General features: G+C 66.7%; 50 protein-coding genes, 1 tRNA gene, 1 pseudogene and 1 riboswitch (2 of these 53 running past the window's edge). Of the genes and pseudogenes, 18 read left to right on the top strand and 34 right to left on the bottom strand.

Annotated features, from left to right (window positions below; genetic code table 11):
• On the top strand, window positions 1-507 hold the 3' portion of the coding sequence (locus ACFVTD_RS13075) for a LysR family transcriptional regulator (protein WP_387563430.1). 423 nt of this gene lie to the left of the window's left edge; 507 of the gene's 930 nt are visible here — the last part of the coding sequence; the start codon falls outside the window, past its left edge; it ends in the stop codon at window positions 505-507.
• Here ACFVTD_RS13075 and ACFVTD_RS13070 read toward each other — a convergent pair.
• The 3 genes from ACFVTD_RS13070 to ACFVTD_RS13060 form a co-directional block, all read right to left on the bottom strand.
• Entirely contained in the window at window positions 485-1,012 is a 528-nt protein-coding gene (locus ACFVTD_RS13070) for a SixA phosphatase family protein (RefSeq protein WP_387563427.1), read from the bottom strand. The two genes, ACFVTD_RS13075 and ACFVTD_RS13070, sit on opposite strands and share 23 nt — an antisense overlap.
• Before the next feature lie 274 nt (window positions 1,013-1,286).
• A complete protein-coding gene (locus tag ACFVTD_RS13065; RefSeq protein WP_141158132.1) occupies window positions 1,287-2,153 on the bottom strand; it encodes a winged helix-turn-helix domain-containing protein in 867 nt (288 codons plus the stop codon).
• Window positions 2,154-2,712: 559 nt separating this feature from the next.
• On the bottom strand, window positions 2,713-3,618 hold the full coding sequence (locus tag ACFVTD_RS13060; protein ID WP_387563425.1) for a hypothetical protein: 906 nt from the start codon (window positions 3,616-3,618) through the stop codon (window positions 2,713-2,715).
• Window positions 3,619-3,845: 227 nt separating this feature from the next.
• Here ACFVTD_RS13060 and ACFVTD_RS13055 point away from each other — a divergent pair, with 227 nt between their 5' ends.
• The 6 genes from ACFVTD_RS13055 (at window position 3,846) to ACFVTD_RS13030 (ending at window position 12,931) form a co-directional block, all read left to right on the top strand.
• Complete coding sequence (locus ACFVTD_RS13055) at window positions 3,846-4,586, top strand: response regulator transcription factor (RefSeq protein WP_387563422.1); 741 nt, start codon at window positions 3,846-3,848, stop codon at window positions 4,584-4,586.
• A gap of 13 nt (window positions 4,587-4,599) precedes the next feature.
• Entirely contained in the window at window positions 4,600-6,072 is a 1,473-nt protein-coding gene (locus ACFVTD_RS13050; RefSeq protein ID WP_387563419.1) for an ATP-binding protein, read from the top strand.
• Between the two features lie 100 nt (window positions 6,073-6,172).
• Entirely contained in the window at window positions 6,173-7,579 is a 1,407-nt protein-coding gene (locus tag ACFVTD_RS13045) for a glycosyltransferase (protein ID WP_387563416.1), read from the top strand.
• Window positions 7,576-9,693, top strand: a complete 2,118-nt coding sequence (locus ACFVTD_RS13040; protein WP_387563413.1) for a glycosyltransferase family 39 protein — start codon at window positions 7,576-7,578, stop codon at window positions 9,691-9,693. Before ACFVTD_RS13045 ends, ACFVTD_RS13040 begins: the two co-directional genes overlap by 4 nt.
• A gap of 6 nt (window positions 9,694-9,699) precedes the next feature.
• A complete protein-coding gene (locus ACFVTD_RS13035) occupies window positions 9,700-11,865 on the top strand; it encodes an ArnT family glycosyltransferase (RefSeq protein ID WP_387563410.1) in 2,166 nt (721 codons plus the stop codon).
• Window positions 11,866-12,052: 187 nt separating this feature from the next.
• Window positions 12,053-12,215, top strand: a riboswitch (cyclic di-AMP (ydaO/yuaA leader).
• A gap of 5 nt (window positions 12,216-12,220) precedes the next feature.
• On the top strand, window positions 12,221-12,931 hold the full coding sequence (locus ACFVTD_RS13030; protein WP_387563407.1) for a hypothetical protein: 711 nt from the start codon (window positions 12,221-12,223) through the stop codon (window positions 12,929-12,931).
• Window positions 12,932-13,229: 298 nt separating this feature from the next.
• Here ACFVTD_RS13030 and ACFVTD_RS13025 read toward each other — a convergent pair.
• The 3 genes and pseudogenes from ACFVTD_RS13025 to ACFVTD_RS13015 all read right to left on the bottom strand — a co-directional run.
• Window positions 13,230-13,604 (bottom strand): annotated as a pseudogene (locus tag ACFVTD_RS13025) (glyoxalase superfamily protein); the annotation flags it as partial.
• A gap of 42 nt (window positions 13,605-13,646) precedes the next feature.
• Window positions 13,647-14,282, bottom strand: coding sequence for a uracil phosphoribosyltransferase (upp, locus tag ACFVTD_RS13020; protein WP_141158139.1), 636 nt, complete (start codon window positions 14,280-14,282; stop codon window positions 13,647-13,649).
• A 12-nt stretch (window positions 14,283-14,294) separates the two neighbouring features.
• Window positions 14,295-15,119, bottom strand: a complete 825-nt coding sequence (locus ACFVTD_RS13015) for a phosphatase PAP2 family protein (RefSeq protein ID WP_387563404.1) — start codon at window positions 15,117-15,119, stop codon at window positions 14,295-14,297.
• A gap of 55 nt (window positions 15,120-15,174) precedes the next feature.
• Between ACFVTD_RS13015 and ACFVTD_RS13010 the strand changes: the two genes are divergently transcribed.
• A complete protein-coding gene (locus ACFVTD_RS13010) occupies window positions 15,175-15,690 on the top strand; it encodes a nucleoside deaminase (protein ID WP_387563401.1) in 516 nt (171 codons plus the stop codon).
• A gap of 30 nt (window positions 15,691-15,720) precedes the next feature.
• On the opposite strand, the gene ACFVTD_RS13005 is transcribed toward ACFVTD_RS13010, so the two are convergent.
• The 4 genes from ACFVTD_RS13005 to ACFVTD_RS12990 all read right to left on the bottom strand — a co-directional run bounded on the left by ACFVTD_RS13005 (window position 15,721) and on the right by ACFVTD_RS12990 (window position 19,797).
• The gene (locus ACFVTD_RS13005; RefSeq protein WP_387563602.1) at window positions 15,721-16,788 is read right to left on the bottom strand and encodes a glycosyltransferase family 4 protein; all 1,068 of its coding nucleotides are present in this window, start codon (window positions 16,786-16,788) and stop codon (window positions 15,721-15,723) included.
• 2 nt (window positions 16,789-16,790) lie between these two features.
• Window positions 16,791-17,186, bottom strand: a complete 396-nt coding sequence (locus ACFVTD_RS13000) for a 6-pyruvoyl tetrahydropterin synthase family protein (protein WP_387563398.1) — start codon at window positions 17,184-17,186, stop codon at window positions 16,791-16,793.
• A gap of 3 nt (window positions 17,187-17,189) precedes the next feature.
• Entirely contained in the window at window positions 17,190-18,230 is a 1,041-nt protein-coding gene (locus tag ACFVTD_RS12995; RefSeq protein WP_387563395.1) for a dehydrogenase, read from the bottom strand.
• Between the two features lie 70 nt (window positions 18,231-18,300).
• On the bottom strand, window positions 18,301-19,797 hold the full coding sequence (locus ACFVTD_RS12990) for a DUF222 domain-containing protein (protein WP_387563392.1): 1,497 nt from the start codon (window positions 19,795-19,797) through the stop codon (window positions 18,301-18,303).
• A 109-nt stretch (window positions 19,798-19,906) separates the two neighbouring features.
• Between ACFVTD_RS12990 and ACFVTD_RS12985 the strand changes: the two genes are divergently transcribed.
• Window positions 19,907-19,996, top strand: a tRNA-Ser gene (locus tag ACFVTD_RS12985).
• Window positions 19,997-20,105: 109 nt separating this feature from the next.
• On the opposite strand, the gene ACFVTD_RS12980 is transcribed toward ACFVTD_RS12985, so the two are convergent.
• Together ACFVTD_RS12980 and ACFVTD_RS12975 are read right to left on the bottom strand one after the other, a co-directional pair.
• On the bottom strand, window positions 20,106-21,140 hold the full coding sequence (locus tag ACFVTD_RS12980) for a zinc-dependent alcohol dehydrogenase family protein (protein ID WP_387563389.1): 1,035 nt from the start codon (window positions 21,138-21,140) through the stop codon (window positions 20,106-20,108).
• A gap of 222 nt (window positions 21,141-21,362) precedes the next feature.
• A complete protein-coding gene (locus ACFVTD_RS12975; protein ID WP_387563386.1) occupies window positions 21,363-21,605 on the bottom strand; it encodes a hypothetical protein in 243 nt (80 codons plus the stop codon).
• Window positions 21,606-21,752: 147 nt separating this feature from the next.
• Here ACFVTD_RS12975 and ACFVTD_RS12970 point away from each other — a divergent pair, with 147 nt between their 5' ends.
• A complete protein-coding gene (locus ACFVTD_RS12970) occupies window positions 21,753-22,139 on the top strand; it encodes a hypothetical protein (RefSeq protein ID WP_387563383.1) in 387 nt (128 codons plus the stop codon).
• A gap of 11 nt (window positions 22,140-22,150) precedes the next feature.
• Here the strand turns inward: ACFVTD_RS12970 and ACFVTD_RS12965 are convergent, their stop codons facing one another.
• The 12 genes from ACFVTD_RS12965 to ACFVTD_RS12910 form a co-directional block, all read right to left on the bottom strand.
• Window positions 22,151-22,900 (bottom strand): hypothetical protein, encoded by a 750-nt coding sequence (locus ACFVTD_RS12965; protein ID WP_387563380.1) that lies wholly within the window; start codon window positions 22,898-22,900, stop codon window positions 22,151-22,153.
• A gap of 158 nt (window positions 22,901-23,058) precedes the next feature.
• Window positions 23,059-25,338 carry a gluconokinase, GntK/IdnK-type gene (locus ACFVTD_RS12960; RefSeq protein ID WP_387563377.1) on the bottom strand — a complete coding sequence of 760 codons (2,280 nt, stop codon included), beginning with the start codon at window positions 25,336-25,338 and terminating at the stop codon, window positions 23,059-23,061.
• 37 nt (window positions 25,339-25,375) lie between these two features.
• On the bottom strand, window positions 25,376-26,605 hold the full coding sequence (manD, locus tag ACFVTD_RS12955; RefSeq protein WP_387563374.1) for a D-mannonate dehydratase ManD: 1,230 nt from the start codon (window positions 26,603-26,605) through the stop codon (window positions 25,376-25,378).
• Window positions 26,606-26,668: 63 nt separating this feature from the next.
• Window positions 26,669-28,054, bottom strand: a complete 1,386-nt coding sequence (gene uidB, locus ACFVTD_RS12950) for a glucuronide transporter (protein ID WP_387563371.1) — start codon at window positions 28,052-28,054, stop codon at window positions 26,669-26,671.
• A gap of 196 nt (window positions 28,055-28,250) precedes the next feature.
• Window positions 28,251-29,681, bottom strand: coding sequence for a mannitol dehydrogenase family protein (locus ACFVTD_RS12945; RefSeq protein ID WP_387563368.1), 1,431 nt, complete (start codon window positions 29,679-29,681; stop codon window positions 28,251-28,253).
• A complete protein-coding gene (gene uxaC / locus ACFVTD_RS12940; protein ID WP_387563365.1) occupies window positions 29,678-31,081 on the bottom strand; it encodes a glucuronate isomerase in 1,404 nt (467 codons plus the stop codon). Before uxaC ends, ACFVTD_RS12945 begins: the two co-directional genes overlap by 4 nt.
• A gap of 3 nt (window positions 31,082-31,084) precedes the next feature.
• On the bottom strand, window positions 31,085-31,990 hold the full coding sequence (locus ACFVTD_RS12935) for a sugar phosphate isomerase/epimerase family protein (protein ID WP_387563362.1): 906 nt from the start codon (window positions 31,988-31,990) through the stop codon (window positions 31,085-31,087).
• A 4-nt stretch (window positions 31,991-31,994) separates the two neighbouring features.
• Window positions 31,995-33,158 (bottom strand): Gfo/Idh/MocA family protein, encoded by a 1,164-nt coding sequence (locus ACFVTD_RS12930; protein ID WP_387563359.1) that lies wholly within the window; start codon window positions 33,156-33,158, stop codon window positions 31,995-31,997.
• A complete protein-coding gene (locus tag ACFVTD_RS12925; RefSeq protein WP_387563356.1) occupies window positions 33,155-34,003 on the bottom strand; it encodes a sugar phosphate isomerase/epimerase family protein in 849 nt (282 codons plus the stop codon). Before ACFVTD_RS12925 ends, ACFVTD_RS12930 begins: the two co-directional genes overlap by 4 nt.
• A 2-nt stretch (window positions 34,004-34,005) precedes the next feature.
• Entirely contained in the window at window positions 34,006-34,929 is a 924-nt protein-coding gene (locus tag ACFVTD_RS12920) for a carbohydrate ABC transporter permease (RefSeq protein ID WP_387563353.1), read from the bottom strand.
• Window positions 34,926-35,936 (bottom strand): carbohydrate ABC transporter permease, encoded by a 1,011-nt coding sequence (locus ACFVTD_RS12915; RefSeq protein WP_387563350.1) that lies wholly within the window; start codon window positions 35,934-35,936, stop codon window positions 34,926-34,928. Before ACFVTD_RS12915 ends, ACFVTD_RS12920 begins: the two co-directional genes overlap by 4 nt.
• A gap of 6 nt (window positions 35,937-35,942) precedes the next feature.
• Entirely contained in the window at window positions 35,943-37,301 is a 1,359-nt protein-coding gene (locus ACFVTD_RS12910; protein WP_387563347.1) for an ABC transporter substrate-binding protein, read from the bottom strand.
• Window positions 37,302-37,519: 218 nt separating this feature from the next.
• Here ACFVTD_RS12910 and ACFVTD_RS12905 point away from each other — a divergent pair, with 218 nt between their 5' ends.
• A complete protein-coding gene (locus ACFVTD_RS12905) occupies window positions 37,520-38,572 on the top strand; it encodes a LacI family DNA-binding transcriptional regulator (RefSeq protein WP_387563344.1) in 1,053 nt (350 codons plus the stop codon).
• Here the strand turns inward: ACFVTD_RS12905 and ACFVTD_RS12900 are convergent, their stop codons facing one another.
• The 6 genes from ACFVTD_RS12900 to ACFVTD_RS12875 all read right to left on the bottom strand — a co-directional run bounded on the left by ACFVTD_RS12900 (window position 38,573) and on the right by ACFVTD_RS12875 (window position 45,393).
• Window positions 38,573-40,288, bottom strand: coding sequence for a CocE/NonD family hydrolase (locus tag ACFVTD_RS12900; RefSeq protein ID WP_387563341.1), 1,716 nt, complete (start codon window positions 40,286-40,288; stop codon window positions 38,573-38,575). It lies immediately after the preceding gene.
• Window positions 40,281-41,243: an MBL fold metallo-hydrolase gene (locus tag ACFVTD_RS12895; RefSeq protein WP_387563339.1), complete on the bottom strand. Its 963-nt coding sequence runs from the start codon at window positions 41,241-41,243 to the stop codon at window positions 40,281-40,283. The genes ACFVTD_RS12900 and ACFVTD_RS12895 overlap by 8 nt, the downstream gene beginning before the upstream one ends.
• Window positions 41,240-42,178 carry an alpha/beta hydrolase gene (locus ACFVTD_RS12890; protein WP_387563336.1) on the bottom strand — a complete coding sequence of 313 codons (939 nt, stop codon included), beginning with the start codon at window positions 42,176-42,178 and terminating at the stop codon, window positions 41,240-41,242. The genes ACFVTD_RS12895 and ACFVTD_RS12890 overlap by 4 nt, the downstream gene beginning before the upstream one ends.
• Before the next feature lie 3 nt (window positions 42,179-42,181).
• Window positions 42,182-43,324: an FAD-dependent oxidoreductase gene (locus ACFVTD_RS12885; protein WP_387563333.1), complete on the bottom strand. Its 1,143-nt coding sequence runs from the start codon at window positions 43,322-43,324 to the stop codon at window positions 42,182-42,184.
• A 62-nt stretch (window positions 43,325-43,386) separates the two neighbouring features.
• Entirely contained in the window at window positions 43,387-44,340 is a 954-nt protein-coding gene (locus tag ACFVTD_RS12880) for a phosphotriesterase (protein ID WP_387563330.1), read from the bottom strand.
• A 39-nt stretch (window positions 44,341-44,379) separates the two neighbouring features.
• Window positions 44,380-45,393, bottom strand: a complete 1,014-nt coding sequence (locus ACFVTD_RS12875; RefSeq protein WP_387563327.1) for a phosphotriesterase — start codon at window positions 45,391-45,393, stop codon at window positions 44,380-44,382.
• Window positions 45,394-45,595: 202 nt separating this feature from the next.
• Here ACFVTD_RS12875 and ACFVTD_RS12870 point away from each other — a divergent pair, with 202 nt between their 5' ends.
• The 5 genes from ACFVTD_RS12870 to ACFVTD_RS12850 are packed head-to-tail and all read left to right on the top strand — an operon-like array spanning window position 45,596 to window position 50,591.
• Window positions 45,596-47,320 (top strand): MFS transporter, encoded by a 1,725-nt coding sequence (locus ACFVTD_RS12870; protein ID WP_387563324.1) that lies wholly within the window; start codon window positions 45,596-45,598, stop codon window positions 47,318-47,320.
• Between the two features lie 44 nt (window positions 47,321-47,364).
• Window positions 47,365-48,534 carry a cytochrome P450 gene (locus tag ACFVTD_RS12865; protein WP_387563321.1) on the top strand — a complete coding sequence of 390 codons (1,170 nt, stop codon included), beginning with the start codon at window positions 47,365-47,367 and terminating at the stop codon, window positions 48,532-48,534.
• Window positions 48,531-48,728 carry a ferredoxin gene (locus ACFVTD_RS12860; protein WP_387563318.1) on the top strand — a complete coding sequence of 66 codons (198 nt, stop codon included), beginning with the start codon at window positions 48,531-48,533 and terminating at the stop codon, window positions 48,726-48,728. The genes ACFVTD_RS12865 and ACFVTD_RS12860 overlap by 4 nt, the downstream gene beginning before the upstream one ends.
• Window positions 48,725-49,921 carry an NAD(P)/FAD-dependent oxidoreductase gene (locus ACFVTD_RS12855; protein WP_387563315.1) on the top strand — a complete coding sequence of 399 codons (1,197 nt, stop codon included), beginning with the start codon at window positions 48,725-48,727 and terminating at the stop codon, window positions 49,919-49,921. The genes ACFVTD_RS12860 and ACFVTD_RS12855 overlap by 4 nt, the downstream gene beginning before the upstream one ends.
• Before the next feature lie 55 nt (window positions 49,922-49,976).
• Complete coding sequence (locus ACFVTD_RS12850; protein WP_387563312.1) at window positions 49,977-50,591, top strand: TetR/AcrR family transcriptional regulator; 615 nt, start codon at window positions 49,977-49,979, stop codon at window positions 50,589-50,591.
• 15 nt (window positions 50,592-50,606) lie between these two features.
• Here the strand turns inward: ACFVTD_RS12850 and ACFVTD_RS12845 are convergent, their stop codons facing one another.
• From ACFVTD_RS12845 to ACFVTD_RS12830, 4 genes are all read right to left on the bottom strand, one after another.
• Window positions 50,607-51,233: an alpha/beta hydrolase gene (locus ACFVTD_RS12845; protein ID WP_387563309.1), complete on the bottom strand. Its 627-nt coding sequence runs from the start codon at window positions 51,231-51,233 to the stop codon at window positions 50,607-50,609.
• Window positions 51,234-51,270: 37 nt separating this feature from the next.
• Window positions 51,271-52,311 carry an LLM class flavin-dependent oxidoreductase gene (locus tag ACFVTD_RS12840; protein WP_387563306.1) on the bottom strand — a complete coding sequence of 347 codons (1,041 nt, stop codon included), beginning with the start codon at window positions 52,309-52,311 and terminating at the stop codon, window positions 51,271-51,273.
• A 118-nt stretch (window positions 52,312-52,429) separates the two neighbouring features.
• Window positions 52,430-53,677 carry an FAD-dependent oxidoreductase gene (locus ACFVTD_RS12835; protein ID WP_387563303.1) on the bottom strand — a complete coding sequence of 416 codons (1,248 nt, stop codon included), beginning with the start codon at window positions 53,675-53,677 and terminating at the stop codon, window positions 52,430-52,432.
• Window positions 53,670-54,965: an MFS transporter gene (locus tag ACFVTD_RS12830; RefSeq protein ID WP_387563300.1), complete on the bottom strand. Its 1,296-nt coding sequence runs from the start codon at window positions 54,963-54,965 to the stop codon at window positions 53,670-53,672. The genes ACFVTD_RS12835 and ACFVTD_RS12830 overlap by 8 nt, the downstream gene beginning before the upstream one ends.
• 48 nt (window positions 54,966-55,013) lie before the next feature.
• Between ACFVTD_RS12830 and ACFVTD_RS12825 the strand changes: the two genes are divergently transcribed.
• The gene (locus tag ACFVTD_RS12825) at window positions 55,014-55,820 is read left to right on the top strand and encodes an IclR family transcriptional regulator (protein WP_387563298.1); all 807 of its coding nucleotides are present in this window, start codon (window positions 55,014-55,016) and stop codon (window positions 55,818-55,820) included.
• Between the two features lie 119 nt (window positions 55,821-55,939).
• Window positions 55,940-56,156: the 5' end (the start) of a cupin domain-containing protein gene (locus tag ACFVTD_RS12820; RefSeq protein ID WP_387563295.1), read on the top strand. The gene runs 920 nt beyond the window's last position; only the first 217 of its 1,137 coding nucleotides appear in the window; the start codon lies at window positions 55,940-55,942; its stop codon lies beyond the right edge, outside the window.

Below are 56,156 nucleotides of genomic sequence, written 5' to 3'. Positions count from 1 at the left end.
GCCGACCTGGGCCTGGTGCACAACTGGAACTCCGTACCGCTGGTGATCCCGGAGCACCTGGCGCTTGAATGGCTCTGCGAGGACGTGGCGGATGTGCTGGTGCACGGCAGCCACCCACTCGCGGAACAATCTGCGGTGGAACCGGCCGAACTGGTGGACGAGCGCTGGATCAGCACGCCCGACGGGGCCATCTGCAACGAGGCCCTGCTGCGGATCTTTGCCGACCTGGGGCGTGTCCCTGACATCAGGATTTACGACCCCGATTTCGCCACGCATATCGCTTTGGTGGAGCAGGGCGTGGCTGTTGCCCTGGTGCCCCGCCTTGGCCGGCCGGCGCTGCCTCCGGACGTGGTTGCCGTCCAGGTGGTGAACCCGGTCCAAGCCCGGCAGGTGGGGCTTGTCCACCGCAGGACCATGACAGCCAGCCCTGGCATCAGGCACGTCGCGGCGCTGCTGCGCGAGATTGCCGGCAGCGGAGTTGCCGCTAGTGCGCCCGGGGAACCTTGAACCTGGTAATCCGGGCGTCCTGGCCGTCCAGTTCCGCCCAGGGCTTCTCTGTCTCCAGGACGGTGAGCGCGTTGGTGGGGAACCTGGTGGCGGCATCCATGTAGGCATCATGGTCGGAATCCCGTGAGGCGAGGTGCATGGCCAGGTCCTGCACGCCGGGCAGGTGCGCAATGAGCATCAGCGTGGTCACGGTGTCCGGCACGTGGTTGACCACCGCCAGCATCCGCAGGGCCGATGCCGCGTACAAACCGTCTTCGAGTTTGGGCGTGGGCGCCTTGTCCCCGAGTTCGGAGCAGACCCAGGTGCACGTTTGCCGGGTTCGCAGGGCGCTGGAGCACAAAATGAAGTCGGGCACGATGTTGTGCTTGAGCAGCCACTTGCCGGCCAGCGGGGCTTCCCGGTGCCCGCGCTCCTCGAGGGGCCGCTCATGGTCGGCTACCCCGCCGGGCCAGTCAGCCTTGGCGTGGCGCATGATCACAAGGCGTCGAACATGGTGCGAACTCATGGCCCAAGCCTATCCAAACCACTTAGCCGCGGAGGCACGGTGCGCGGAGAAGTCCCCATGCCGAGGGGACGTTTCGGTGACGAGGTCGCCGCAGCGCAGCGGGGCATCCTGAAAGCGCCGTTGTTGCGTTGGGCCCACGCCGCCAGGGTTCCCTGGCCGAGCTCGCGAGGCGAGGGTGGCGGTGGGGAGGAACGAGCGCAGGCGCCGAAGGATGTCCCGCGAAAGCGAAGGCGACCAGTTCCACTGGAACAGGTCGCCTTCGTGCACAAGAGACTTAGATCGAGTACTCCGGAGCGGCCCAGACAACAACCTCAGGGTGCTCGTAAAACCGGTAGCCCTGGCCGCGGACGGTGCGCACCGTGTTGGCGAGGCGGCCGAGCTTTGAGCGGAGGCGGCGGATGTGGACGTCGATGGTGCGCTCGTTGGGCACTTCTTCGGCGTTGCGCCACAGCCCTTCGAGGAGCTCGTCGCGGCCCACGGTGCGGGTTCCGTTTTCGACGAGGTAGTTCAGCAGCTCGAACTCCTTGAACGTCAGGTTCAGGGATTCGCCGTCGAGGTGGACTTCGCGGCGGGCGAGGTCGATGAGCACACCGGAGGGACGCGGTTCCTGCGCCTGGGCAGGACGGGGGGTTTCGGTGCGCTGGCGCGAGTTGACCGTGGGGTCGCCGAAGGTGGAACGGACGACGTCGAGCGCGGAACCGGGGGTGCCGGCGGGGGCTACCGCCACGGCTGCGTAGCTCTCCGCGCCGGAGACCAGGGACTGGGCGTAGGCGCGGATCTCCTGGGCGAGCTTCGCGATGGAGGTGCCGGCTGCTGCCGCGGTTTCCTCATCGATGCCCATGTACAGGACAAACCCGCGGGCCACGTTGTCGTTGGCTACCGGACGCACCTGGTTTGCGCCGGGCACCACAGGGGTAGGGGCGGTAATGGGAGCGGACTCGGCGGGGTGCACGGCGCGGAGCTGGCCGTAGGAGTTCGGGTTGTATCCCTGCGGGGCGAAGCCCTGGGCCGGGAAGCCGCTTCCGGAAGTGGAGGGAGCAAGCGAGGGGCGCGGGCCGAAGCCGGGGCGCAGGCCGGAGGGCTGGCCCGCCTTGGCGGCGTTACGGACAGAGATGTGGACGTATCCGGATGCAACTGACATGAAATGCTTACCTCAATGTGAAAGGGCCGTCTCCGCGGCTCGAATGCTGGCTTCCCCGTCACGCGGACCGGGGAGGGGCGCCCGACGCTGGGCTTGGGGGCGAATGCCTAAGAACTTCGGTGGGTGGGAAGGTCAGGCGTGCATTCGACAACAGCGCATGTCGGCAGCAGCGGATGTGCTGGGCCAATATTCTGCGGCTGCAGGTGCTGTTGAGTTCTTGTTCACATTGGAAGTGTGCCGCGTAACAATGCCAACTTGCAAGTAACAATGGACCGAATAGTCCGCATTGTGAGACGAAACGCTAAATTGTGCTGCATGTCACTATTTCGGAACCGGGGAAGAATTTGAATGCTTATCCCGGCATCTCCCTGATTTTCCAGCTTTTCCAGAAGAAAATTCGGCTAAGATCCCGTTTACCGAATCTGTCCGAAATTCAACCGTTTGACGTGGAATCGCCGTGACCGTGTCCAGCCGGCGTCCTGCCCTCGGCCTGTTTTTTGCCCGCGAGCGGGTGCGCGGCGCCGAAGGCAGGACGGTCCGGCGGTGTTTAATGCCGCCCTCAGTTGCTGCTGGTTCCGGAGTTGGGGGTCGTTGCGGTCGTGGACGCGGCCAGCTGGATGGTCTTCGCGGAGTACGTGTCCGACTCCTTGAGGGCCGTCACGCGCACGCTGGCGCCCGCGGCCACATTTGAGAGGCCCAGCGTGCTGCCGGTGGAATTGCCGCCGCGCTGCCGCATTCCCTGGGTCACCTGAACGTCGGAGCCCACGGTGTAGGTACGGGAGAACCCGTCCTCGCTCTTCACGGTCATGGATGTACCCGAAATCTCGGTCACGGTGCCGGCCTGGCCAGCCATGGTGACATAGCTGGAGCCTTCGAGGACGACATATTCGGAGTGGACGGCCGCGTTGAGCCCTGCGGATCCCATACCCAGCCCGCCAGGTCCACCGTCCATCCCCATACCACCGGCCATTCCGCCACCGTCAACGCCGCTTTGGCCATTCGGACCTGTCATTCCGCCCTGGCTGCCGGGACCGAACTGCCCGGCAGCACCAAGTCCCTGGGTATTGTTCGCTGCAGCCGTTCCGCTCCCGTTCCCGGCAGCATAGGCTCCGGCACCGGCTGCCGCGGCCACAACCACCGCAATGCCGCCCACCAGCGCACCCTTCTTCGCCGTCCAGTTCCCTCTGCCCGCCCGGGGCGCCGAGCCGGGCGCGTACTGCTGCGGCGCGCCCCACCCCGTGCCGGGGCCGGGAACCTGGCCAGGTGCCGCCGTCGTACCCCACCCCGGTGCTGGCGAACCCGGAGCAGGCGCACCCCACCCCTGCCCAGGCTCCCCGGACGAGGGGCCCTGGGCGGCCCGGCCCTGCGCGTTGTCGCCGTTCCGGTCCGGGGCGCCGCCCCAGACGGGCGCAGGCCCGCCGTCCTGCCCTGTTGCCCCCGGGTAGGCGTTGTCTTGCTGATCCATGGCTTCCTCCAGGAGGTCGTAGCTGTTGGTGGTGATGCTGTTGTCCCAACAGGCTCTGCCGCTTAGCTGTGCGGAGGCTGTGCTTCGAGCCAAGCCTGCCTGTGACCTGGCCGGGCCCCGCGGGAAGGAGCCAGCACGCCCGGGCCACAGGTGGCTAGGCTGGAGCTCACAGCCGGAACACAGCATTGGCAAAGCATCGGCAAACCGACAGATCGGAGAGTTGTCCCATGGCATCCCCGCACCCCATGACCAACAACCTTCCCCAGCTCACCCATCCGGACGGTTCCCCCATCCGCGCCCTGGTGGTCGATGACGAGCCCAGCCTGTCCGAACTGATGAGCATGGGCCTGCGCATGTCCGGCTGGTCGGTGGCCGTGGCCGCCGACGGACCCACGGCTGTCAAGCTCGCCAAGGACTTCCACCCGGACGTGCTCGTGCTCGATGTGATGCTGCCGGGGTTCGACGGCGTGGAGCTGCTGGGCAGGATCCGCGCCTTCGCGCCGGAGGTACCGGCGCTGTTCCTGACGGCCAAGGACGATGTCCAGGACCGGATCGTGGGGCTGGCCGCCGGCGGGGACGACTACGTCACCAAACCCTTCAGCATGGAGGAAGTCCTGCTCCGCCTGCACCGGCTGGTCCAGCGTTCCGGGGTGGCCGCCATGGACACCGCCGAGCTGGTGGTGGGGGATCTTGTCCTGAACGTGGACACCCGGGAAGTCACCCGCGCCGGGGACGACATCCAGTTGACGGCAACCCAGTTCGAGCTCCTCCGCTACCTGATGGAGAATCCGAAACGCGTGGTCAGCAAGGCCCAAATCCTGGACCATGTCTGGGATTACGATTTCGGCGGCCAGGCCAACATCGTGGAACTGTACATCTCCTACCTGCGCAAGAAGATCGAAGCGGGCCATCCGCCGATGATCCACACCGTGCGCGGCGCAGGCTACGTCATCAAGCCCGCAGACTAGCCAAAGGAAACGTGTGTCTCTTTCCGGTGTCCCCCGGCCTGCCGGCCGGTCCTGGTTCAACCCCTCCACCTGGCACCTCCGCACCCGTCTGATCCTGTTATCCATGGTGCTCCTGGTGGCAATCTCCAGCGCGATCGGCGTTGCCAGCTATGCCTCGATGGACGTAGTCCTCACCAACCAGCTGGACGCACAGCTGAAGCTGGCGTCCCGCGGCCGCCCGCCCGAAGGCAACCCCTCCGGCCGCCCCGATCCCCTCGACGCGCGCGGGCAAAGTGTGGGAACGCTGAATGCCCGGGTGGTAAACGGCCAGATCAGCAGGGAGGCCGGTTTCCTTTCCTCCGACTTCACCCGGACGCCCCTGACCTCCTCTGATGTTGCCGCCCTGCAGGCACTCCCCCACGATGGCCTGCCGGTGGACCGCGAGCTATCCAACGGCGGGTACCGGGTGCTCGCCACCGAAACCCCGTACGGCGATGTGATCACGGGGCTGCCGTTGTCCATGAAACAAAGCACCGAGGCCTCGCTGGTACTCACGATGGTGCTGGTTTCACTGGGCGGCCTAGTCCTGATCGGTTTGGCCGGCACTGCCCTGATCCGCCGGACCATGCGGCCGCTGGAGCAGTTGTCCGACGTCGCCACCAAGGTTTCCAAGCTGCCGCTCGACGCCGGTGAGGTGGCACTGGCGGTGCGCGTGCCGGCGTCTGCGGCGCATCCCACCACCGAGGTGGGCAGCGTGGGCCACGCCCTGAACCTGATGCTGGACAACGTCTCCAGCGCCCTGGAAGCCCGGCAGCGCAGCGAGATGAAGGTGCGCCAGTTCGTGGCCGACGCCTCCCACGAGCTTCGCACCCCGCTGACCGCCATCCGCGGCTACACCGAACTGATGCGCATGACCGAACCCCTCACCGAGGACGGCCAGAAGTCGCTGGGCCGGGTGCAAAGCCAGTCGGAGCGCATGACCGCGCTGGTGGAGGACCTGCTGCTGCTGGCACGGCTGGATGAGGGCAAGGCCACCGAAACCACGGACGTTGACCTGACCCAGCTGGTGGTGGAAACCGTCAGCGACGAGAAGGTCATGGCCCCGGACCACACCTGGCAGCTGCAGTTGCCGGACGAACCCGTCACGGTCCGCGGGGACACCACCCAGCTCCACCAGGTGCTGGCAAACCTGCTCTCCAACGCCCGGAAACACACGCCCGCGGGAACCACCGTGACCACCGGCGTGATGCGCTCGGCCGACGGAAGCGTGGTGGTCACCGTCACCGATGACGGACCCGGCATCCCGGCCGAATTCCAGGGCAGCATCTTCTCGCGCTTCACCCGTGCGGACGCCGCCCGGTCCGGCTCCGAGGGTTCCTCCGGCCTGGGGCTGTCCATTGTCGAATCCATCGTCATCGCCCACGGCGGCACCGTGGAACTGGTTTCGCGGCCGGGCAGGACCGAATTCGCGGTCCGCCTCCCGGCGGCCGGCTCCGCCGCATCCTGACCGGCGTTCCACCCGTGTCCTGACTGACACAGTTGACTTACACAGGCACGTCACAGGTTGCGCCTAAAGCCCACAAATACGGCGGCGCCACTGTTGATGCATGACGCTCACCGACTCCACTTCAGGAACCCTGCAGGACGCCGCGGTGGCGCCGCCGGGCCTTCCTTCCCGGGGACGTGCCGTACGGCGCGCCCCCGTGGACACGCGCACCGCCGTCCCCGTCCTTGATGTCACCATCCCCGTCTTCAACGAGGAGCGCGACCTCGAGGAATGCCTCCGCAGGCTCCACGGACACCTGCTGGACACCTTCCCGCATACTTTCCGGATCACCGTGGCCGACAACGCCAGCACGGACGGAACCCTTAAGATCGCCGAACGGCTGGCCCGCGAGTTCCCGGAGGTGACGGTGGTCCACCTGGATGAGAAGGGCCGCGGGAATGCGCTGCGGAAAGTGTGGCTGGCTTCCCCGTCCCCCGTCCTGGCCTACATGGACGTGGACCTTTCCACCGACCTGGCAGCCCTGCCACCGTTGCTGGCGCCCCTGATTTCCGGGCACTCCGACCTGGCAATCGGCACCCGCCTGACCCGAAACTCCCGGGTGGTCCGCGGGCCCAAGCGGGAGTTCATTTCGCGCAGCTACAACCTGATGCTCCACTCCCTGATGGCTGCCCGGTTCAGCGACGCCCAGTGCGGGTTCAAGGCCATCAGGGCCGACGTCGCACAGCAGATCCTCCCCTACACGGTGGATAACTCCTGGTTCTTCGATACGGAGTTGCTGGTCCTGGCCGAACGCTGCGGCCTGCGCGTCCATGAGGTCCCGGTTGACTGGATCGACGATCCCGATTCCAGCGTTGACGTGGTCCGCACGGCACTGGCCGACATCCGTGGGATGGCCCGGCTCACCCGCGACCTGGTCTATGGCCGGATCCCGGTCCCGGAACTGCGCGCCGCCCTGGCCAGGGGGCCGCTTCCCGCGGCGTCGCGGGCCGATGAACAGACCCGCCGCGGCAGCCTCTTCGGCCAGTTGGTCCGGTTTGCCGCCATCGGTGCCGCCTCGACGCTTGCCTACCTGCTGATCTTCCTGTTCTGCCGCGGCTTCATGGATCCGCAACTGGCAAACTTCCTGGCGCTGCTGATCACCGCCGTGGCCAACACCGGAGCCAACCGGCGCTTCACTTTCGGCATCCAGGGCGGCAACCCGGTCCGGCACCATTTCGAGGGGCTGATCGTGTTCGGCATCGGCCTGGTGCTCACCTCCGGGGCACTTGCCCTGGTGCACCGGACGACGACGCCTGACCGGTGGGCGGAAGTCCTCACCGTCGTCGCGGCGAACCTGGCGGCCACGGCTGTGCGGTTCCTGCTTTTCCGGCTCTGGGTGTTCCGGGAACGGACGCCGCGGGCGACAACCGGCGGCACGGGCGGCACCACCGCTCCGGCACCGGAGACCGGCGAAAACACCGAAGCCGGCACCCACGCCATCCCCTCCACAGAAACGGCAGCATCATGACCTCCACCATTTCACCCGCCGGCCACGCTGCCGGCACGCCAGCCCCTGCTGCGGGCCCGGACCTGCAGGGGGCTGCCGCCGGGACCACGTCCCGCTGGAAGCGCTACGCCTACGGAAACCAACCGCGCTGGGTCCGGCCTTCCGCTGCCGGGCTCCTCGTGGCCACCGCCGTCCTGTACCTGTGGAACCTTGCAGCAACCGGTTACGGCAACTCGTTCTACGCCGCAGCCATCCAGGCTGGCACCAAGGACTGGACCGCGTTCCTCTTCGGCTCGCTCGACGCCGGAAACGCCATCACCGTTGACAAACCACCCGCGGCGCTGTGGATCCCGGCCCTCGCCGGCCGGATTTTCGGCTTCTCGTCCCTGAGCATGCTGGTGCCCGAAGCGCTCATGGGCGTAGCCGCCGTCGGCGTCCTTTACCTGGCGGTCAAAAGGGTGTCCGGGCCGGCGGCAGGCCTGCTGGCAGGCGGCGCCCTGGCCCTCACGCCCGTTGCCGCGCTCATGTTCAAGTTCAACAACCCGGACGCCATGCTGACCCTGTGCCTGGTGCTGGCGGCGTACTTCACCACCCGGGCCATCGAGCGTGCGGGCTGGAAGTGGCTGGTGGCGGCTGGCGCCGTGATTGGCTTGGCGTTCCTCACCAAAATGCTGCAGGGATTCCTGGTGGTACCGGCCCTCGCACTGGCCTACCTGTGGGCCGCACCGGCCACGGTGGGGCGCCGGGTGGTCCACCTGCTGGGCGCGCTCGGCGGCATTGTGGTGGTGGCCGGCAGCTACGTGGCCTTGTTCCAGCTGACACCGTCCTCTGACCGGCCGTACATGGCCGGCTCCACTACCAACAGCTTCCTGGAACTGACCTTCGGCTACAACGGGCTGGCCCGAATCACCGGTTCGGGTGAGGGGATGCCCGGCGGCGGCGGAGGAGGGGCCGGCGGTCCCGGGGGTGGTGGCTTTGGCGGTGGAAACGGCGGATTCGGCGGTGCCGCCGGCCTGCTCCGGATGTTCGGGACCAGCTTCGGCGGCGAGGTGTCCTGGCTCTTGCCCGCGGCCCTGGTGCTGCTGGTGGCCGGCCTGTGGTTCACGCGGCGTGAAGCGCGCACCTCCCGGAGCCGGGCAGCACTGATCATGTGGGGCGGCTGGCTGCTGGTCACCGCCGGAGTCTTCAGCTTCATGAGCGGCATCGTCCACCCCTACTACTCCGTGGCGCTCGCCCCTGCGATCGCTGCCCTGATTGGCATCGGCGCCGTGGAACTCTGGCGGGGCCGTGCCTACTGGCCGGCCCGGATCGTGCTGGCCGTGACGGTCCTCGGTACCTCCCTCTGGTCCGGCGTGCTCCTGGGCCGGGATGCCGCGTGGCTCCCTTGGCTGCGCATCGCCGTGATCGTCCTCGGTGTCCTGGCCGCTGCAGGGATCCTGCTCCGCCTCGACGCACTGGGGGCGGGCGCACGGTTCCGGCGCCCAGGTGCGGCCGCCGTCGTCGTCGTATCCCTGCTGGCCGGCGGACTCGGCACGGGGGCCTGGACCCTGGCCACCGCGGCTGCCGCCCACTCGGGTTCCATACCGACGTCGGGGCCCGCGGGTTCGTCGGCAGGCGGCTTTGGGAACCGGGCCGCAGGCTTCCGCGGCGACCGCACCGACCGCACGGACGAAGCCGGCGGAAGTGACGCGGCCGCCGGAACCGACGGCGCCGCCGGCAGTAACGGCTTCGACCCGGCGAACGGTTTCGACCCCACCAATGGAATTGGTGGTCCAGCCGGTGGCCCCGGCGGTGAAGGGACGGCCGACGCCGCGCTGACCGCGCTGCTCTCCTCCACCACCACCAAATGGTCCGCCATCGTCTCCGGCGCCAGCCAGGCAGCCAGCCTGGAACTGGCAACGAACACCAACGTCATTGCGCTGGGCGGCTGGAACGGCGGGGACCCGTACCCCACGCTCGCCCAGTTCCAGGACATGGTGTCCAAGGGCGAGATCGGCTACTACATCCAGGGCGGCGGCATGGGTGGAGGCGGCATGGGCGGCCGCGGCGGCAACTCCGAGGTAGCCGCCTGGGTACAGGCAAACTTCCAGGCGCAGACTGTGGGCAGCTCCACCGTCTACCGCCTGGCGGAGTAGCACGCCATGGCCAGCCACTACCCGACCCAGCCATACCCAAGCACCGCAACCGGCGTTGAACGGCCCTCCGGGGCACGCCCGGCCGAACCCCGCCCGGCCGAACCCCGCGCGTTCGAAGCCCGGGCCGCCAAGACCCGGGCTGCGGGGGACGGCGGAACAAAGTCCGTCGGACGTCCGCGGGATCCCCTGGCACTCCGCCGGCATCTGGAACTGGCGGCGGTACTGGCAGGAACGGCCGTGTTGTACCTGTGGAACCTCGGCGCCTCCGGCTGGGCCAACGCGTTCTATTCGGCCGCGGCCCAGGCGGGATCGCAGGACTGGACCGCCTGGTTCTTCGGTTCCTCGGACGCCGCCAACTCCATCACGGTGGACAAGCCGCCGGCATCTTTGTGGATCATGGGATTGTCTGTCCGGATCTTCGGACTGAACCCGTGGAGCATCCTGGTTCCGCAGGCGCTGATGGGGGTCGGGGCCGCCTGGCTGCTCCACCTTGCGGTGCGCCGGTCCACGGTGCAGGCCACCGGTGACGCCACGCTCGCCCACCGGGCAGGGTTGCTGGCGGCGGCCGTCCTTGCCCTCACGCCGGTTGCCACGCTGATGTTCCGGTTCAACAACCCTGACGCCCTGCTGGTGCTGCTCATGACTGCGGCCGCGTACGGGGTCCTCCGGGCAATCCAGCAGGACCGGCTGCGCTGGCTCCTGCTGGCCGGCGTGTTCCTGGGCTTCGGCTTCCTGGCCAAGCAGTTGCAGGTCCTGCTGGTGGTTCCCGGGTTTGCCCTGGCCTACCTGGTTGCCGGACCGGGCAGGCTGGGCCGGCGGTTCCTGCGGCTGGCCGCCGCAGGGGCAGCGATGGTGGTGTCCGCCGGCTGGTGGCTCGCGGCGGTGGAACTGACGCCTGCCGGCATGCGGCCGTATATTGGCGGGTCGCAGGACAACTCCATCCTGGAGCTCACCCTTGGCTACAACGGATTGGGCCGACTGACGGGCGACGAAACAGGCAGCGTGGGCGGCGCCAACGGGTGGGGCGTGCCCGGCCTGTTCCGGATGTTCAACAGCGAGTTCGGTGGCCAGATAGCGTGGCTGCTTCCCTCCGCCCTGATCCTTGCGGCAGGCCTGCTGTGGGTGGGCCGGCGGGCGCCGCGGACTGATCAGGTGCGTGCGTCCGTCGTGGCCTGGGGCTCGTGGGTGCTGGTGACGGGCCTGGTATTCAGCTTCATGGCCGGCATCATCCACCCCTATTACGCGGTGGCGCTGGCGCCGGGAATTGCGGCACTTACCGGCCTGGGCGCAGTCCTCCTGTGGCAGCACCGGCAGCAGCCGGCCGCTGCAATCCTGCTCGCGGCGGCCGTCGCAGCGGCAGCCCTGACCGCGTTTTCCCTGCTGGGCACCACATCGGCCTACGGTCCGTGGCTGCGCTGGCTGGTGCTGGCGGCGGGCCTGGCGGCGGCAGCCGGAGTGGGCCTCACCAGGTTCATGGGCCGCCACTCCCTGCAGCGGACGACGGCGGCGCTCGCCATTGCAGCGTCGCTCGCCGGGCCGTTGGCCTATTCCGTCTCCACGGCAGCGACGGCGCACAGCGGGGCAATCGTCAGCGCAGGACCCACGTCAGGGTTCGGTGCGGGGCCCGGCGGCGCGCCCGGCGGCACCGGGGTTAACCGGAACGGATTCGGCCCCAATGGCACGGGCACGGGGAACACAGCCCAAGGCACTCCGGGACAGGCCACTCGGGGACAGGGCACTCCGGGACAAACCTTCCGACAGCCAGGTACCCAAGGCGGCACGGGGTTCGCCGGGAACCGAGGCGGAGTCATGGGTGGGCTCCTGGGTGCCCCCACGCCGTCGGCGGACCTGGTCACCGCGCTCCAGGCCGGGGCATCGGGCTACACCTGGGCCGCCGCCGTGGTTGGTTCCAACAACGCCGCCGGCTACCAACTGGCAACCGAACTTCCGGTCATGGCGGTGGGCGGCTTCAACGGCACCGATCCCTCCCCCACGCTCGCGCAGTTCCAGGAGCTGGTGTCCCAGGGCAAGATCCATTTCTTCATCGCGGGCGGGACCATGCGCTCCACCAGCGGCTCGGATGCAGCAACCCAGATTGCTGAGTGGGTGGCAGCCAATTTCCAGTCGCAGAGCATAGGTGGCACCACGGTGTACGCCCTGGCAGGCCAGTAGCGATGCGGTCCGGCCCGAACCGAAGGGCTTACGGGCCGGACCGCCTCAATCCTCTTTGCCACGGCGGCAAACCGACGCGCTGGATCCGTGACTTCCGTTACCTAAATGTGACTTCCTCTTAATCTTCGTGTACCGTCGATTGGGTGCGGTCCCCGTTCGGGCCGCATATCCCGGGTTGACGCCAAGCTCTGCCGCTTCCCCGGATTCCGATTGAGCAACGGCAGAGGCGGGGGACCCACCGTCCCGGGCAATGACTGCCCTTGGGGTTAAGCCAGCACGTGATTTCTTTCCGTGTGGCCGGATGCCCTCATCCGAACCCGACAGCTAACTCCGCAGGTGTGAGAGGCGATCAATCATGTCCAAAAACACGGCAGAAGCACGCCTGCATGCCAAGGCTAAACACAAAGCCAAGCAGCAGGCCAAGAAGACCACCTGGGGCCAGCGCGCCGCCGTCCTTGCGGCATCGTGCGCGGTGCTGGTGGGGGTAGGCGCGGCCGGACAGGCCACCAGCAACATGACCCCGGCGTCTTCCACCCAGTCAAACACGGCAGCAGCCGACGCCCAAATGAGCATCGAGAAGAGCGAAATCCGCTCCAACCCGGTGGAGAGCCCCGCTCCCGCAGCCATCAGCGTCGCCCCGCAGGCGGCTGAACCGGCTCCGGCAGCAGCTCCTGCGGCTCCCGCACCGGCAGCCCCGGCACCTGCCCCCGCACCCGCACCCGCACCCGCACCCGAGCCTGCACCCGCCGTCGCGGTGAACGATCCCGCCGGCGCCCAGGCCTACGCGGCCGGCCAGTTGGCCACCTTCGGCTGGGGACCGGACCAAATGCAGTGCCTGCAGACCCTGTGGACCAAGGAATCCGACTGGACCACCACGGCTACCAACCCCAGCAGCGGGGCGTACGGAATCGTCCAGTCCCTCCCGGCCGAGAAGATGGCCAGCTCGGGCGCGGACTACCTCACCAACTACCGCACCCAGATCAACTGGGGCCTGGACTACATCAAGAAGAGCTACCAGTCCCCCTGCGGCGCGCTGAACTTCCACCTGGCGCACAACTGGTACTAGGCACCACTCCCCTGCCGCAACGCGGCGAAGCGGCGCTTCCAGCTGAGGCTTTCCGGTATTAACGGACGCCCGACGACGCGTCCCGGCTCCCCGCCGTCGTACGCCTTGGGCGTGGGCCCGGCAGGGAACACCGCAAACCGCTGCGGGCCGCATCCACAGGGATGCGGCCCGCAGCGGTTTAAGGTGCAGGGCTTTGTGCAGAGCTGCCATGCGCAGAGTTGCCCAGTGCAGAGTTCCCTTGTGCCGCGTTGCCTTGGCCGGCGCCGCCTTGTGCAGCAGAGCTTTCGGCAGCGACTGCCCCGGCGTTCCGCCACGGGATGTACTGCACTGACCACTTGTTGCCGTCCGGATCGGCGAAGTACACGAAATGGCCCCAGTCCTGGACGTCCACGTCACTGACATCCACGCCGTTGGTTTTCAGGAAGTCATGCGCCGCGGTGATATCGCTGACCACCAGTTGCAGGTTTGACCCGCTGCCGGGAGGTGCGTCGGTCAGACCCTCGCCGATGCAGATGGAGCAGGCTGAACCGGGCGGCGTCAGCTGCACGAAACGGATGTCGTCCGAAGGCCGCTCGTCGTAGTCGGCGTTGAAGCCCACCTTGTTGACGTAGAAATCCTTGGCGCGGTCAACGTCGGAGACAGGGACAAAGGCAAGTTCGAGTTTCCAGTCCATCCGCACAGGCTAGCGGCGGGAACCGGTGCGGGAAAGGGGAGGCTACCCGGCGATGCCGTAGAGGCGGTCCCCGGCGTCGCCCAGCCCCGGAACGATGTAGGACTTCTCGTTGAGCTTCTCGTCGATGGAGGCCAGGACGATGTGCACGTTTGCATCGCCCAGTTCCTCCTCCAGCTTGGCCAGGCCCTCGGGAGCCGCCAGCAGGCAGATGCAGGTGACGTCGGACGCGCCCCGCTTGAACAGGAACTTGATGGCCTCGCGCAGCGTACCGCCGGTGGCCAGCATCGGGTCCAGGACGAACACCTGCCGGCCGGTCAGGTCCTCGGGGAGGCGCTCGGCGTAGGTGATGATGTCCAGTGTTTCCTCATCCCGGGCCATGCCCAGGAAACCCACCTCGGCGGTGGGGACCAGTTTGGTCATGCCTTCCAGCATGCCCAAGCCTGCCCGCAGGATGGGAACCACCAGCGGGGTGGGCTTGGTAAACGCCGTACCGATGGTGGTGCTGACAGGCGTTTCGATGGTGACGGGCTCGGTGCGGACCTCCCGCGTGGCTTCGTACGCCAGCAGCGTCACCAGCTCTTCCGTCAGCTGCCGAAAGACAGGCGACGGCGTGTTCTTGTCCCGCAGGACGGTGAGCTTGTGGGCGACCAGGGGGTGGTCAACAACGAGAGTACGCATCCCCCAAAAGTATCATCCGGCGGTGTCCTTGTTGTGGCCGCCGTGGGCGTGCTCACTGCCGTCGTCGCCCCTGTGGTGCACTTCCTCGGCCACAACGTCGCGGACGATCGGACGGTCGAACGACGGCGCCGCACCGGCATGCTCCCGCCTGCGCACCAGGTGGAACAACCTGTGCGCCAGAATGACCACACCCACCCAGGTGAGGCCGAGCAGCCACCCGGCCATGACATCGGTCAGCCAGTGGTGGCCAAGGAAGACGCGGCTCAGCCCCATGGCGATGATGAAGAGCGTGCCCGCCGTGATGGCTGAAACGCGGACCACCGTGGCCTGGAATTGGAGGCAGATGAGGTACACCACCAGGCTGATCACCACGGTGGTGTTCAGGGTGTGGCCGCTGGGGAACGACGGTGAATCCTCGTAAGGGGGTACCGCGTCCGCGTGGTCCGGGCGGGTGCGGCCCACCAGTTTCTTGCCGAACGTCGTGGCCATGATGGAGACGGCCGCAGCGCCGCCGATCAGGATGAGGGGCCGCCAGTTCCGGCTGAGGAAGGTCAGCCAGGCAGTAAGGATGCTGGCGAGGATGGGCATGCCGACTCCGCCGCCGATATTGGTGAAGCCGGTTACGAACGCGTCGAGTCCGGGGCTGCGCAGGCTTTCAGACAGGGCCAGGGCGGGCTTGTCCAGGTTGGCCAGGCCGGCGGAATCCACCACGTTGTCGTACACCTCGGCGCCCAGCAAGGCCAGGGATACGATGATCGCACCGCCCACCAGGATGGTGAGGACCAGAGCCGCATAGGGCTTGAACCAGAGACCTAGGCGATCCCGAAGAGTGTCCATGGTGCCTCCCGGCGTCGGTAAGTAACCTGAGTATCCTCGAAACTATCATTGAGCCATGCCGTTGCCCGATAAAGAACATCATGCCTGGATGGGCCTTGCGTTGGCGGAAGCGCGCCGGGCACTCGCCACGGAGGACGTTCCCATCGGTGCCGTGGTGCTGGGGCCCGACGGCGGGGTGCTGGGTTCCGGCCGGAACCAGCGGGAGGAACTGGGCGACCCAACGGCCCACGCCGAAGTAGTGGCCATCCGGGAGGCCGCGGCCCGGCTGCAGGAACGGGCACGGCTTGGCGGCGCCAACGGCGACGGCTGGCGGTTGTCCGACTGCACGCTGGTGGTCACGCTGGAGCCCTGCGCCATGTGTGCCGGAGCGATCGTCCTGGCTCGTATCCCGCGGGTGGTGTTCGGGGCCTGGGACGAAAAGGCCGGGGCAGCCGGTTCGGTGTTCGACATCCTCCGCGAACGCCGGCTCAACCACTGGGTTGAGGTGTACCCGGGAGTCCGCGAGGAGGAGTGCGCCGTATTGTTGCGGGAGTTTTTCGCGGGGCACCGCAGCAATACCCCGCAGCCCTAGTCTGCAGTCGGCCCGGTCTCCGGTCCTTCTTCAGTCCCGACCTGCCAGCAGGCCCAGCACTTCCCGTGCCGTAGTACTCCAGTCCGGAAGGCGTGTCCGCGCTTCCAGCGCTGCTGCCCGCCAGCTTTCCCTCATGTCCGGGTCCTGGAGCCAGTGGCGCAGGACGCCGGCCAGCAGGCCAGGGCCCTCGTGCCCGGTTTCCGGAAGTGGCAGCACTGCCCCGGGAAGGCGCGGGCCGCCGTCGGCCGCTGTTATACCTGCCAGCCCCAGCGCCTCCACTGCCCCTGTCCCTTCCCGGACAACGACGGGAATGCCGTGGGCTACGGACTCGGTAACCACCATTCCAAATGCCTCCGCGCGGGACAGCAACAGGCTGAGGTCGGTCCGCGCCCATTCAGCTTCCAGCGTTTCACCGGTCAGCTCCCCGGTGAGCCGGACCCGTTCCTGCAGGCCGTGGGCGATGATGGCGGCCTGGACTTCCCGCCCATAGTCGGGGTCTGCCTGGTCCGAGCCCACCAGGGATGCGGTCCATGGCAGGTCCTGGATTTGGGCGAGTGCTTCCACGGCAAGCAACTGGTCCTTGTTAGGCAGCAGGGCGGCCACCACGGACAGGTGCGGGGGCGTTGAACCGGAAGCTTGGGCTACGGGTGCTACCCCGGGCAGGGCGACGTGTGCGTGCCCGTGGCCTCTCCCGGCAAGTACAGTCGCCGCCCAGGTGCTGGTGCAGATCACCCCCGCTGCTGCCCGGAGAGCCCTGGCTTCATCGGCCAGGGCTGATTCGCCCGAACTTTCAGGCACCGGCATATGCACCAGAACCCATGTTTCTTGTCCCGCCCTTGCCGCGGCTTCCAGTTCCTCAGGCGCACCAACGGCCACCAGCCCGTCGACGATCGCCACTGCAGGGTGTGCGTTTCCCTCAAGAAGGTTCCCCAGCCGGCGTCGTTCCCCGATGTCAGCCTTCGGCCATGCTCCCTCGATGCTGATGACGTCCACCGACGCGCCGAGTCCCCGCAGCCCTGCAACCAGGCGCGCGTTGTAGACGTTGCCGCCCGAGCTGTGGCGGATGTTGCCGGGCACCAGCAGCCGGATATGGCGCATGGTCAGGCGGTGATGTCCAAGGAATAGGAGGCCCACGCATCCGGGTTTTCGCGCAGGGTGACATCGAGGCCCGCGAGTTCACGGCCGTCGTCGCTGTCCTTGATCCGGTTGGCGACTTTGTTCGCGATGTACTCGGCCAGCGCCTCCGTGGTGGTGAGCTTGCCGCCGAAATCCGGGTGCTCGTCCAGGTTTTTGTAGTTCAGGTCGGCGAGGACTTCCTCAATAATGGTTCCGGCGGCGCCGATATCCAGGACAATCGCGTCTTCGTTCAGGGCGCGGCGGCGGAAGGTCACCTCGGCCACGAAGGTTGCCCCGTGGAGTCCTTGTGCTGGCCCGAAGGCTTCACGCGGAAGACTGTGGGCGATCATGAAGTGGCGGCGGACAGTCAGGCTGAACATGGGTTACCTCAAGTTTTCGGGGTGGTGGGCGGCTGGGCTGGGTGCTTGCTTTGGGGCGGGGTATTCGACGACGTGGCACAGGGCTTCCAGGGTGCCGTCCGCCAGGCTTTGGACGACGCCGGGCAGGTCCTCGAACTTGGAAGAGCCGGTCAGGAATGCGTCGAAGACGGGATCCTTGAGCAGCGAGACTGCCAGGTCCAGGCGGTCGGCATTGGTGCGGCGGTGGCGCCGGGCCCGCGCCACCGTTCCTACCTGGCTGGCCCTGATGGACAGGCGCCGGGCGTGGAAGTCCTCCCCCAGCGGGACCGTGACCTCCCGGTTGGCGTACCAGGACATTTCGATGACGTCGCCCTCATCGCCGACCAGCTGCAGGCTGCGTTCGAGGCCTTCCTGCGAGGCCGAGCAGTGGAACACGATGTCGCAGTCGGCCAGGGCGTCGTCGGGGTGCGCGAAGTCCACGCCCACGGTATCCGCGAGCTGCTTCCTTCCCGCGTCCAAATCCACAAGCTGCAGGCGCTGCAGTGGGAAGGTGCGCAGGAGCGTGGCCACCATGCCACCCACCAGCCCGGCACCGACGACGGCGATTCTGTCCCCCAGCCTTGGCCCGGCTTCCCACAGGGCATTGACCGCCGTTTCCACCGTCCCGGTGAGGACCGCCCGCCGGGAGGGAACGTCGTCGGGAATCCTGGTCAGGGATTCCACCGGGACCACGTAGAGGTCCTGGTGCGGGTTCAGGCAAAAAACGCGCTGGCCCTTCCACCCCTCGGGCCCTTCCTCGACGACTCCGACCGACAGGTAGCCGAATTTTACGGGTCCGGGAAACTGGCCTTCCTGGTGCGGGGCCCGCATTTCCTCAGCGACCCGCGGCGGCACCGCCCCGGCATGGACCACCATTTCGGTGCCCTTGCTGATGCCGGAGTAGAGCGCACGGACCAACGCTTCACCGGGTCCGGGAGCGGGCACGTCCTCGGCCCTGAGCTCGCCATGCTCCTTCGCGGTGGTCCAGTATGCGGTTGCGTGGATCGGAGTCTGTGAATTTGTCATCTTGCTGATGAATCTATCCGGACGCATGTCGGCGGGGAAAGTCCGACGGCGCGTGGCGGGCTTCGTGGCTTCAAGAGACAAGGTATTGGAGAAGCGCTTCTTCGAGGAGGCTGCGTTTTTGGGCAAGGCTCGGCTCTGTGGGCGCTGTCTCTTCGCCAGGCATGATGTGAGCATTTGGCAAGGACTTCTCACCTTGCAGGAATCCCGAGGGCCATCGGGGTGGTTCCCAGTCCTGGTGTTCGCTGGGGTAGTGGCGGCCGGTGGGTGAGGTCCAGCCGGGTGGCTCGTTCTTCGTGGAGGGGGTGGGTTTCCAGCCTGTGGTGTGGCGGAGTCTGTGGTGCTTCGGGCAGGGCTGACCCAGGTTACTGATCCCGGTGGTGCCGCCCTTGGCCCAGGCGAGAATGTGGTCGGCCTCGTTATCCAGGGAGTTGTTGCTGCACCCCGGGAACGGGCATTTGCCGTCCCGCATCCTTAGCCAGGCCCGCATCGGCCCGGTGACCCGGTAACTCGTCCGGCCGATCTCCAGCGGTGCCCCGTCCCGCGGATCCACCAGCACCCGGTAAAACGACTTTGCCCCGTTCGCCACGAGCTCCCGGGCCATGGACGGCGGGATGGGACCGTACCCGTCCAGCACCGCCGGTTCGTCCGTCAGGCCCATCAACGCGAACACCGGGACCGTGACCAGCACCTGCGCCCGGACCGGCGAAGACTGGGGCTCCGCTCCGTCGAGCGTCCCCGTGCCGGTATCGGCGCCCCCGCTGCTTCCAAGGATCGCGTCGGTGAAGGTATCGGCCCGGAGTTGGGGCAGGGTCCTGCCCTCGCCCGGGCCCTGCACGCCCCGGGCGGCCGCGGTGAGCCGGTTCCACCCCGCCAGTGCCTGGTCCGCGGGCAGGCACGCGGACAGCCAGGCCATCCCGTCCTGGTCCGGCCGGAACTCCACCCGCCGGTCGGCCACTCCCTTGGCGTGGCGCTTTTCGATGCTTTCGGCGTGGTGGCGTTCCCGCCACGTCCGCGCCTTGACCTTGAACCGGTGCGCCGGCATGTCCCCTATCGGGCACCCCCGTGCCCGGTCCGGAACGTCAGGGTCCATGAAATGCGCCTCCAACGCCGCCGCCCCACCAGCATCAAGACACGCCGCCTCATCCGCCATCACCACCGCATGGCCCCAGGACAAGGACCCTGCCCGCAGCCCCTTCAACGTCAACGGCAGTTCCTTCACCACCGCATGGGAAGTCGCCAGAAACGATGACGCCGCCCGCGGCCCCAACGCCAAAACGCACCCGACCTCCGCCGCGACCGCCATCTCCTGCCCCTGCACCGGCACACCCGGGCCCGCAACAACAGCGGCGCTCTCCGCATACGCCACAGCCGCGCTGGCCTTCAAAGCCGCGATCCCGGCCTCAACCTCACGGGCACCAGCCAGAATGTCCAGGCAACCATCCGCCAAACCAGCCAACGGATCACCCACAGAAAACGGTTCGGAACCGTCCCCGTCCACCTCAGCAGCCAGCACAGCAAGCGCAGCACGAATATCCGCATAAGCCTGAGCCACCGCTGCCATCCCCATAAACCCATCATGACAAGGGGGTACGACAATCAAACCCGGCGGCCCGAGCAATGCCTTGGCGAGCGCCGTTTTGGGGATGCAGGCCTTGCTCCGGTACCCTATTGAGGTTGGTGACGTGTCCGAGCGGCCGAAGGTGCAACACTCGAAATGTTGTTTGGTGTAAAAGCCAACGTGGGTTCAAATCCCACCGTCACCGCCACGTAGAAAGGCCCTGTTTCCCCTCTCAGAGGGGAAACAGGGCCTTTCTTTATGGAGAAGAACCCTCGGTGACGCGCGAAGTGGACCACCGCCGGTCGGCGCCGAAGGGTTCAGCGGGTCGGATCGATCATCGTCATGCCCGCAACATTGGCAGTATCAAGCCGGGGCAGCATCCCTGCAGCCTCCTCCAGCCCAATCACGCGTTCGATCAGCTTCTGCGGTTCGAGCGTTCCCGACTCAATCAAGGCGAGCATTCCGGGGTAGTCCGCCGCGGCCATCCCGTGGCTTCCAAAGACGTCCAGTTCCCAGGCGATCACCCGCGCCATGGGCACACGGGGGTGGCCCTCCACCGGCGGCAGGAGCCCGATCTGGACGTGCCGGCCGCGGCGGCGCAGGCTCAGGAGAGCATCGGCACACGTCTGCTCGCTGCCGACGGCGTCGACGGAGACATGGCTCCCTCCCGTGAGCGCGTGCACCTGCGCCGGAATGTCTGAACCGTCTGCAACCAGGACGTGGTCCGCGCCGAGGCGCTCAGCCACCTCAAGGGCGGCCGTGTTCCGGTCAACAGCAATGACTTTGGCGCCGAGCGCCTTGGCGATCATGACGGTGCTGAGCCCGACCCCGCCTGCCCCGATGACAGTGACCCATTCATCGGCCTTGAGGGCGGCCCTGCCGGTCAGTGCCCGGTAAGCGGTGGCAAACCGGCAGCCCAGGCTGGCGGCCGCCTCGAAGCTGACCCCGTCGGGAACCGCCACGAGGTTTGTGTCGGCAGCGTGGATCACTACCTGCCCGGCGAAAGATCCCCAGTGCGTGAAGCCCGGCTGTTGCTGGTCCGGGCAGACCTGGGCATTGCCGGCGAGGCACCACTCACAGGCGCCACACCCTTCCACGAACGGGGCGGTAACGCGGTCGCCGACCCTCCACTTCGTGACGCCCGGACCGATACTGGCCACGACACCAGCGAACTCGTGGCCCGGAACGTGCGGCAGCGCAATATCGTCGTGACCGGCCCAGGCGTGCCAGTCACTGCGGCACAGTCCGGTGGCGACCACGCTGATGACGACGCCGTCCGCCGGCACCTGTGGCTCCCCAACCTCGCGGACGGCCAGCGGCCCTGCTATTTGGTCCAAGACAATTGCGCGCACATGGCCTCCACTCATCGACGTCGCCCCGCTCCCGTCCGTTCGCGGGTCCGGCCGACATCTTCGCACGTGGCGCCGCGGCGATAAAAAGCCCTCCGGATGCTGCCCAGCGGACAGGCGGAGCCGGAGATGGAAGCGCGCGGCAGTCAGAGAATCCGCTGGTACATGCGGTGGTCCTGCCACCGGCCGGCTATCCGAAGGTAGGCGCGCGCCGTGCCGTAGGCCTCAAAACCGTTCTTTTCCAGCACACAAAACCATGGACAGCGCTGCCCCTGCGTCAAGGTCGGCCTGCCTTCTCCTGATCACCTCGCGCTGGCCTTCGACAGTGTAGAACTCCTCCGCCCTGACGGGCTCCCAAGGTGCAAGGTGGGCCCGGTTCGCTTGGAAGGCCGCAGCGAGTGGGCCCTCGTCACCGACCCGGACTGGACGCAGGACGATGCCATCAGCGAGTTCGAGAGAAATGTCCACTGGTCCAACCTATACAGCAGAGAACTGGCAGTGGAGCAACATCAGGTATCACCGCTGGTGGACCGATTGTCGCAGCCATCAGGCAGAATAAGGCCCAACGAGTCAGGTGTCTGGAAGACAAGCGCCGAATGAGAATCCAGGACGGGAATGAACGAATACTTTGCGGCCTCTTGCGACAGGGGCGTGCTGCAGTTGGAGTGGAAGCCCGACGTCCACATAACGTATGAGCTTGCGGTACGTGCCGCCCGGGTCCTGGACGGCCTCAGCGGCGGCCTGGTACTGCCCCTCTTGGTTGATCTCGCCGGCGTTGCCGGGCTGACGCCGGAAGCCAGGGCCGGCATGAACGCTTACCTCGGATTCTCCGCCGTCGCCCTGATGGGGGACGGGCCAATGGGCAAAGTGGTGGCCGCGTTTTCCCAGCGGTCACTGACTCCCACTGCCTACTTCACGGACCGGGGCGAGGCCATGCGTTGGTTGTCGGAGCAGGGTGCCCCAACCGGCTTGCCGGGCAGGGCCGCCGAAGCGGAGCATTGAGGGCGCCGCGGTCAGAGCGGTGTCGACGGCGGCGGCTTCCTTTGTGCCCCGTCCTCGGCGCGTTTTTTGATGCCAAGCAGCATGGCACGGTCCATGACGAGGTAGCCGGGCCGGAGCAGGAAGTCCGTTACGCGAAGACTGAGTGGCCGCCCAGGGCCCGTCAGCGTCCGGAGCAGCAGCCTGGTACCGGCGTCGCCGGCATCGCGGAGGACGAATTGCCACGTCCCGGTGACCGTCCCTGGTGGAGCGCCGGGGCTTGAATCCAGAACCAAGTGGCTCCCGCTTTGCATGTCCACAACACGCGGCCCGCGCCGCCCGCCCGGGTAACCTTCGGGCGTGAAGGCGATGATGTCTCCCACCTTCAGGTCCTGCCACTCTGGATGCACCCTGTCCGCATTGCTGACGCCTAGGCGGAGCAACCCGTTTTCCACCCAGGTGTAGGAGTACAGGCCTGCGCGGTCCACCCCCATCTGCACGAGCCATGGCCAGACTTCGTCCGGGCGGGCGGAGACAGTTACTGCCATGGTCTGCACGTCGTCGGGCCGGGGTATCAGTTCGTCGCCGGGAAGTGCCATTGAACGTTCCGGCTCCGTTGTCCCCCACGTCCCCAGTGCCCGGGGCAGGACCGAGTGGGTGCAGAACCCCACCGCCGCCACCGCTCCGAGAATTCCTGCCAAGCGGGTTCCGGCCCCGCCGGCCGCGCGCCTGGGCCCCGGCGGCGGCTCCATGGAGGCAGGGAAACGAGGCATCTCAGTATGCATGGCTGGCTCCTTGGAATCCGGATTCGTGGAGCCTACAAGCCATGCCGTTGCCTGACGCAGGGTCGAAAGCCCCGATGTGGCGGTCCGGCGTTTCCAAGCCTGGCCAGGGAAACAGGAGCGATTCTCCCGTTTCCCCGGCCAGCGTATAGACGGAACTCCTACAGCCGGGTGTCGAAGGACCCGCAGAACACGTTCTCGTTGAATGTGCCCTGGAACTCGGACTTCCCCTGGATCTTATCGACGGCGGCGCGGATCGCTTCCCGAGTCCCGGCATGGGCGTGGATGGCTGTTTTGACCATGGGCACGTCGATCAGGTGGTTCGGCTGGTTGAGGGACACGAATACGGTGGGCACTTCCGTGACGTACCAGGGAATTTCCGCTGCCATGGGCGAGGACCATTTGATCCGGATGGCTGCCTCCTGCGCGAAACCCTTCACGTTGGCAAAGACAAACGCAGCGTCGTACTTGTCCGGGTAGTCCCCCGTGGCCTCTTCGGAGATGATCGACATGAAGTTCACGCCCGTCTCCCCCGCGGCCTCACGCTGCTCAGCGGTGCGGAAAAGGTGCACCTCGAATCCGGCAGCTTCCAGTTCCTCCTTGACCACGTCCAGATAGGCCAGCGGGTCGGCACGGGTAAAGTCGGCCCCGCCGGAGATTCCGTACAGGCGGATGCGGGGATGGGTCTCCGGGGTGATGGGCAGGTTGCCGGCCGTGTCCTTGACCAGCGTCACAGTCTTGTCTGCGATCTCCGCGGCCACCGAACGGTGCGCAGCAGATCCAATGACGGCAAGCGCCTCAGCGGGCGGCACCAGTTGGTCGGCGGCCTTCAGGTGCAGCCCCAGCGAAGCCTTCAGCCCGAGGATCCGCCGCAGCGCATCGTGGAGCCGCTGCTCGGTAATGATCCCGGACTTGTAGCCGTCCAGCATGTACTGGAAATCCTCGGCCGGGTTGCGGAAGAACAGGAACATGTCGCAGCCGGCTGCGATGGTGGCGGGAACCAGGTCCTTGCGTTTCTTCGCCTGCGTCAGGCCCACCATCTGCGAGGCGTCCGTCAGCACCAGTCCGTTGAAGCCAAGTTCCCCGCGCAGCAGGTCCTGCAGCAGTTCGGGCGAGAGCGTGGCGGGCAAAATCTCCGCGTCGGACAGTTCCGGCCGGAAATGCCGGGAAACCTCCGGCGCCCCGATGTGGCCCACCATGATGGACTGCACGCCATGCGCGATCATCTCCCGGTACACGTGGCCGTAGGTCCGGTCCCATTCCTCATAGGGGAGGGTGTTGTAGGACGTCACTACGTGCTGGTCGCGCTCGTCAATCCCGTCGCCCGGGAAGTGCTTCATGGCGCAGGCCGTGGGTGATTCGCTGATGCCGTCGAAGTATTCCTTGGCGCGTTCCACCACGATTTCCGGGGTATTGCCGAATGAACGTGTGGAGATGACGGTGTTCCGCCAGTTGTAGTGGATGTCCACGATCGGCGCGAAAGCCCAGTTGCAGCCCAGGGCCGCCGTCTCGACGCCGGCCACCTGCCCCATTTGCCGGGCAATGCTCTTGTCCGGGTGCGATCCTGCCTGCAGGTGCGTGGAGACGAAAGTGCCGTCGTCGCAGCTGCCGGCGCCGCCCATCTCCGGGTTCGACGCGATCAGCAGCGGAATCCGGGTCCTAGATTGGGCGTAGCGGATGTGTTCCTGCACGGCCGCGGATGGCCCCGGACGGTACCGCATGCCGCCCACGTGGTACGTGTCCAGCACGCCGTCGAGGTACTCGGGTGAGTAATCGTTGTTGTGGTTGATGAACAGCTGCCCGATCTTTTCCTCGAGCGTCATGGCGCCAAGGGTGCCCTCCACCCAGGCGATGGCATCGACGTCGAGATTGAACGGGGCGGCGGAAAGGTCGACGTCGAACTGCCGGGGAGCAGTGCCCTGCACTGCCTTGGGTGAAGGTACGACGGCGGCGATCCCCTTAAGTGCCGAGGCCACCACGCCCGGGACGGGCGCGGCGATGTCCACCACCACGCCCCGCTCGTCTCCCTGGAGAGGTTCCAGTGTGGCGAGCTGCGAGTCCAGCAGCGTGCCGGGCATGAAGTGCCCTGACCTGCCCTCGAGACGCTGGGCCAGGACCTCTTTGCTGCCGTTCAAGTGCAGGAAGATGGTGTCCGGGGCCTGTTCCCTGATGGCGTCGCGGTAGCTGCGGCGAAGGGCCGAGCAGGCCAGGACCAGTCCGCCGTCGCCGGCCTGGGCCAGTTCCGCGCCCACGGTTGCGAGCCAGGGCCAGCGGTCCTCGTCGGTCAGCGGAGTACCGGCGGCCATCTTGGCCACGTTCTCCACGGGGTGCAGGGAATCGCCGTCCAGGAACGGGATGCCCAGTTCGCGGGCCACGAGATCGCCGATGGTGGTCTTCCCGCAGCCGGAGACGCCCATGACGATGATGCGGTGCTTTGTCATTGCTTATTCCTTACCGGTTTTCCAGTCGTGGTTGCTGTTACCAGTCGTGGACGGTTCCGTCGACGAGGCGGTTGTAGGGCAGGTAGGCCTGCTGGTAGGGGTAGGCTCCGGCGGCTTCTTCGTTGAATTCGACGCCGATCCCGGGCTTGTCGCCCGGGTGCAGGTACCCGTCCACGAACGTCATGGACTGCTCGAAGACCTCGTTGGTCTTGGCCGAGTGCTGCATGTACTCCTGGATCCCGTAGTTATGGATCGCCAGGCCCACGTGCAGCTGCGCCGCGAACCCCACCGGGGAAATGTCCGTGGGCCCGTGGAACCCGGACTTGATCTGGTACTGCGCCGCGAAATCCATCACCTTCTTCAACGGCGAAATCCCGCCGAAGTGCGTGGACGCGGCCCGGACGTAGTCGATCAGCTGTTCCTTGATCAGCGTCTGGTAATCCCACACCGTATTGAAGATCTCCCCGATCGCCAGCGGCGTGGTGGTGTGCTGCCGCACCAGGCGCAACCCTTCCTGGTTCTCCGCCGGGGTGCAGTCCTCCAGCCAGAACAGGTCATACGGTTCCAGCGCCTTGCCCAGCTTCGCCGCCTGGATCGGCGTCATCCGGTGGTGCCCGTCATGCAGCAGCGGGATCTCCGGGCCGAACTCGTTCCGGACCGCCTCGAAGACCGTGGGCAGGTGCCGCAGGTAGGCGCGGGTGTCCCAGTCCTCCTCCTGCGGGAACGCACCGCGCCCGGCGGGTTCGTAGTCGTACCGCTCCCCCGAAGCCTGGGCCTGGGCAGCCACCCCGTAGACCGCTTTGATCCCCGGGATGGCTGTCTGGATCCGGATGGACTTATACCCCAGTTCCAAGTGCTCCCGCACGGAGTCGAACAGGGACTCAATGTCCGAACCCGACGCGTGGCCGTACGCCCGCAGGCCGTTCCGGGATGCACCGCCGAGGAGCTGGTAGACCGGCATCCCGGCCACCTTGCCCTTGATGTCCCACAACGCCATGTCCACCGCGGCGATGGCCGCCATCGTCACCGGGCCGCGCCGCCAGTACGAGGACCGGTACAGGAACTGCCACGTATCCTCAATCCGGTGTGCGTCCTTGCCGATCAACAGCTGCGCCACGTGCTCCTTCAGGTACGCGGCAACAGCCAGTTCACGGCCGTTCAGCGTGGCGTCACCAATGCCGGTCACCCCGTCCTCGGTCGTGATCCGGAGGGTCACAAAATTCCGGGAAGGGCTGGTAACAAACACATCGGCGGCAATGATTTTCACGGCTGGTCCTTTCGAAGGCGGGCGGGTCGCGGGGATTGGAGGTAGTGGGTAAGGGGGTGGTGCTTAGCGGGACTCGGTGTGGACGGCCGCGGCGCTGTCGGCCGGGGCGGAAACAGCCCTGCGTGCCTTGATCTCGGCAACGATCTCCGCGTGTGCCGTATCGGTCAGCTTGTAGAAGCGCATGATGGCTATGCCCAGGCCGCAGAGGACAAGCGGCACCAGCCCCGCGGCAAGCTGCAGCCCCTGGATGGTTGCCTCGCTTTGGCCTGTGTCGGAGCGGACGTATCCCGCGCTGGCGACGGCGTACGCCATTACCGCACCGCCAAGGGCCTGCCCCATTTTGCGGGTGAACGAGAAGAGGGAGTAGATGATGCCTTCGGTCCGGACGCCGGTACGCGCTTCGCCGTATTCCACGGTGTCCGCTTCGAGGGCCCACACCACGATGTTCATCATCTGCACGCCCAGGAGGCTGACAACGAGGCCGGTGAAGGCCAGGTAGGTCAGTGAATGCGGGGTGAGCATGACGACCAGGGAGCCAATGACCACCAGGCCGCCGGCTGCCAGGTACAGGGCCTTCTTGCCCCAACGGCGGACCATGGCCGGCGTGAGGACGATGACGATCACGGCAAGGACCACGTTGATGATGGCCATGGGCTGGGCGAGGCTGACGTTCCGCAGCACATCGCGCAGGTAGTAGACCTGGATGGTGGACAGGCCTGTGCTGGCCGTGAGCATCAGGAGTGAGGACAGGCAAAGCATCAGCAGCGGGCGGTTGCCCTTGAGGGTAGCCAGGGACTGCTTGAAGGTCACCTTGGGGACCTCGCGGTGGACCACTTCCTTGGTGGTGAACACCGTCATCAGGTAGAGCGCCATGCCGGCCACCACAAAGCTGATGGTCAGCGTGGTGAACAGTGGCTGCAACTGGGCGGCACCCTGCTTGGTGAGGGGCGTGATGAAGAAGAGAAGGCCCGAACCGACAATGAGCGAACCGCAGGAGCGGGCGGCACCGAGCTTGGCGCGCTCGGCCGGCTGCTGCGTCATGGCGCCGGCCAGGGAGCCGTAGGGGATATTGACCATGGAATAGGCCAGGCCCAGGCCTGCGTAGGTGAGGTACGCGTAGGCGAGCTTTCCATCATGGCTCCAGTCCGCGGGCACCGAGAAGGTCAGGGCACTCATGATCAGCAGGGGAAGGCCGCCGAAGAGGATGAAGGGACGGAACTTGCCCAGCTTCTTGTGGAAGGTGCGGTCAACAATGCGGCCGGCGAAGATGTCCGCGAACGCATCGAAGAAGCGCACCAGGAGGAAGAGGGTGCCTGCTGCAGCGGCCGAAATACCTGCCACATCCGTGTAGTACAGCAGGAGGTACGTGGTGGAGAGAGTGAAGGCGAGGTTGTTGGCCAGGTCCCCGGCGCCATAGCCGAGGATGCTGAGCTTGCTCAACTGTTTCATGATGCGGGCTCCTTTACCCGGTACTGCCTGCCGGCCACCATGCGGGGCCGGGGCGTTGATCTGCCTGCAATCCTAACGAAATGGCAAATCTTTGGCAACCGGTTGCCATAAATTGCATAAAAATTCCACGAAAAAGGCCGTCCCCCACCTCGTGCGGGACGGCCTTTTTGCTGGACGGTTCACGGCAGTGGACTGCTCACAGCGGTGCTGGGCGGCCGCCAGCCGTCCCGCACAGGCCCTCAACCAGGGCCACGACGCCGTCGTCACCGGCCAGGACCGGATCGATGACAGCCAGCAACGCCCTGATCCGGTCAGTACCCAGCAGCCGGTTGGCGGCAGCAATGTCTCCTTCCAAGGGGTCCTGGAATGATTGAGTTGCGGCACTGTAATCGATCCAGGCCGCGATCATCAGCCCTGCCCCCGCGCCCGTCCTGCCGGCCGCACGCTCTGCCTGCAGCACCGGAACGGCCCGCATGCGCAATTTGGTACTGCCGTCCATGGCAATCTGGGCCAGGTTGTGGGCGATCCGTGCATTGCCGAAGCGGGCCAGGAGGGCTTTACGGTAGTCAGGGACCTCCAGGTCCACGGCAGCTGGGAGGTTGGCTTCCGCCTCGTCCCAGAAGGCCTCCACGGCCCGGCGGCATTCCGGGTCCGTCAAGGCTTCGGCCACGGTCTTGTGGCCCCTGAGCTGGCCTGCGTAGGCGAGCAGCGAGTGGGCTCCGTTGAGCAACCACAGCTTCCGGTTTTCGTAAGGTTCGATGTCCTCAACGAACAGGGCACCGGCGTCTTCCCAGCGCGGACGGCCCGCAGGGAAATCCCCGCTGAGTACCCAACTGGAGAACGGCTCGGCCACCACGGGCGACTCATCGCGATAGCCGCAGGCCTCGCGTACCGCCGCCAGGTCCCGGTCAGTGGTCCGCGGCGTGATGCGGTCCACGGAAGTGCTGACAAAGCTGACGTTGCCGTCAATCCATCCGGCAAATCCGGGGTCCCACGCCTGGGCGAATCCTGCGACCGCACGCCGGGCCACCGTGCCGTTGTTGGACAGGTTGTCGCAACAGACGACGGCGATCGGCCCGGAGTCCGCGTCCCGGCGCGCGGCAAGCGCGAGCACCAGCCGCCCCAAGGGCGTGGCCGGCCGCCCGTTGCCTGAACCCAGGAGCGCGAGGTCTGCGGCGACGTCGTGTGCGTTGACGTCAAGCCTGCCGTCCGCACCCAGCCCGTAGGCGGCTTCGGTGATGGTCAGCGTGACCATGGCAGTCTCGGGGGCGGCCACCAAGAAGGTGAGCCTTTCGAGGTCCGCCCCGTCTACCGCTTCCACGATGCTGCCGAGGACCGTGAAGGAATCGCCGTCGTCCGCACGCTCCACCAGCGTGTATAGCCCGTCCTGCTCTGCCAGGACAAGGGCAGCGTCCGGCCGGCGGCCGGTGAACGCTGCGATGCCCCAGTCGGCGGAGTCGGAGGCCTGCTGGGTGTACCAGGCCTGGTGTGAGCGGTGGAAGGCCCCGAGCCCCAGGTGCACGATGCGCACCGGGGCCTTGGGAACGGGCCGGAGCTGGCGGTTCAGGCGCGGAAGGCCGGCCGCTGGGGATGCGGCGGACGGCGGAGCTTCAAGAGGGGCACTCACAGCTTGAACACCCTCCGTGGCGAGGCGTCTACGATGTCCACGATGAGTTCGTGCGCCCGTTCCTCGGTGATCCGGTGTTCGGACACCAACCGGGCCAGGAACGAGGCCTCGATCCGCCGGGAAGTGTCGTGCCGGGCGGGGATGGAGCAGAAGGCGCGGGTGTCATCGATGAATCCGGAGGACCGCGAGAAACCCGCGGTCTCCGTCACCGCGGACCGGAAGCGCAGCATGGCGTCCGGGGCGTCCAGGAACCACCAGGGCGCACCGAGATACACCGACGGGTAGAAGCCAGCCAGGGGTGCCAGCTCACGGGAGAAGACGGTCTCATCCAGGGTGAACAAGACAAGATGGAAATCCTTGGCCGTGCCGAAGTCCTGCAGGAGCGGACGGATGGCCTCGGTGTAGTTCACCGCTACCGGAATGTCGTGCCCGGTATCGGCACCGAAGGCTTCGAACGTGGGGGCGTGGTGGTTCCGGAAGGATCCCGGGTGGATGGTCATGACCAGTCCGTCCTCCACTGACATCCTGGCCATCTGGTACAGCATGTGGGCTTCGAAGGCGTCCCTGTCCGCGGCGGTCGCCTGCCCCGTCCTGCCGCGCTCGAAAAGCCGCTCCGCCTCGCCGTCGCCCAGCTTCAGCGTGGCGGGCGTAAACACGCCGTGGTCGGCGGAGACAGCTCCGCGCTCCACGAAATGGCGCCGGCGCGCCTCCAGCGCCTTGATGTATCCGGCGTAGCCGGTGGCACCCTCCCCCGTGGAGCTGATGAGCCGCTCCACGTTGTCCTGCCAGGCCGGATGGGCCATGTTCAGGTACTGGTCCGGCCGGAAGGTGGGCAGCACCCGGCCGGCGAACGCGGGATCCGCCTGCAGCGCGGCATGGCTGTCCAGGGAGTCCAAGGGGTCATCGGTGGTGGCGAGCACCTCGATGTTGAATTCCTTGAACAGTTCCCGGGGCCGGAACCCCGGCTCGGACAGTTTTGCCTGCAAGGCATCGTAGAGCTGGTCCGCGTTCTGGATGGACGGTTCCTGGTCCAGGCCAAAGACATGGGCGAACTCCTGCCGAATCCAGTAACCGGAGGCTGTTCCCTCGAACGCGGGCCAGGCCTGGCAGAAGTGCCGCCAGACGTGTCGGGAGTCCGCCGGCTGGCTTCCCAGCCCGAGTTGGTCCATGCTGACCCCGCCGGCATGGATCAGCCTGGTGACGTAGTGGTCCGGGGTGACCAGGAGCGCGGCTGGGTCCGGAAAGGGGGTGTTTTGCTCGATGACCGCGGCGTCGACGTGACCGTGCGGGGAAATGATAGGCAGGCCCTCCACCCGGGAGAAGAGCGCGCGGGCAACCTCCCTGACGCCGGGATCGGCCGGCAGGAGCCGGTCCGGGTGCTCCGCTATTGACTGTGCCATGGCTCAGCGCCTCCCGGCAGCGACCGGGAGCCCCGCCAGGGCTGCCGTGGCGCGAAGGTAGTCCAGGTTCCCGGCGGTTCGCTCGGCCAGCGGGAGTTCGGTGGAGAAATCCTCCACCGTTACCCAGCCGTCGTAGCCGAAGGCAGCAAGCGCCTTGAAGTACTGAAGCACGCTGCCCTGGCCCGAGCGCAGGGGCGCCCACTCGTTGCGGTAGATCGCCGCCCCGGACTCGTCGGTCTCGCCGCTGTCCACCCACACCGCGTTCTTCACGTGCACATGCGCCAGGTAGTCGCCGAGGAGCTCGAAGGCAGGGAGGTAGTCCTCCTGCCCTTCGATCAGCAGGTTGCCAAGGTCGTGGATCACCCCCACATGCCGGGGATCCAGCCCCTCGAGGAGGCGCCGCGCCGAGGATGCCGAGGCGGTGATGGTCCGGTGGTGCAGCTCAACGAGAGCCTTAACACCGTGGTGGGCAGCACGCTCGGCAATCCATTCGAAATCCCTTCGCGCTGCGGCGAAGAGTTCCGGGTAGGGGGTGCCGCTGGCCGGTTCGTTGCCCCAGGCGGCGGTTCCCAGCGGCGGTGTGGTCACCCGCACCTGGCCGGCTCCGAGCTTGGCTGTAGTGGCGAGCATGCGGTCCACGTCCGCATGGTTGTCGCACCGGGCGTATCCGCCGATGCCGGAGAACTCCAGGCCGGCGTCGCTGGTGATGGCGGCGATCCGGTCCAGGTGGTCTTCCATTCCAGTCAGCGGAACAGTTGCTTTGTTACCGGCCCAGAAGCCGGGCTCGGGGGCTTCGCCCTGGTCCGTAATGCGCCATTCGACGCCGTCCCAGCCCTGGCCGGCGAGCTGCTGGACGGCCTCCTCGGGGGTCCATTCGGGGGTTGATGCGGTAAATACTGAGAACTTCATGATGTTAGGCGCTTTCTGCCGGTGTGCTGCCGGTGCGGACTTCGAGGTCGTTGTATTTGCCGGCCAGGACGTCCTCGAAGAGGACCGGCTGGCCGAGTGTGGCCGAAACGTAAACCGAACGCACCGCTGCGAGGGCGTTGACGGCGTCGCTGACGGTAACGCCCGCCTGCGTTCCGCCGGCGATGGCGGCCAGAATGTCCCGGTACTGCCGGACATGGCCGGCCGGGTACACGGTGGGATCGGCGGCCTTGTAGTCCTCCTCCGGGTATTTGGCCAGTTCCTCGTCCGCCTGGTTGCCGCCGCCCTGGAGGCCCATGTCCGCCGAGGCGCCGCCGGTGTCCCTGCTGTGGAAGTACTGCAGGCGGTCGTTGTCCACCACGGCCGAGCCCTCGGAGCCCATCAGCTGCACGCGCACCGTCAGCCCCGGGTAAGCGGCAGTGGTGGCGTGCAGGACGGCCAGGCCGCCGTTTTCGAAGGTCACAGTGGCTACTGCCGTGTCCTCCACCTCGATGCGTTCATGGGCAAGGCGGCCGGTGTGCGCGAAGATTTCCACCGGCCGGCCCATGAACCACAGGAGGAGGTCCACGGTGTGCACGCCCTGGTTCATGAGGGCACCGCCACCGTCCATCGCCCACGTGCCGCGCCAGTCGCCTGAGTCGTAATAGCCCTGGCTGCGCCACCACGCCACGGAGGCGATGGCGGATGTCAGCCTGCCGAAGCGGCCCTCTGCGATGGCCCGGGACACGGCAACGCTGGATTGGTCGAACCGGTGCTGGCTGATAACCGAGGCCACGATGCCTTTTCCGGCCGCTTCCTTGGCGGCTGCCTCGATTTCCTGGGCCCGGCTGAGGTCCACGTCGAGGGGCTTTTCGATGACCACGTGCTTGCCTGCCGCCAGCACCTCGAGGCTTTGCTGGATGTGCAGGCCGCTGGGAGTCGCCAGCGCGACGAGGTGGATGTCCTCGGCTGCAAAGGCCTCCGCCTGCGTGGTGTACAAAGCAGGGCGCTCACCGCCCTGCCCTTCAATAAAGTCGGCGAGTGCTTCGGCGGCTGCCGGGATGGCATCGATAAGGGCCACAATGCGCACTTCGGGAAACTCCCGGAGGGCTACGGCGTGCGTGCGGCCAATAACACCGCACCCGGTGATGGCTGCGTTCAAGGTGCTCATGCTGTCTGGACTCCTGCTTCTGCTGTGACTTTGGCGAAGGCGCGTGCCGCGATACCGAAAGCCGTGGGGCCGGAGAACCCGCCCAGGCCGTGCGCGCCGGCCAGGTGCGGCTCAAGTGAGGCGAAGCCTTCGTAGCCGTCGGCCTTGAGTGCCTCCACTGTCCTGAGGACGTCGCCGTCGCCCTCTCCGGCGGGCACCACGTGGCCGTTGGCGAAGAGGGCGTCCTTGACCTGGAGGTATTCCAGGTGCGGGCGCAGCTTCGCGTACCCCTCGTCGAAGGGCTTGACGCCTACCTGGACGAAGTTCGCTGCGTCCCAGGCAACTTTCAGGGCTGGTGAGTCCACGGTCTCGATGATGTCCAGGACACGGTCCGGGACGTCTCCGAAGATGTCCTTTTCATTCTCGTGCAAGAGGATAATGCCGGCTTCCTCGGCAACGCCGGCGAGGGCGCGCATGCGCTCGATGACGTCATTCCGGATGCTGTCCACCTGGACGGATTCGCCGTAGTAGAACGAAAAGATGCGGATGTACTTGGCGTCCAGGACCTTGGCCGCGTTGACGGCACGGCGCAACCGCTCCACCTCATGCTCCACCGGGAGGCTGACGTCCACCTTCCCGATGGGCGAGGCGATGGCCGAGACCTTCATGCCCTTCTCTTTCAGGAGGGTGGCAAGTGCCTGGAGTTGTTCGTCACTGAGGTCCACGATGTTGGTCCCCCACGCGCTGCGGACCTCGATGTGGTTGGCACCGAGGGCCTGCAGCACGGCTATCTGGACTGCAGGGTCGTCATCAATTTCGTCACCGAATCCTGACAGCTGCCACGTGACCTGGGTGGTCGAAACCATGTTTACTTAACTCCTCCGGCGGTCAGTCCGCCTACTAGGTAACGCTGGAAAATCAGGTAGAGAATGACCACCGGTGCTGCGCACACCAGGGCTGCGGCCATCATCTGGCCGTAGTAGGGGATGGCCCCGCCTTCCTGCGAGGCACCAAAGATTTGCAGGGCGACGGCGGCGGTCTGGCTTTCGGGGCGCGTCATTACCGAGGCGAACAGGACGTCGTTCCAGCCGAGCAGGAACGCGAAGATCCCTGATACAACGATGCCGGGCCAACTCAAAGGAAGGACGATACGGAACAGGACGCCAAGGTTGGACGCGCCATCGATCTTGGCCGCCTCTTCCAGTTCCTTGGGAAGACCCCGGAGATACGTGACCATCACCCAGGTGGAGAACGGCATGGCGAACGTCAGGTACGTCACGAACAGGCCCCACTGGGTTCCGATCACCTGGATGCCCAGGTACGTTGCCGCCGAGGAAAAGAGGACAAAGACCGGCAAAACCATCAGGGTTCCCGGAACCGACTGGAGTGCAAGGAGGCCACGCAGGATGGTGAGCCTGCCCCGGAAGCTGTAACGGACCAGGACGAACGCGGTGGAAACGGACAAGGCCGCGGACACCACGGCGGTTGATCCGGCAACCAGGACGCTGTTGGTCAGGCCGGTGGCCAGGCCGACGCTGGTCCAGATCTTCGAGTAGTTCTCGAACGTTACAGACGACGGCCAGAACTCACCGTTGGCAACCCCGATGTCCGAGTTCACCGATGCCAGGAAGATGTACAGCACTGGAATCAACACCAAGGCGCCCAGGAAGACAAGGATGATGACCAGCAGGGGGCCGGGCAGGAGCCGCAGCACCTCGTGCTGGCGGTGGGAGCCCGGACGGTCGACGTCCGCGGTCGGCGCGCTCCGGCGACCGGCGATGGTGGCGCTCATTTCTTCGCTCCTGGGGAGTCGGCGTCGTCAAGCTTCACGGCGCGTAGGTAAACGAACAGCGGGATGGCGATGAGCACCAGGGAGATGAAGGCCATCGCAGCGCTAAGGCCAAAGCGGAAGCTCTGGAAACTGGTGACGTAGGTCAGGATGGGGAGCACTTCCACGTCCGTCGGCGCCGGGACGCCGAACAGCACGAACGGAAGGGTGAAGTTGTTGATGTGGTGCAGCATTCCGATCAGGAAAGCCAAGGCCAGCGGACCCTTCAGGTACGGGAAGATTACGTAGCGGAGCTTGTTCCACCACAGCGCACCGTCGAGGGCGGAGGCCTCGTGCACCTCGTGGTCCACGGACTGGAGGCCGGACAAGGCAAGCAGGTAGATGAATGGCCAGGAAGCCCAGATCTGGACCAGGACCAGCGTCCAGAAGGTTTGGGGGCCGTTGAGCCAGAGACCCACGTGGATTCCCACGGTGGACAGTGCCTCGTCCACGATGCCGCCGGGCTGGAGCATGGTCCGCCAAACGGTCGCCACCACGAAGGACGGCAGGACATACGGGATAAGGAAGATGGAGCGGATCAGGGCGCGGCCCTTGAAAGCGTTCTGGGTTGCCACTGCGGCGGCAATACCCAGGGGCAGCGTCACTATCATGGCCAGCAGCGAGTAACTGACGCTGAGCCACACGGCGTGCAACAGCGGCGAGTTCGTGACGGCTTCAACGAAGTTTTCGGCTCCGATGATTGGTGCACTGACCCATTTCCGCAGCGTGTACTGGTCCAGGTTGAGGATGGACATGTAGATGCCCAGCAGCAGCGGAACCACGATGATGATGATCATCAGGACCCCGCCGGGGATCAGCATCCAGAGCGGGCGGTTCCGCTCGCTCAAGCCCTTGCGCCGCAGACCGCCCCGGGGGGCGGGCTGCTGCCCGGAGTCATTGGCGGTCCGGGGCGCCCGGCCTGCGGCGGAATCCACCGCAGGCCGTACTTCATGAGAGGCGTCGGTTGACATCAGAACTTATCCTTTGGAGGCCCGGTCCAGGGAAGCCTGGCCCTTGTTTTGGGCGTCTTTGATCCGGGTATCGAGGGCGGATTCGTCCACCTTGCCGGCGGCCAGGTCCGGAATCGACTGGACGGTGACGTTCAGCAGGCCGAGCTGGATATCACCCCATGCGCCAGTGAACGGAGTGGCCTTGGACTTGGCGGCGGCGTCGGCAAGCGGCTTGAGCTTGGCGTCCGTCAGGGTGGCGAGGGCCTCTGCGTTGGCCGGGAGGTCACCGAAGACCTTCTGGTAGTTCAGCTGTTCGTCCTTGGAGGTGATCAGCTTGATATAGGCGAAGGCCAGGTCTTTCTGCTTGGAGTAGTCGGCTACCACCAGGTTGTCGCCGGAGAGGATGCTGGCGGCGTCGCCGTCGGACTTGGACTGGGTCTCGCCTGGTGCGATCGTGGGCATCAGTGCGTACTCGTACTTGCCGGCAACCGCGGACTTGTCCAGGGTGGGAATGGAGCTGGACGTGGTCATCATCAGGTAGCCGGCCTTTCCGCTGGCGAAGGCGGCTACGGCGTTGCTGTTGCTCCAGCCCACTGATGCTGGGTCAACCACTTTGTCGTTGGTGAGCCAGCCGAAGTAGGTTTCGTAAGCCTTCTTCACCGTGGGATCATCCATCTTCAGCTTGCTGCCATCCACCAGCGGGTTTCCGGCCTGGACTGACATGGCCCAGATGAACTTCCAGGGATCGAAGCTGTCCTTGTAGCCCGTGGCGATGCCGTAGGTGCCGTCCTTGGTCAGCTTCTTGGCCTGGGCGGCAAGGTCATCCCAGTTGGTGGCAGGCTTGTCGATGCCTGCCGCAGCCAGCAGGTCCTTGTTGTAGGCCATGACGAACGGCCGGCTGACGAACGGTATGCCGGCCAGGTGGTCCTTGTCCGGTCCGGAGATTCCCAGCGTTGCCGGGTTGAACCGATCCTTGCCTCCGACCTTTTTCCAGTCGTCGTCGGAGAGGGTCACGAAGGCCTTTGTGGCGAAGGCCGTGGGGGTGAACGTGGTTCCGAGGCTGTAGACGTCCGGGCCCTGCCCTGACACCACGGACGTTTGGATACGCGTGAGTTCATCGTTTGCCGAGGCGAAGGTTTCGAACTTCACGTCTGCGCCGGTCTCGGCCTTGAACTTCGCGGCAATATCGGATTGCCACTGCTTTTGCTGTTCGGGGTATTGGCTGGAGACGTTCACCAGGACGCTCAGCGTCTTACCTGTGCCATCCACCTTGCCGTCCGAGCTGGTTGAGCCGCCGCCGTTTCCGGAGCTCGATCCACACCCGGTCAAGGCGAGCGCTGCAGCCGTGACTATCGCCGCAAGCCCTGTAGTCGATTTAAACCTCATTGTTTCTCTCCTCTAGGACACCCGCATGGCCACATCCGTCTTGTGGCGGAAATCACTGCAGGCGACTCGAGAGCCAGTCTAGGAAATTGGAAAGCTTGCGGCAAGCGGTTGCCAAATGTTGCCATAAGTGGTCTGATGGGATCATTCAAAGTCGTGGAAGCGCAGGGCGGAATACCGCCGGCGAATTCTTCGAAGCCAGCGATGAAAGGTCGGCAACTATGGCTAATCCATCGGTGGACGCCGCTCCACGGGGTACCGGAGACGAGGAAATCCGGCGGGACCGTCCGCCCACCATCCGGGATGTTGCCGAGCTCGCAGGCGTGGCCACGTCCACGGTATCCAGGGCCCTGTCGCGGCCCGAACGGGTGAATCCGCGCACACGGGTGCGGATTGAGGAAGCAGCAGCGGAACTCAACTACATTCCGAGCTCGCAGGCGCGTGGCCTCAGCTCGGGGCGGACAAACGCCGTGGCCGTGCTGGTGCCCGACATCACCAACCCGTTCTACTTCGACATCATCCGCGGCACCCAGCACCAGCTCAAGGCAGCCGGCGTGACGCAGCTCCTGGTGGACACGGAAGAGTCCAGCGAGATGGAGCTCGATGCGTTGCACAAGATGCGCAAGTCCGCTGACGGCTTCATCCTTGCAGCGTCGCGCCTGACCGATGCCCAACTGACAGAGGTCTCGCAGACACAGCCCCTGGTGACATTCAACCGGGCTTCCACCAGCGCGCCAACCGTGATGATCGACACTCCCTCGGCCATTATCCAGGCACTGGAGCACCTGGCATCACTGGGCCACCACCGGGTCTGCTACGTCGCCGGCCCACCCACTTCCTGGTCAAACCAGATGCGGTGGAAGGTCTTCGAAGACGATGCGACCAAGCGTGGGATGGAAGTCCACCGGATTGGCCCCTACGCGCCGAAGACAACATCCGGGGCGGCCGCCGCGGATGCCGCCGTACGCACGGGGGCAACAGCCTGCATCGTCTTCAACGACCTGCTGGCCATCGGCATGCTCCAGCGGCTGCAGGCCCGCGGCATCCGGGTGCCGGCGGACATGAGCATCATCGGCTCGGACGATATCTTCGGCGCCGATTTCTGCAATCCGCCGCTGACCACCATCTCCAGTCCCATCGAGCAGGCGGGCAGGGTGGCTGTGTCCATGCTCCTGGCCCAGCTGAATCCGATGCCCGGGAGCGCACCCAGGAAGCTCGCCGTCATGCCCACCCACCTGACGGTCCGGGAATCAACCGGGCCGGCGCCCGCCTGATCAGCCCTTTGTGAAGGGCAGCACCAGGCGGGATTGGTGGTGCGCGTCGCGGTAGATCTTGTGCGTGACCGGCCTGCCCACCGGGAGGTGGAAGGCGTCCGGCGGCAGCAGCGAATTGTGTTCGTCCGCGAGCGGTTCGCCGTTGGACACCTCCACCACCAGTTTGTGTCCGGGGTTGAAGGTGTTCGCGAACGGATAAAGACGGACCACGTATTCCTCGATCTCCCCTGGCTCGACCGGAACGGCACGGGTGTGCGGGTGGTAGGGGTTGCCCTCCTTGGTGCGGTCATCGAGTTCGCGGTGTGACGCCTTCAGGTAGCCGGTGGTGATCAGCTGGCGCTTCCCGTTCGGCGCGGCATCCCACAGGCGCAGCATGAAGTTGGTGTCCGGCTGGTCGATCTCGGCGAAAATGTGGGCAGCGCCGGCCCCGATCATTTCGGTGGGTTCCTCGAACGCATCAGTGGACCAGCTGATGATCTGCACTTGGTCGGTGACCGTCAGCGGTGCCTGGTAGAAGCCATCGGGGGCCGCATGTTCGGTGCCCATTAGCTCGGGTTCCGTGGAGAGCTTGTGCCGCGGCCGAAGGTACAGGGACCTGTAGTCGATCTCCTTCGGTGGCCAGGCCTTGGCGGTGACCACGTCCCGGGAACCTTCCACGAACACGGACACGGCGGGTTCGTCCATCACCCCGTTGTCGATGCCCTTGATCCAGTAGTCGTACCAGCGGAACATCTTGTCGTGCTCTTCGATGAAGGGCCGCGACTGCATGGGCGGATACGGGCCGATGTCCAGCTTCTTCGGCCCTTGGAGCGCGTTGAACAGCTCAATCGTGCCGTCCAGCGTCCAGCCGCGGCCCTGGTCCAGCTGAAGCCACACCGGAATGTCGATGTTCGGCGCCAGGGTGATGGGATTGCGCTCTTCGTACCAGTCGCCGTCGAGCTCGTTCATGACGATGTCGAACCACGCCTCATGGTTCGTGGGGTAGTTCAGGACGTGGACCAGGTTGGGCCAGGCCGCGACGTCCGGGTCCTGGAGCCGCTTGGCAACCAGCTCCTTGAGTTCCTCCGGGGAGTACTTCTCCACCATCCGGGACTTCACCCGCTCCGTGAAGGCCCAGCCCGAGTCCCCTCCCCTGCCCTCACGGGCGGCGCGCGGCATGAACCACATGACGCCGCCGTGGTAGGTGGTTTCGTAGAAGTCATAGTGGCCGCCGGAGACGAAGATGGCCTTCAGGTGCGGCGGCCGTTCGGCGGCGGCAAGGACCTGCATGGACCCGAAATAAGAGATCCCCACCATGCCCACGTTGCCGTCGCACCAGGGCTGCTCCGCCACCCATTCGATGAAGTCGTAGGCGTCCTGGCCCAGGGATACTCCCCCGGCGTTGTAGTTGCCGATGTGTTCACCGCCGGAGTGCCCGGACCCGCGCAGGTCGCCGATGACGTGGACGTAGTCCTCCTTCACGATCCGGGCGATGTCGCCTGCTTCGATGCAGCCGTCCCACATGGGGCTGGGCCGGCGTTGCGGCGGCGTGGTCAGGGCTAGGGCCTGGAGCTCCTTGCCGTACGGGCTCAACGCCACCAGCGCTGGCCGCGGCTTCTCGTCGGTGCCCTGGTAGGCGTCGGCGGCGAGCTCGACGCCGTCGCGCATGGGGACGCGCAGGTCCTTGCGGACGGCGATCTTCTGGCCGCCGGCGTCGATCGTCTGGTATTCAGCCATGGTTGTGCACGCTCCTCTGGAAAGACGTGGTGGTGGACTGGGAGCGGTAGCCGTTCATCGTGGTGAAGAACGGTGAGGGCTCAAGGGTGGGGTCGCGGTCGTAACCAAGCTCCCGGGCAACCGGGACGAAAGGCGAGTACGGCGAGTCGGTCTCCGTCAGGCCGGCTGCCAGGCAGCCGCACGCGGCGTCGCTGACGCGCGCCTCGATCTGCAGGCTCTCCATCAACGCGTCGCGGGCGTCGTCAGCATTAAGTTCGACGCCGTAGGGCGTCCCGTCAGCGCGCCGGTACGGATGCCCCAGGTACAGGTGGCGCGGGCGGATCTCGTCGCGAAGGTATTCCAGGCTGGCCCGGTAGCCGGCCGGGTCCACGTACCCGGGAAAGCCGTTGGCCGCGCCGTGGACCTGGACGGCGTCGCCGACGAAGACGTCATTCTGGCCGTCGATGACGTAGGCGACCGACCCCCGTGTGTGGCCCGGAACCGGGTGGACGGACACGGTGATGCCGCCGCCAAGGGAAATGGTTTCCCCGCCGCGGACCAGCATGGACGGTTCCATTTCCCCCGAAATGACGGCGTTGGTGGCGGCCACCTGCTTGGCCTCGCCCTCGAGGTCCCCAAGGTACTGCCCGCGTCCGGCAAGGTATTCATCCACGTGGGCGCGGCGTGAGCGGAGCATGGGGGCGTCGGCCTCGTGGATCACCACCTTGGCGCGCCGGCCGGTCAGCTCCCACAGCGCGTGCGCGCCGCCGATGTGGTCGATGTGTCCGTGGGTGAGCAGGATCCAGCGGACGTCCTCGATGCGGCGGCCGATGGCCTCCAGTGCCGGCACCATTCCCTCGGCAGGGGAGGTGGCAATGCCGGTGTCCACGATGGCCGGCTCCGGGGCATCGATGAAGAAGCTGTACAGCCCGAACCTGCCCCAAGGCGACACCAGGGGGTGGACGGCGGCCGTCATTTGGCTGCCTTCGCGGCGCTGGCAAGGAACTCGGCCGTCTGTTCGAATGCCCGGTAATACTCAGGGATCCAGGAGAAGTTCTGGACGAAGCCGTGGTTGGCCCCGGCATACCGGCTGACGGTGGCGGGAACGCCGGCCTCCTCCAGCCGCCGGCCATACAGCTCGCCCTCATCCCGCAGGGGGTCGTGCTCGGCGGTGATGATGAGCGCGGGCGGCAGTCCGGTGAGGTCCTGCCGCTTGATCGGTGAGACGAGGGGATCTGCTGGGTCCGCGCCGCTGTCGAGGTAGAACGCGTTGAACGGCTTGAGGCCGGCCGTCTCCAGGCCGTATCCTTCTGCGTTTTCGCGCATCGAAGGGTAGCGGTCCGCATCGAAGTCCAGGTCGAGCGAAGGATAGTAGAGGACTTGGTGGGTGATGCCGGTGAAGCCGTCGTCGTGGGCTTTGGCAGCGACGGCGGCCACGAAGTTGCCTCCTGAGCTGTCGCCGGCGATGGCGAGGTTCTGCCCGTCCCAGCCAAGGGTTCCGCCGTTGACCGCAGCCCAGCGGACCACGCCGTAACAATCCTCGAGGCCTGCCGGGAAGGCCGCCTCCGGGGCAAGCCGGTAGCCCACCGAGATGACCTTGCAGCCCGTTTCCTTGGCAAGGGCCCGCGCCACGTGGTCGTGGGTATCCAGGCTTCCCAGGAAGAAGGCGCCGCCGTGGAAGTACACCAGCAGTCCAAAGGTATCCGCGTCCGTGGGGGTGTAGATGCGGACGGGCACGTCACCAGCCGGAGTGCGTGCCGTGGCGTCGACGACGGCGTGCAGCGGCAGGCGCTTTTCCGCGGGCTGGACCTGGGCTGCTTCGCCGGCACGCATGGCCTGCGGGTCCAGCGGCGAACCGTCCGGGGCGGGCAGGGTGCCGAGGACCTTGGCGATCTCTGGGTGGATGGTCATGGGTCAGGCCTTCACGGGTTCGGCAGGCGCCTGCGATGCAGGTTTTTGGGATGCGGGCTTCTGTCCCGGAAAGACGTCGTTGACTTCTTCCTCGCTCCAGCCCTGGCGGGAAATACGCTGCAGCTCATCGGTCACCGGCTTGCGGATGGCCTGGAACCGGGCCAGTGCCTCCTTGACCGAGCCGGCCTGGGCCAGGGCGTCCGCCAGCGCCCCGGCGTCCTCGATGGCGGAGTTGGCGCCCTGTCCCTGATGGTGGAGCATCGAGTGGGCGGCGTCTCCCATCAGCACCACCGAGTCGGTGTGCCAGGTGTCCACGGGATTAATGTCGTAGACGGCGCGGACGTTGACGCTGTCCATGTCCAGGCCGCGGGCAATGCTGACGATGCGGTCATCGAAGCCTTCCACCGTTGCCAGCAGGTCCTCCTTGGTGATGGCCGGCGCCCAGGTCCCGTCCGGGTTCAGTGCCGTGATGTCGAAGGACATCTGGTTACGGTGCCGCAGCGGCAACAGGTAGACCTTGGTTCCCTTGCCGATGTACATCCGCAGGTTGTCGTCCACCACCATGCCGTGGGAGTCGTCGGCGGAGATCACGGCGCGGTACGCATGTTCACCCGAGAAGACCGGCCCCGCGGCACTGAACAGCTGTTCGCGGACCACGGACTTGATGCCGTCCGCACCCACCACCAGGTCAGCCTCCACGGTGGTGCCGTCGGCGAAGGCCAAGACGGAGGAGTCCCCGTTGTCGGTGATGGATTCAAGCTTGAGGCCCAGGTGCACCATGCCCTCGGGCAGGACGCCGAGCAGGGCTTCGATGAAGTCGCCGCGGTGGATCAGGTGGGTCTGCTTCTGGTCACCGTCCTCGGGCCAGGTGTCCTTCATGATGGGGTGGCCGGTGGCACTGAGGATTTCGAAGTAATCGCTGGGTGAGCTCACTGCGGCGATGGCTTCGAAGATCCCCCACTGGCGGAAGCGGGACATGGTGGCGGGGCGCAGCCCGATGCCGGCGCCGACCTCCCGCATCCGGGATGCCTGCTCGTAGACGTTAACGGTGGCGCCGAGCAGGCTCAGGGCCTTGGCGGCGGCCGCGCCGCCGTACCCTGCGCCAATGATGGCGATGCGGAGGTTCTTAAGGTCTTCAGCTTTCATGGGGTGGGTCTCTTTCTGCAGCCCGGGCGGTGCCCGGTGGAAGGGTTTGCTCGGGCGGCCGGTCAGGCCTGGAGGGACAGGAAGTCCGCCGGGTTGTCCTGGAGCAGGAGCTTGAGCGTGGCGTCGTCGATGCCGGCGGCACGCATGTCCGGGATCATGTCCTCGAAGATGTAGTTGACGGTGTGGCCCTTGACGCCCGGCCAGCCGAGGGGGCTGCAGTTGGCGTCGGCGGAGACCAGGAGCTTGTCCGCGTAGCCCTTGTCCACGAGCTTGACGAAGTGCTCCATGCGTTCGGCGCGCTTGCGGCCCCAGAACGGCGGGTCCGGGAGTTCGAGGTCGTAGCCGAAGGTGTCGAAGCCGATCCGGCCGCCCTGTTCGTAGATCCAGTCGTGCGGGGTGATGGGGGCGTTCAGTCCGTCGTCGGCATGGCCGAACAGCACCCGGTCCAGCGGGAGGCCTTCTTCCTTGAAGATGGCCACGGCCGGTTCCGGGTCGATGGCCAGGTGGGTGAGGACCGGGGCTCCGGTGGCGACGGCGGCGCGGGCCGCGGCCCGGTAGATCCGCTTGTCCAGGTCCGTCATGCGTCCGCCGCGGCTGACGCCCACCTTGATGACGCCGGCCTTGGCACCGGTATCGCCGATGCCGACGGTGATCTCGTGGATGAAGACCTTGGCCAAGTAGTCCACGGTGGCGCGGGAGAAGTGCGGCAGTGCGGTGTCGCCTCCCACGAAGCCGGTGCAGGCGACGATGTTGACGCCGGTCTTCCGCGAGAGGGACTTGTAGTAGTCGATGTCGCGGCCGTTGCAGATGCCGGTGGCGTCCACCAAGGTGCCGCCGCCGTATTCACGGAACTTCCGGAGTTTGGGCACGGTTTCCTCGTAGGCCTGTTCCGGCGTCTTCCACCATTTCGTGTCCAGCTCGGATCCGGGCATGCCGTAGCCGATGTGTTCGTGGACGGCTACGATTTCGAGTTCTTCGGCCGGGATGGTTCCCAGCACTGTGTTGACCTTGGTCATTGTTCTACCTCGGGGTTTGGAGGGCTGATGGAAGCGTGCTCAGCGGACGGCCAGCAGGGCGCGGGGGTTGTCGACCAAGATGCGCCGGGCGTCGTCGTCGGACAGGCCGCGGGCTTTGAGGAATGGAACGAACGTGGCCAGGACGTGGCTGTAGGGGAGGTTGTATTCGGGCAGTCCCTTGGCCACTCCGATGGAGTTTCCGGAGAGGATGATCCTGTCCACATGGCCGGCAGCGACGAGTTCCAAAACCAGTTCGGCCCGGCCGTGGTCGGTCAGGTAGTCGGGGTGGTCGTTGAGGCCCACGTGGTCGACGCCCACGAAGGCGCCGCGCTCGGCCACCTTGCCTGCGGCGCCCGCGGCGTCGAGGCGGTCCAGGCCGCCGACCAGCGCGCGGTCCGCGGGAAGCTGCTCGTCCAGGACAACGTCGAGGTCATGGAGGGCATCGGCGCCGAAGCGGATGGAGACGGGCACTCCGGTTTCCCGGGCAGCCCTCGCCGAGCCGCGGAACAGGCTCTCCTCCGTGGGGGTCATGCCGGCCCGGTCGGCGGCCGTGGTGATGATCCCTGCGGCGGCGCGGCGTTCAACCCTGGGGACCACCATCCCGTCGGTGACTTCCTTGGCGAACAGGTCGCTGAACTTTTCCGCCGGCCACGGGGTGGGCGGATTGGTCTGCGGTGTCAGGAAGTAGCCGCCGAGCTCCTCCTCGGGCCCAAGGCCGGTGGAGGCGACGATGTGGACGCCGGTGGAGCGCGACAGTGCCTCGTACAGCTTGAGGTCCCTGCCGTGGAACATACCGGTGCTGTCCACGATCGTCCCGCCGCCGCGGCTGCGGAAGTCAGCCAGCTTGGCGGCGAGCGCCGCGAAGATGTCGGCCCGGTCCATGGAAATATCCGGGGCGTACTGGGCCCCCGGCAGGACGGACAGCAGCGCTTCATGAACGGCGGTGACGCCCAGTTCGGAGGCGGGTACCAGGCCCAGGACCGTGTTGACGGTGCCCTGTTCCGGGGTGGGGGCGGGGGCGCCGTGGGAATCGGCGGCCGGATGGATGGTCACGAAGTTCTCCCTTGAATCCGGGTGCTTGAGTAGGGGTCCCGCCGAGCCCTCGCTCCGTTGCGGTGGAGCCAGCATCACACAATTCTTTACAGAGTGTCAAGGAAACTTTCGTTATGGATTTTCCTTGACACTGTGTAATGGATCACTACAGACTGTTGGAAACCAACACTCAACTTCGCAATGGAACAAGGGAGTTTCATCGATGAGCCTGACCCCCACCGTTTCGAGCCGCGGCTCGGTACGTGCAACCTTTGTCGCGGCCTACAGCGCCGTGACCCTGGCGCAAATCACCAACGCGCTCCCCGGCGCACTCAACGGAACCTTCGCCGTCGAATTCCGGACCTCCGGCGCCGGGCTGACCTGGATCGCCGGCATGTTCATGATGGGCATCGTAGTGTTCGAGCTCAGCTGGGGCCTGCTGGGCGACCTGTTCGGCCGCCGGAAGCTGCTGTACGCCGGCGCGGCCGTGAGCATCGCGGGATCCGTCCTGGCGGCACTGGCAGTCAACACTGAAATGATGATCGCGGCCCAGGCCGTGGGCGGCATCGGCGCCGGCATCCTCTTTCCCATCTCGCTCTCCATGATCGCGGCCATCACCCCGGACCACCGGGCGCGGGCCAAGGTCATTGCCACCTGGGCCGGCTTCCTCTCGCTGGGCGCGGTCATCTCGCCCATGCTGGCGGGCCTGACGTCGCAGGCGTTCACCGTGCCCGGGCCCGCGGCAGGCGCACCCAATGCCTTCAGCGGCTGGCGGGTGGCTTATTACATCGCCGCCGCGATCGCCGTCGCCGTGCTGGTCATGGCCACCCGGGCGAAGGACTCCGCTGCCGCCGAAGGGCGGAAGCTCGATGTGCCCGGGCAGGCCACCCTGGCGCTGGGCCTGATTGCGGTGCTCTTTGCCACCGTGCAGGCGGTCGACGCCGGATTCGGCAGCTCCGAGGTCATCATCAGTTACGTAGCCGGCGCCGTCCTCCTGGCCGCCTTTGTGGTCATCGAGTCACGCACGCGCCAGCCGCTGATCCACCTGTCGCTGTTCCGGAACAGTGCCTACTCCATTACGGGAATCGTGGCGGTCACCGGCATGTTCGCCTTCCTGGCCGTCTGCTACAGCACCAGCGTCGCCGTGGGCGGCCTGGCCCTGGCTGAGGCCTGGAAGGTGGGCGTGCTGTTCGTCTTCATCCAGGGCCCGGCGTTCGCCTTCATCCCCGTGGTGGGCTGGCTGATCCACCACGTGGCACCGCGGTGGGTGCTGACGGCCGGCTTCGCCTTCATGGCAGCTTCCGCCTTCGGGCTGTCCACCATCCCGCTGGGTACGCCCGAAGCGTTCGGCGGGACGCCGTGGACCGCGTTCATCCCGCCCCTGCTCCTGCTGGGCATCGGTTTCGCCCTCACGGTGGGCTCCATCACGGCCGTGGCGATCAACACGGTGCCGCCGCAGCACATCGGCATGGCGTCGGCCACCACCAACCTGCTGCGCGACCTTGGCTTCGCCCTGGGCCCGGTCATCGGATCGGCCATCGCGTTCGGCGTCGGGGCAACCGCCTTCGCCGGCCCGCTGGCGGGAATCCTGGGCGGGGCGGGCTTGCCCGCTGAAGCGGTGGCCGGACTCTCGCACGTACCGCCGCTGGGTTTCCTGTCCGGCTGGGACGGCGTCGTTGCCCAGTTCTCCGGCCAGGCCGCTGCGGGCGGCGCCCCCGCCCAGGCAGTGGACGGCATGGTCAAGGCCCTGGCCTCCGCCCAGCCCCAGATCCAGGGGGTGGCGGGAACGTCCCTGGGCCAGGGCTTCCAGGCGGTCTACTTCGCGGCGGGCATCGCCGCCGTCCTGTCGGCCGTCCTCACCCTTTTCATCAGCTCCCGCTCCCCGGCGCCCACGGCCGATGCCATCGCCGAAACCACGGAAGCCAACGCCGAGGCCGTCCAGGCATGACCGGTCCAGGCCCGGAAACCCCGACTACCCGCAAGGAGACAACTGTGAACCCCATCGAATCCGATATCGACATCTGGGATGACGACATCACGGTGGACCCCTACCCCACCTACGCCGCGCTGCGTGAACTGGGCGGCCTGGTCCACCTGCCGAAGAACAACCTCTACGCCGTCACCCGCTACGACCTCATCCGCGATGTGCTGGCAGACCCGGCATCGTTCTCGTCCACCACGCTTGGCTTCAACCCCATGGTGAACGAGGCACTGCAGGGCACGTCGCTGGCCTCGGATCCGCCCCTGCACACCCAATTGCGGGCCACGCTCTCGGCGAACCTCACCCCGCGGGCCCTCCGAGGCCTCAAGGTCACCATCGACGAGAAGGCGGACAAGCTCGTTGCCGAACTGGTGGCCACGGGTTCCTTCGAGGCCATCGATTCCCTGGCCCGCGCCTTTCCCCTGGACATCGTGGCGGACCTCATCGGGTTCGGCGGCCACGTCAAGGAAAACATGCTGCGCTGGGGCCAGGCTGCCATGCAGGTGATCGGCCCCCTGAACCACCGCACCCAGGAGAGCTTCCCCATTGCCGGCGAGCTGTACGGCTGGTGCTCGTCGGTCACGGCGGAGGACCTGGCGCCGGGCTCCATCGGCCGCGGGATCTTCGACGCCGAAGCCCGCGGGGACATCCCCGAGGGGTCCGCAGGCCACATCATTCACCAGTACCTGGGTGCCGGCGTCGACACCACCATTGCCTCCATCGGCAACATCGTGGCCTTGTTTGGCCGCCACCCGGAGCAGCTCGAGCTGGTCCGCAACAACCCCGAACTGGTTCCCGCGGCCTTTGCCGAGGTCCTCCGGTACTGGACCCCGTTGCATATCTGGGGCCGCACCACCACCCGCGAAGTGGAGCTCGACGGCGTGACCATTCCGGCAGGCGCCCAGCTGGGCATCCTCCTGGGCGCAGGCAACCGGGACCCCCGGCACTATGACAACCCCGACACCTTCGACGTGACCCGGAACCCGGTGGACCATCTGTCCTTCGGCTATGGTCCGCACGGCTGCGCCGGGCAGGGGCTGGCCCGACTGGAAGGGCACGCCATCGTTGAAGCCCTGGCCCGTCGGGTGAAATCCCTGTCCCTGGGCGAGGGGTACCGGGTTCCGAGCAATATCACCAGGAGCTTCGAGCAGCTCCAGGTACTGGAGGTGGAAGCAGCATGAGGATCGAACTGGACCGGCCGCGCTGTGAGGGCCACGGCCTCTGCGAGGAAGCAGCGCCGGCGCTGATGCACCTGGACGACGACGGCGAACTGGTCATCGACGTCCCGGAAGTGGAGGGGGACCAGGCCGAGGCGGCAGCGAAGGCCGCGGTCCGCGTTTGCCCAGTAGCAGCCCTGAAACTGGTGGCGGCGTGACGGCACGCCGGATCGTCGTCGTCGGCAACGGCATCGCGGGCCTCACCGCCTGCGACTCACTGCGCGCGGCTGGTTTCGACGGCCAGCTGACCGTGGTGGGCGCCGAGCGCCACTCCCCCTACAGCCGCCCGGCCTTGTCCAAGGCGCTGCTCCACGGCGGTGACGGGCTGACGGCGCACGAGCTCCCCGCACCGACGCACGGCGCCGACGAGTTGCTGGGGATCAGCGCCACAGGGCTCGACGCCGGGGCGCGCCGGGTGACGCTCGACGGCGGCGAAAGCCTGCCGTACGACGGGCTGGTGATCGCTTCCGGTTCCCGCGCCAGGCGGCTGGCCGGGAGCGCGGACCACGGCAGCGCCGAGGCACGCGATGGCGGCGAGCTGACCCTGCGCACCTTGGAGGACGCCGTCCGGCTGAAGGCGCTGGTGGCGGGCCGGGCGTCGGTGATCGTGGTGGGCGGTGGCCCGCTCGGCATGGAAGTGGCGTCCGGCTGCCTGCACAGCGGCTGTGACGTCACCCTGGTCACCGACGGCGAACCACTGGTACGGCAGCTGGGCAGCTACCTGTCCGGAATTTTCACCGCAGCGGCCCGCGCGAACGGGCTACGGATCGTCAATGGCTCCAAGGCCCGGCTCATCCGGTCAGGGACCACCCCGCAGGTGGCATTGGCCGACGGAACGGTCCTGGAAGCGGACCTGCTGGTCAGCGCGGTCGGCGACGAGCCGAACATCGAATGGCTGGCAGGCTCCGGCCTGCTCACCAACGGCGCCCTCCGGGTCGATTCCCGGGGCCGTGTGCGCCCGGACATCGTCGCGGCCGGGGACGTGGCATTCTTCCCCACCCAGCGGGGACTGGGCCGGGTGCCGCTGTGGACCAGTGCCATCGACCAAGCCAAGGCCGCCGCCGTCGGCCTCCTCCTGGGGGACGAGGCTCCGCCGCTGGAATTCCAGCCCTACTTCTGGACGGAAGCCTTTGGATTGTCACTCAAGGCCGTGGGTTTCACGCCCGTGGAGGGAGCGCCGCACCTCCGGGAACAGGGCACCGGAACCGATTCGTCGCTGCTGCGGTGGGAGCACGCGGACGGTTCAGGAACGGCCGCGGCCATCAACTACCGTATCCCCATCCCCAGGCTGCGGCGGCTGGCCAATACGGGGCAGCAGGTGGCCCGGGCCGCCGAACCCGTGACGGCCTGAGGCCACCGCCCCCCCCCCGGCTCCAGCGCCCGGACTCCACGTTAGGATTGACGCTATGCCATCGCTGCGCGAAGCCCAGAAGCAGCTCACGCGCGACACCATCGTGGAACGGGCGCTGGAGCTTTTCACCCAAAAGGGCTACGCCGCCACCACCATTGATGAGATCGCCGCGTCAGCCGGGACCACCCGTGTGACCTTTTACGCGTACTACCCCACGCGCGCGGACCTGATGCGGGACTTCATGGCCCGGGTGAACGCCGTCCTGGAGCGCGCCGACGGCCCCGACAGCGGATCAACCGCCCCGGACCTGGTGCAGGTGGTGCGGGACGGCAAGCTGGCCGGCATCCTCTCCTGGCTCGAATCCCGGGCTGCCCTGTGGCCGGTCTTCCGCCCTTACCTGGATGTCCTGGACGAGGCGGCGGCGGTGGACCCGGAGGTGCGCACCATGGTGGAGCGCTGGCACGAGGAAGTCATCACGGACATGGTCCGCGGCATGCAGCTCGCCGGGCGCTTCGCCGGCGAAACGCGCCACATCCGCGGCACCCTGGCGTTCACGCAACTCGACTACGTGGCCACGCTATGGACCCGCCGCAAGATGGAACCAAACCGCGAGCACGCCCTGGAAGTGCTGGCGGACAGCTGGTACCACCTGCTCTGCGACGAAGACTGACCGGGACAGCGCTAGCTAGGCGCGTTCGGTGATCCACGCACCCAGCCCGGCGGCAGTTTCCGCGGTGAGGGAGTGTCCGCCAGGATCCTTCCGGGCGCGGGTGTCCGCCCCGGAGTCCCCCAGGAGGTAGTCCCAGGTGCGGCCCAGCAGGTCAGCGGGGATGACGGTATCGGCTGCGCCGTGGGCCAGGAACACCGGAGCGCCGGCAAGCCGGCCCGGCGACGTCGGCACACCGGCCTCGAACGGCAGCGTCCCGTAAAGGACGGCGGTGCCCGCGAACCGCTGCGGGTCAGCCAGCAGCAACCCGCCCGCGAACGCCGCACCGCCACTGAAGCCGACCAGGATCACCGGCCGTCCTTCCGGGGCGATCGGGTCCAGCCACGTGCGGAACCACTCCATGGTTTGGGCCAGCGACTCGGCCACGGGCCGCCCCGTCCCCCGGTTGGCAAACCAGGCAAACCCGCCGCCTGCCGGGATCGGCGCCCGGACAGCAGCGTAGGAGGGGCCTGCGGGAAGGTGGCTGGCCAGCCCGATGATTCCTGATTCATCCGAGCCGCGCCCGTGCAGCAGCACCGCGAGCGGACGGTTGGGATCGTCGGGGCTCTGCCAGGCGACGGTGGGTTCGGCGAACGGTGCGTGCATATCGTGTCCTCGGTGTTGGTGGTGGAAATGGCTTGGGTCAGGCAGGGGCCGGGGCCCCAATTTCCCGGTTGACGGCGGGCATGATCTCTGTGGCGAGCAGCTCGATGGAACGCGCCGTCTCGGCGAATGGCAGGCCGCCCAGTCCGATCTGGGCCATGTAGCGGCTGGTGCCCAGGGCCTCGTGGATGGCCAGGATCTTCTCCACCACCTGCTGCGGGCTGCCCACCAGCAGGCCGCCGCCCGGCTCGGACCACTCGTCAAAGGTGGAGCGCGGGAAGTGGTCCACGGGCCGGGGCATGTTCTGCTCGAAGTACGCCCGGTAGTAGGGATAGAAGGTATCGCGTGCCTGCTGGGAGGTGGGCGCCACGTAGAAGTGGCCGCCTGCACCCACCGGCAGTGCGGAGGCGTCATGCCCGGCCTCGGCCGCGGTGTGCCGGTACAGCTCCACGAGGCGGCGAAACCTTTCGGGTCCGGACAGCAGTGCAACAAATAACGGCAGGCCCAGGCGTCCCGCACGGGCAAAACTCGCCGGCGTTCCGCCCACCCCCACCCAAACGGGAAGCTTTTCCTGCAGCGGCCGCGGGGCAATGTCCATGCCGGGGATGCTTTGGGTCAGGGTGCCCCGCCAGTTGAGGCTGGCGTTGTCCCGCAGTTCCAGCAGCATGCGCAGCTTTTCGTCGAAGAGGGCGTCGTAATCCGCGGTGTCGTAGCCGAACAGCGGGTAGGACTCGATGAACGCCCCGCGCCCGGCGATGATCTCGGCGCGGCCGCCGGATATGAGATCCAGGGTGGCGAACTGTTCGAAGAGCCGCACCGGATCCTGGGTGGATAGCACGGTAACGGCGGTGCCCAGCCTCAGATGGGTGGTCTCGCGGGCAACCGCGGCCAGCACCATTTCGGGGGCGGACAGGGCGAAGTCGCTGCGGTGATGCTCGCCCAGGCCCAGGAAGCTGAGGCCCGCCTGGTCGGCCAGCTTTGCCAGCCCGATGATCTCTTCCAGCCGCTGGTGCGGCGACTGGGCCAGCCCGGTTTGTCCGTTGCGCGACAGTTCGCCGAAGGTAAATATGCCAAAGTCCATATTGGTTGAACATTCAACTTTTAGGATTTATTCCGGCGCCTACCCTTCCGTCCAGGAAAGGCGGACGTACGACGCCGGGGGCCACCCGCTGTCGTACGCCCGCCTTGGTCCGGGGTGCTTAGGCTTCCACCAGCTTGGCGCCGGCAGGAACCATTACAGGGGTGCCGGGCTCGTTGCGGCCGTACAGCCAGTCGTTGTACTGGAAGTTATTATCGCCGCGGCTCTTGAACAGCATGTTCCGCAGGACTCGTGCCACGCCGTCCACATGCCAGGACTCGCCCCAGATCCGGGCGGTGCGCTGGACGCGGGCCGTGCGGGCTGCGCGGGTTTCGTTGAACTCGCGGAAGGCATCCTCCCAGGCCCCGGCGTCGATGCCTTCGGCCGTGAAGACGCGGTTGCTGGCGGCATCCTGGAGCACTGCCGCATCTTCCAGCGCCTGGCAGGCGCCCTGGGCCAGGTACTGCAGCATGGGGTGTGCAGCGTCGCCGATTAGTGCCATGCGGCCGGAAACCCAGGTCTCGATCGGGTTGCGGTCGTACATGGGCCAGCGGATGCCGGTGGCCAGGTTCTTCAGGGCTTCCTGCACGGCGGGGACGCAGTCCTTGTAGGCCGCCTGGAGTTCGTCCACGCCGCCGTACTGCTCTTCGCCGCGCTCGAACGACGGGGACTTGAACACTGCCACGGTGTTGAGCAGCTGGCCCTTCCGGAGCGGGTACTGCACCAGGTGGCAGTTGGGGCCGAGGTAGACGATCACATCCTCCAGGTCCGCGGCAGGGGTCTCCTCCGTGATCGGCACGGTTCCGCGGTACGCCACGTAGGCGGAGTTGACCGGGCCGTCGTTGGCGACGGTGGCGCGCAGGGTGGACTTCAGCCCGTCCGCTGCCAGGATCGCGTCAGCCTCAAACACCTCACCCTTGGCGGTGTAGGCGCGGGCGCGGTCGCCGTCGGTCTCCACTTTCTGCACCAGGACGTCGTTCACCAGGGTGACGCCGGCTTCCTGGCAGGCTTCGAGCAGGATCCGGTGCAGGTCGCTGCGGTGGATCACCACGTAGGGGGCGCCGTAGCGTTCCTCGAACTCGCCGCCGAGGGTCTGGCGGGTGAGTTCCTCGCCGGTGATGGCGTCGCGGAACACCAGGTGCTTGGGCTGGACGCCGATTTCCAGCGCCTTTTCCAGCAGGCCCCAGCGCTTGAGGACGCGGGAGGCGTTGGGGGCCATCTGCAGGCCGGCGCCGACCTCGCCGAAGGCGGGTGCCACCTCAACGAGCGTGACGTCGGCGCCGTTTTCGCGGAGCGCCAGCGCGCCGGCCAGTCCGGCCATTCCGCCGCCCACTACCAGGACGTCGGTGGAATCTTTGACGTTAGACATTGGAAACTCCTACTGCTGTTGATTTCTTGATTTTGGTACCGACGGCTGCGAGCAGGACTGCCGCTGCGGCTGCTGCTCCGGCGAACGCCAGGAAGTTTGAGTTGACGCCCAGGCCCGCCGCGAGCAGGAGCCCGCCGGCCTGGGGCGCTGCCACGGCCCCGATCCGGCCCACGCCAAGCGCCCAACCAAGGGCTGTACCGCGAAGGTGTGCGGGATAGTGGCTGGCCACGGCGGCAATAATCAGGCACTGGGTGCCGTGCGTGCCGACGCCGGCAAGCACCAGCATGAGGTAGACGACGGCGACGGGCGGCCCGGTGACCAGGACCAGCAATCCGACGGCGGCCACGGCCGCTGCCGCGATGGCGGTGGGAATGGGGCCGAACCGGGTGCCGGCCCAGGCGGTGAGCACCGAGCCGGCCACGGCGCCAAGGTTGAGGGCCAGCGCGAAGGTCAGGGCGGACCCGAGGTTGTAGCCTGCCAGCTGCATGAGGTTGGGCAGCCAGGTGCCCAGCCCGTACCAGGCAAAGAGGGTTACCAGGGTGCCGATGGCGAACAGCAGGCTGGTGCCGAGGTAGGGTGCGCGAAGCAGGGACCCGAACCCGACGGCTTCCTTGGCGACTTGGCCCCGGGCTTCGCCCTTGTGGCCGGGCGCCAGTGTCTCCGGCAGGTAGCGGATGCCCAGCGGGATGACCACCAGGAGGGCGACGACGGCCACCAGGAACATGGCGGGCCAGCCGAAGGCCGGGATCAGCGGAATGCCGACGAGGGCGGCGATGGAACCACCGATGGGAACGCCGGACATCATCAGGGTGGCGATGGTGGACCGCCACTTTTCGGGGACCAGCTCTGCCACGAGGGCGTTGGCCGAGGGAACCAGGCCGCCCAGGCCAATGCCTGCCAGGAGCCGCAGTCCGCCGAAGACCGGGGCGTTGGGCGCGAAGGCGCAGAGGATGGTGAAGACGGAGAAGACGACGGCGCAGCCGATGATGGTGCGCCGGCGGCCCCAGGTATCGGACATGCGGCCGGCGAAGACCGCTCCGATCATCATGCCGATGAAAGCCATCGAGCCGATGGTTCCGGCGGTGGCCTTTGTCAGGCCCCAGCCGGTATCGCTGATGAGCGAGCCTTGGACGGTGCCGTAGACAATCAGGTCATAGCCGTCGAAAACGACCAGCAGCCAGCACACCAGGACGGCGAGCACGGAACGCCGGGGAAACACGGAAAGGCCTGCGCCCGGGGCGGGGGCGGCCATGCGCTGCGGCGCTGCAGCGGAAGTTGTGTGATTCATCCCACCACTGTGCTGGCAGTCATACCGCGCCGCACATAAGATTCTGTTATGCAGAATCTTCCGGCCCGGCGGAAGCCCACCTACTCCATCGAGGCGGTGGACAACGCCCTGCAGCTCCTGCAGCTCCTCCGGGACGCGGGCAGCCTGCGGCTCAAGGACGCGGCCGCGGAACTGGGCGTGGCCCCCTCCACGGCGCACCGCCTCCTGGCCATGCTGGTGTACCGCGGGTTTGCGGTCCAGGACGAGACGCGCCGTTATGTGCCCGGCCCGGCCATGGGCGCCGGGCCTGCCGGCTTCAGCTGGACCCGGCAACTGCGGGACATTTCCCGGCCCCACATGGAAGTGCTGTGCGCGCGAACCAACGAGACCGTCAACCTGATGATCCGGGTGGGGACCAAAGTCCGCTTCCTGGACACCGTGGAAAGCTCGAACATCCTGCGCGTGGGTGACCGGCAGGGGACCCTCCTTCCTGCACACAGGGCGTCCGGCGGGAAGGCGATCCTGGCCGAGTTGGATCCCGCCGTGGTGGAGCAGCTGTTCCGCGGGCCGAACGCGGAATTGGCCGGAGACTACATTTCCGACGCCGAGTACCCGGCATTCCTGCGTGAGCTCGAGTCCGTGCGGACCAACGGATTCGCCGCCAACTTCGAGGGCACCGAGGAGGGTATCAGCGCCTTTGGGATGGCCCTGCACAACGGCCGGGGCATGGTGGTGGGCGCGTTGAGCGTGGCGACTCCGGTGGCCAGGTTCCGGCCGCTGTTCGATGCCGGGCTGGTGGGGGTCATGATGGAAACCCGCCGCCAGCTGGAGCTGGATATCGCGGCGAATCCGGTGGAGGGGGCCGGAAGCGGGTGACGGTTTTCCCGTAAGGCGACGGAAGTAATTCTGGCAGACAGAATATGTTGGAGATCACAGCCGCGCTTCCCTAGGGTCGAATCCACGTCGCACTCAGTCCGCACGCAAGGAGAAGGCCAGTGTCCATCAGCGCTGAAAACCAAACGCACGAATCCGTGGCGCAGGAACACCACGTTCCCGAGCCCACGCCGGAGGAGGCTGCCCAGCTGGAGCAGCTGTACAAGGATTTCGACAAGGAGAACCTGATTCCGCTGTGGACGGAGATCGCGGACCTGATGCCGATGGTCCCCTCGCCCAAGGCGGTACCGCACGTGTGGCGGTGGGATGACCTGTACC

The sequence above is a fragment of the Pseudarthrobacter sp. NPDC058119 genome, from assembly GCF_042884655.1.
Classification (GTDB): domain Bacteria; phylum Actinomycetota; class Actinomycetes; order Actinomycetales; family Micrococcaceae; genus Arthrobacter.
The sequence above is the reverse complement of the archived record's forward strand: the minus strand, read 5'-3'. Positions and strand labels throughout refer to the sequence as shown.

What these genes read in the sequence shown, in the direction of transcription:
- ACFVTD_RS13070 (WP_387563427.1), bottom strand. Translation starts at nt 1,012, where the DNA reads ATGAGTTCGCACCATGTTCGACGCCTTGTGATCATGCGCCACGCCAAG.
- ACFVTD_RS13065 (WP_141158132.1), bottom strand. Translation starts at nt 2,153, where the DNA reads ATGTCAGTTGCATCCGGATACGTCCACATCTCTGTCCGTAACGCCGCC.
- ACFVTD_RS13060 (WP_387563425.1), bottom strand. Translation starts at nt 3,618, where the DNA reads ATGGATCAGCAAGACAACGCCTACCCGGGGGCAACAGGGCAGGACGGC.
- ACFVTD_RS13055 (WP_387563422.1), top strand. Translation starts at nt 3,846, where the DNA reads ATGGCATCCCCGCACCCCATGACCAACAACCTTCCCCAGCTCACCCAT.
- ACFVTD_RS13045 (WP_387563416.1), top strand. Translation starts at nt 6,173, where the DNA reads ATGACGCTCACCGACTCCACTTCAGGAACCCTGCAGGACGCCGCGGTG.
- ACFVTD_RS13040 (WP_387563413.1), top strand. Translation starts at nt 7,576, where the DNA reads ATGACCTCCACCATTTCACCCGCCGGCCACGCTGCCGGCACGCCAGCC.
- ACFVTD_RS13035 (WP_387563410.1), top strand. Translation starts at nt 9,700, where the DNA reads ATGGCCAGCCACTACCCGACCCAGCCATACCCAAGCACCGCAACCGGC.
- ACFVTD_RS13030 (WP_387563407.1), top strand. Translation starts at nt 12,221, where the DNA reads ATGTCCAAAAACACGGCAGAAGCACGCCTGCATGCCAAGGCTAAACAC.
- upp (WP_141158139.1), bottom strand. Translation starts at nt 14,282, where the DNA reads ATGCGTACTCTCGTTGTTGACCACCCCCTGGTCGCCCACAAGCTCACC.
- ACFVTD_RS13015 (WP_387563404.1), bottom strand. Translation starts at nt 15,119, where the DNA reads ATGGACACTCTTCGGGATCGCCTAGGTCTCTGGTTCAAGCCCTATGCG.
- ACFVTD_RS13010 (WP_387563401.1), top strand. Translation starts at nt 15,175, where the DNA reads ATGCCGTTGCCCGATAAAGAACATCATGCCTGGATGGGCCTTGCGTTG.
- ACFVTD_RS13005 (WP_387563602.1), bottom strand. Translation starts at nt 16,788, where the DNA reads ATGCGCCATATCCGGCTGCTGGTGCCCGGCAACATCCGCCACAGCTCG.
- ACFVTD_RS13000 (WP_387563398.1), bottom strand. Translation starts at nt 17,186, where the DNA reads ATGTTCAGCCTGACTGTCCGCCGCCACTTCATGATCGCCCACAGTCTT.
- ACFVTD_RS12995 (WP_387563395.1), bottom strand. Translation starts at nt 18,230, where the DNA reads ATGACAAATTCACAGACTCCGATCCACGCAACCGCATACTGGACCACC.
- ACFVTD_RS12990 (WP_387563392.1), bottom strand. Translation starts at nt 19,797, where the DNA reads ATGGGGATGGCAGCGGTGGCTCAGGCTTATGCGGATATTCGTGCTGCG.
- ACFVTD_RS12970 (WP_387563383.1), top strand. Translation starts at nt 21,753, where the DNA reads ATGAACGAATACTTTGCGGCCTCTTGCGACAGGGGCGTGCTGCAGTTG.
- ACFVTD_RS12965 (WP_387563380.1), bottom strand. Translation starts at nt 22,900, where the DNA reads ATGCATACTGAGATGCCTCGTTTCCCTGCCTCCATGGAGCCGCCGCCG.
- ACFVTD_RS12960 (WP_387563377.1), bottom strand. Translation starts at nt 25,338, where the DNA reads ATGACAAAGCACCGCATCATCGTCATGGGCGTCTCCGGCTGCGGGAAG.
- uidB (WP_387563371.1), bottom strand. Translation starts at nt 28,054, where the DNA reads ATGAAACAGTTGAGCAAGCTCAGCATCCTCGGCTATGGCGCCGGGGAC.
- uxaC (WP_387563365.1), bottom strand. Translation starts at nt 31,081, where the DNA reads ATGGCACAGTCAATAGCGGAGCACCCGGACCGGCTCCTGCCGGCCGAT.
- ACFVTD_RS12935 (WP_387563362.1), bottom strand. Translation starts at nt 31,990, where the DNA reads ATGAAGTTCTCAGTATTTACCGCATCAACCCCCGAATGGACCCCCGAG.
- ACFVTD_RS12930 (WP_387563359.1), bottom strand. Translation starts at nt 33,158, where the DNA reads ATGAGCACCTTGAACGCAGCCATCACCGGGTGCGGTGTTATTGGCCGC.
- ACFVTD_RS12925 (WP_387563356.1), bottom strand. Translation starts at nt 34,003, where the DNA reads ATGGTTTCGACCACCCAGGTCACGTGGCAGCTGTCAGGATTCGGTGAC.
- ACFVTD_RS12920 (WP_387563353.1), bottom strand. Translation starts at nt 34,929, where the DNA reads ATGAGCGCCACCATCGCCGGTCGCCGGAGCGCGCCGACCGCGGACGTC.
- ACFVTD_RS12915 (WP_387563350.1), bottom strand. Translation starts at nt 35,936, where the DNA reads ATGTCAACCGACGCCTCTCATGAAGTACGGCCTGCGGTGGATTCCGCC.
- ACFVTD_RS12910 (WP_387563347.1), bottom strand. Translation starts at nt 37,301, where the DNA reads ATGAGGTTTAAATCGACTACAGGGCTTGCGGCGATAGTCACGGCTGCA.
- ACFVTD_RS12905 (WP_387563344.1), top strand. Translation starts at nt 37,520, where the DNA reads ATGGCTAATCCATCGGTGGACGCCGCTCCACGGGGTACCGGAGACGAG.
- ACFVTD_RS12900 (WP_387563341.1), bottom strand. Translation starts at nt 40,288, where the DNA reads ATGGCTGAATACCAGACGATCGACGCCGGCGGCCAGAAGATCGCCGTC.
- ACFVTD_RS12895 (WP_387563339.1), bottom strand. Translation starts at nt 41,243, where the DNA reads ATGACGGCCGCCGTCCACCCCCTGGTGTCGCCTTGGGGCAGGTTCGGG.
- ACFVTD_RS12890 (WP_387563336.1), bottom strand. Translation starts at nt 42,178, where the DNA reads ATGACCATCCACCCAGAGATCGCCAAGGTCCTCGGCACCCTGCCCGCC.
- ACFVTD_RS12885 (WP_387563333.1), bottom strand. Translation starts at nt 43,324, where the DNA reads ATGAAAGCTGAAGACCTTAAGAACCTCCGCATCGCCATCATTGGCGCA.
- ACFVTD_RS12880 (WP_387563330.1), bottom strand. Translation starts at nt 44,340, where the DNA reads ATGACCAAGGTCAACACAGTGCTGGGAACCATCCCGGCCGAAGAACTC.
- ACFVTD_RS12870 (WP_387563324.1), top strand. Translation starts at nt 45,596, where the DNA reads ATGAGCCTGACCCCCACCGTTTCGAGCCGCGGCTCGGTACGTGCAACC.
- ACFVTD_RS12860 (WP_387563318.1), top strand. Translation starts at nt 48,531, where the DNA reads ATGAGGATCGAACTGGACCGGCCGCGCTGTGAGGGCCACGGCCTCTGC.
- ACFVTD_RS12850 (WP_387563312.1), top strand. Translation starts at nt 49,977, where the DNA reads ATGCCATCGCTGCGCGAAGCCCAGAAGCAGCTCACGCGCGACACCATC.
- ACFVTD_RS12845 (WP_387563309.1), bottom strand. Translation starts at nt 51,233, where the DNA reads ATGCACGCACCGTTCGCCGAACCCACCGTCGCCTGGCAGAGCCCCGAC.
- ACFVTD_RS12840 (WP_387563306.1), bottom strand. Translation starts at nt 52,311, where the DNA reads ATGGACTTTGGCATATTTACCTTCGGCGAACTGTCGCGCAACGGACAA.
- ACFVTD_RS12835 (WP_387563303.1), bottom strand. Translation starts at nt 53,677, where the DNA reads ATGTCTAACGTCAAAGATTCCACCGACGTCCTGGTAGTGGGCGGCGGA.
- ACFVTD_RS12830 (WP_387563300.1), bottom strand. Translation starts at nt 54,965, where the DNA reads ATGAATCACACAACTTCCGCTGCAGCGCCGCAGCGCATGGCCGCCCCC.
- ACFVTD_RS12825 (WP_387563298.1), top strand. Translation starts at nt 55,014, where the DNA reads ATGCAGAATCTTCCGGCCCGGCGGAAGCCCACCTACTCCATCGAGGCG.